Annotated in this window: 52 protein-coding genes (2 of these 52 cut by a window edge); 25 read left to right on the top strand and 27 right to left on the bottom strand. The window is 46.3% G+C overall.

Annotation, left to right across the window (positions count from 1 at the left end; translation table 11 throughout):
* From rodA to ST37_RS12700, 7 genes are all read left to right on the top strand, one after another.
* Positions 1-477, top strand: partial view of a rod shape-determining protein RodA gene (gene rodA / locus ST37_RS12730; protein WP_084886965.1) — the 3' portion only. 648 nt of this gene lie to the left of the window's left edge; only the last 477 of its 1,125 coding nucleotides appear in the window; its start codon lies beyond the left edge, outside the window; the stop codon is at positions 475-477.
* 31 nt (positions 478-508) lie between these two features.
* On the top strand, positions 509-1,288 hold the full coding sequence (locus tag ST37_RS12725) for a septal ring lytic transglycosylase RlpA family protein (protein WP_084886963.1): 780 nt from the start codon (positions 509-511) through the stop codon (positions 1,286-1,288).
* A gap of 155 nt (positions 1,289-1,443) precedes the next feature.
* On the top strand, positions 1,444-2,592 hold the full coding sequence (locus tag ST37_RS12720) for a serine hydrolase (protein ID WP_242426322.1): 1,149 nt from the start codon (positions 1,444-1,446) through the stop codon (positions 2,590-2,592).
* A gap of 114 nt (positions 2,593-2,706) precedes the next feature.
* Positions 2,707-2,976: a DUF493 family protein YbeD gene (gene ybeD, locus ST37_RS12715; protein WP_084886959.1), complete on the top strand. Its 270-nt coding sequence runs from the start codon at positions 2,707-2,709 to the stop codon at positions 2,974-2,976.
* Positions 2,977-3,010: 34 nt separating this feature from the next.
* Positions 3,011-3,667 (top strand): lipoyl(octanoyl) transferase LipB, encoded by a 657-nt coding sequence (gene lipB, locus ST37_RS12710; RefSeq protein WP_084886957.1) that lies wholly within the window; start codon positions 3,011-3,013, stop codon positions 3,665-3,667.
* Entirely contained in the window at positions 3,664-4,629 is a 966-nt protein-coding gene (gene lipA / locus ST37_RS12705) for a lipoyl synthase (RefSeq protein WP_084886955.1), read from the top strand. The genes lipB and lipA overlap by 4 nt, the downstream gene beginning before the upstream one ends.
* 139 nt (positions 4,630-4,768) lie before the next feature.
* Complete coding sequence (locus tag ST37_RS12700; RefSeq protein ID WP_084886953.1) at positions 4,769-5,095, top strand: hypothetical protein; 327 nt, start codon at positions 4,769-4,771, stop codon at positions 5,093-5,095.
* Positions 5,096-5,171: 76 nt separating this feature from the next.
* Here ST37_RS12700 and glyA read toward each other — a convergent pair whose 3' ends face one another.
* Positions 5,172-6,422, bottom strand: coding sequence for a serine hydroxymethyltransferase (glyA, locus tag ST37_RS12695; RefSeq protein WP_084886951.1), 1,251 nt, complete (start codon positions 6,420-6,422; stop codon positions 5,172-5,174).
* A gap of 358 nt (positions 6,423-6,780) precedes the next feature.
* On the opposite strand from glyA, the gene ST37_RS12690 reads away from it, so the two are divergent.
* Positions 6,781-7,380 carry a YitT family protein gene (locus ST37_RS12690; protein WP_084886949.1) on the top strand — a complete coding sequence of 200 codons (600 nt, stop codon included), beginning with the start codon at positions 6,781-6,783 and terminating at the stop codon, positions 7,378-7,380.
* A gap of 39 nt (positions 7,381-7,419) precedes the next feature.
* Here the strand turns inward: ST37_RS12690 and ST37_RS12685 are convergent, their stop codons facing one another.
* The 3 genes from ST37_RS12685 to gmhB form a co-directional block, all read right to left on the bottom strand.
* Complete coding sequence (locus tag ST37_RS12685) at positions 7,420-10,530, bottom strand: multidrug efflux RND transporter permease subunit (RefSeq protein ID WP_084886947.1); 3,111 nt, start codon at positions 10,528-10,530, stop codon at positions 7,420-7,422.
* Positions 10,530-11,492 (bottom strand): efflux RND transporter periplasmic adaptor subunit, encoded by a 963-nt coding sequence (locus ST37_RS12680; RefSeq protein ID WP_172400996.1) that lies wholly within the window; start codon positions 11,490-11,492, stop codon positions 10,530-10,532. Before ST37_RS12680 ends, ST37_RS12685 begins: the two co-directional genes overlap by 1 nt.
* 301 nt (positions 11,493-11,793) lie before the next feature.
* Positions 11,794-12,354: a D-glycero-beta-D-manno-heptose 1,7-bisphosphate 7-phosphatase gene (gene gmhB / locus ST37_RS12675; RefSeq protein WP_084886943.1), complete on the bottom strand. Its 561-nt coding sequence runs from the start codon at positions 12,352-12,354 to the stop codon at positions 11,794-11,796.
* A 197-nt stretch (positions 12,355-12,551) separates the two neighbouring features.
* Here gmhB and metN point away from each other — a divergent pair, with 197 nt between their 5' ends.
* Genes metN through ST37_RS12660 form a run of 3 tightly spaced genes read left to right on the top strand, consistent with a single transcriptional unit; the run spans position 12,552 to position 15,103 of the window.
* Positions 12,552-13,586 (top strand): methionine ABC transporter ATP-binding protein MetN, encoded by a 1,035-nt coding sequence (gene metN / locus ST37_RS12670; protein WP_084886941.1) that lies wholly within the window; start codon positions 12,552-12,554, stop codon positions 13,584-13,586.
* Positions 13,576-14,253, top strand: coding sequence for a methionine ABC transporter permease (locus ST37_RS12665; RefSeq protein ID WP_084886939.1), 678 nt, complete (start codon positions 13,576-13,578; stop codon positions 14,251-14,253). The genes metN and ST37_RS12665 overlap by 11 nt, the downstream gene beginning before the upstream one ends.
* Positions 14,254-14,293: 40 nt before the next feature.
* Entirely contained in the window at positions 14,294-15,103 is an 810-nt protein-coding gene (locus tag ST37_RS12660) for a MetQ/NlpA family lipoprotein (RefSeq protein WP_084886937.1), read from the top strand.
* A 110-nt stretch (positions 15,104-15,213) separates the two neighbouring features.
* Here ST37_RS12660 and ST37_RS12655 read toward each other — a convergent pair whose 3' ends face one another.
* Together ST37_RS12655 and ST37_RS12650 are read right to left on the bottom strand one after the other, a co-directional pair.
* On the bottom strand, positions 15,214-16,761 hold the full coding sequence (locus tag ST37_RS12655) for a sensor domain-containing diguanylate cyclase (protein ID WP_084886935.1): 1,548 nt from the start codon (positions 16,759-16,761) through the stop codon (positions 15,214-15,216).
* 145 nt (positions 16,762-16,906) lie between these two features.
* Positions 16,907-18,496, bottom strand: coding sequence for an AbgT family transporter (locus ST37_RS12650; RefSeq protein WP_084886933.1), 1,590 nt, complete (start codon positions 18,494-18,496; stop codon positions 16,907-16,909).
* Positions 18,497-18,833: 337 nt separating this feature from the next.
* On the opposite strand from ST37_RS12650, the gene tsaA reads away from it, so the two are divergent.
* The 4 genes from tsaA to ST37_RS12630 all read left to right on the top strand — a co-directional run bounded on the left by tsaA (position 18,834) and on the right by ST37_RS12630 (position 21,922).
* Entirely contained in the window at positions 18,834-19,547 is a 714-nt protein-coding gene (gene tsaA / locus ST37_RS12645) for a tRNA (N6-threonylcarbamoyladenosine(37)-N6)-methyltransferase TrmO (RefSeq protein WP_084888120.1), read from the top strand.
* 90 nt (positions 19,548-19,637) lie between these two features.
* Positions 19,638-21,353: a proline--tRNA ligase gene (locus ST37_RS12640; protein ID WP_084886931.1), complete on the top strand. Its 1,716-nt coding sequence runs from the start codon at positions 19,638-19,640 to the stop codon at positions 21,351-21,353.
* A 164-nt stretch (positions 21,354-21,517) separates the two neighbouring features.
* On the top strand, positions 21,518-21,727 hold the full coding sequence (locus ST37_RS12635; protein ID WP_084886929.1) for a YaeP family protein: 210 nt from the start codon (positions 21,518-21,520) through the stop codon (positions 21,725-21,727).
* Positions 21,728-21,730: 3 nt separating this feature from the next.
* Positions 21,731-21,922, top strand: coding sequence for a DUF4250 domain-containing protein (locus ST37_RS12630; RefSeq protein ID WP_084886925.1), 192 nt, complete (start codon positions 21,731-21,733; stop codon positions 21,920-21,922).
* A gap of 46 nt (positions 21,923-21,968) precedes the next feature.
* Here the strand turns inward: ST37_RS12630 and dinB are convergent, their stop codons facing one another.
* The 10 genes from dinB to ST37_RS12580 form a co-directional block, all read right to left on the bottom strand.
* Positions 21,969-23,027 (bottom strand): DNA polymerase IV, encoded by a 1,059-nt coding sequence (gene dinB, locus ST37_RS12625; protein ID WP_084886923.1) that lies wholly within the window; start codon positions 23,025-23,027, stop codon positions 21,969-21,971.
* A 110-nt stretch (positions 23,028-23,137) separates the two neighbouring features.
* Entirely contained in the window at positions 23,138-23,371 is a 234-nt protein-coding gene (gene nqrM / locus ST37_RS12620) for a (Na+)-NQR maturation NqrM (RefSeq protein WP_084886921.1), read from the bottom strand.
* 79 nt (positions 23,372-23,450) lie between these two features.
* The gene (locus tag ST37_RS12615) at positions 23,451-24,476 is read right to left on the bottom strand and encodes an FAD:protein FMN transferase (protein ID WP_084886919.1); all 1,026 of its coding nucleotides are present in this window, start codon (positions 24,474-24,476) and stop codon (positions 23,451-23,453) included.
* Between the two features lie 165 nt (positions 24,477-24,641).
* On the bottom strand, positions 24,642-25,865 hold the full coding sequence (gene nqrF, locus ST37_RS12610) for an NADH:ubiquinone reductase (Na(+)-transporting) subunit F (RefSeq protein WP_084886917.1): 1,224 nt from the start codon (positions 25,863-25,865) through the stop codon (positions 24,642-24,644).
* A gap of 15 nt (positions 25,866-25,880) precedes the next feature.
* Complete coding sequence (gene nqrE / locus ST37_RS12605; RefSeq protein ID WP_084886915.1) at positions 25,881-26,477, bottom strand: NADH:ubiquinone reductase (Na(+)-transporting) subunit E; 597 nt, start codon at positions 26,475-26,477, stop codon at positions 25,881-25,883.
* A gap of 3 nt (positions 26,478-26,480) precedes the next feature.
* The gene (locus ST37_RS12600; RefSeq protein WP_084886913.1) at positions 26,481-27,116 is read right to left on the bottom strand and encodes an NADH:ubiquinone reductase (Na(+)-transporting) subunit D; all 636 of its coding nucleotides are present in this window, start codon (positions 27,114-27,116) and stop codon (positions 26,481-26,483) included.
* The gene (locus ST37_RS12595; protein ID WP_084886911.1) at positions 27,116-27,883 is read right to left on the bottom strand and encodes a Na(+)-translocating NADH-quinone reductase subunit C; all 768 of its coding nucleotides are present in this window, start codon (positions 27,881-27,883) and stop codon (positions 27,116-27,118) included. The genes ST37_RS12600 and ST37_RS12595 overlap by 1 nt, the downstream gene beginning before the upstream one ends.
* Entirely contained in the window at positions 27,873-29,117 is a 1,245-nt protein-coding gene (locus tag ST37_RS12590) for an NADH:ubiquinone reductase (Na(+)-transporting) subunit B (RefSeq protein ID WP_084886909.1), read from the bottom strand. Before ST37_RS12590 ends, ST37_RS12595 begins: the two co-directional genes overlap by 11 nt.
* Before the next feature lie 3 nt (positions 29,118-29,120).
* A complete protein-coding gene (locus tag ST37_RS12585) occupies positions 29,121-30,461 on the bottom strand; it encodes a Na(+)-translocating NADH-quinone reductase subunit A (RefSeq protein WP_084886907.1) in 1,341 nt (446 codons plus the stop codon).
* A 311-nt stretch (positions 30,462-30,772) separates the two neighbouring features.
* Positions 30,773-31,090 carry a BolA/IbaG family iron-sulfur metabolism protein gene (locus ST37_RS12580; RefSeq protein WP_084886904.1) on the bottom strand — a complete coding sequence of 106 codons (318 nt, stop codon included), beginning with the start codon at positions 31,088-31,090 and terminating at the stop codon, positions 30,773-30,775.
* A 206-nt stretch (positions 31,091-31,296) separates the two neighbouring features.
* Here ST37_RS12580 and ST37_RS12575 point away from each other — a divergent pair, with 206 nt between their 5' ends.
* The 3 genes from ST37_RS12575 to ST37_RS12565 are packed head-to-tail and all read left to right on the top strand — an operon-like array spanning position 31,297 to position 33,576.
* A complete protein-coding gene (locus ST37_RS12575) occupies positions 31,297-32,433 on the top strand; it encodes a methyltransferase (RefSeq protein ID WP_084886903.1) in 1,137 nt (378 codons plus the stop codon).
* A 22-nt stretch (positions 32,434-32,455) separates the two neighbouring features.
* A complete protein-coding gene (locus tag ST37_RS12570; protein WP_084886901.1) occupies positions 32,456-33,025 on the top strand; it encodes a YajG family lipoprotein in 570 nt (189 codons plus the stop codon).
* Positions 33,025-33,576: a peptidylprolyl isomerase gene (locus tag ST37_RS12565; protein WP_084886899.1), complete on the top strand. Its 552-nt coding sequence runs from the start codon at positions 33,025-33,027 to the stop codon at positions 33,574-33,576. The genes ST37_RS12570 and ST37_RS12565 overlap by 1 nt, the downstream gene beginning before the upstream one ends.
* An 85-nt stretch (positions 33,577-33,661) precedes the next feature.
* Here the strand turns inward: ST37_RS12565 and ST37_RS12560 are convergent, their stop codons facing one another.
* Genes ST37_RS12560 through ST37_RS12545 form a run of 4 tightly spaced genes read right to left on the bottom strand, consistent with a single transcriptional unit; the run spans position 33,662 to position 36,939 of the window.
* Entirely contained in the window at positions 33,662-34,333 is a 672-nt protein-coding gene (locus tag ST37_RS12560) for a ChrR family anti-sigma-E factor (protein WP_084886898.1), read from the bottom strand.
* Positions 34,330-34,920, bottom strand: coding sequence for a sigma-70 family RNA polymerase sigma factor (locus ST37_RS12555; RefSeq protein ID WP_084886896.1), 591 nt, complete (start codon positions 34,918-34,920; stop codon positions 34,330-34,332). Before ST37_RS12555 ends, ST37_RS12560 begins: the two co-directional genes overlap by 4 nt.
* A gap of 46 nt (positions 34,921-34,966) precedes the next feature.
* Positions 34,967-36,346, bottom strand: coding sequence for a DUF4397 domain-containing protein (locus ST37_RS12550; RefSeq protein WP_084886894.1), 1,380 nt, complete (start codon positions 36,344-36,346; stop codon positions 34,967-34,969).
* 14 nt (positions 36,347-36,360) lie between these two features.
* Positions 36,361-36,939, bottom strand: a complete 579-nt coding sequence (locus tag ST37_RS12545) for an LON peptidase substrate-binding domain-containing protein (protein ID WP_084886893.1) — start codon at positions 36,937-36,939, stop codon at positions 36,361-36,363.
* 253 nt (positions 36,940-37,192) lie between these two features.
* Here ST37_RS12545 and ST37_RS12540 point away from each other — a divergent pair, with 253 nt between their 5' ends.
* The 4 genes from ST37_RS12540 to csdA all read left to right on the top strand — a co-directional run bounded on the left by ST37_RS12540 (position 37,193) and on the right by csdA (position 40,814).
* Positions 37,193-37,915, top strand: coding sequence for an outer membrane protein OmpK (locus tag ST37_RS12540; protein ID WP_084886891.1), 723 nt, complete (start codon positions 37,193-37,195; stop codon positions 37,913-37,915).
* Between the two features lie 138 nt (positions 37,916-38,053).
* On the top strand, positions 38,054-38,962 hold the full coding sequence (gene panE, locus ST37_RS12535; protein WP_084888118.1) for a 2-dehydropantoate 2-reductase: 909 nt from the start codon (positions 38,054-38,056) through the stop codon (positions 38,960-38,962).
* 39 nt (positions 38,963-39,001) lie between these two features.
* The gene (locus ST37_RS12530; RefSeq protein WP_084886889.1) at positions 39,002-39,607 is read left to right on the top strand and encodes a DJ-1 family glyoxalase III; all 606 of its coding nucleotides are present in this window, start codon (positions 39,002-39,004) and stop codon (positions 39,605-39,607) included.
* On the top strand, positions 39,600-40,814 hold the full coding sequence (gene csdA, locus ST37_RS12525) for a cysteine desulfurase CsdA (protein ID WP_084886888.1): 1,215 nt from the start codon (positions 39,600-39,602) through the stop codon (positions 40,812-40,814). Before ST37_RS12530 ends, csdA begins: the two co-directional genes overlap by 8 nt.
* Before the next feature lie 105 nt (positions 40,815-40,919).
* Here csdA and ST37_RS12520 read toward each other — a convergent pair whose 3' ends face one another.
* The 3 genes from ST37_RS12520 to mltA all read right to left on the bottom strand — a co-directional run bounded on the left by ST37_RS12520 (position 40,920) and on the right by mltA (position 43,365).
* Positions 40,920-41,369, bottom strand: coding sequence for a SufE family protein (locus tag ST37_RS12520; protein ID WP_084886886.1), 450 nt, complete (start codon positions 41,367-41,369; stop codon positions 40,920-40,922).
* A gap of 8 nt (positions 41,370-41,377) precedes the next feature.
* Entirely contained in the window at positions 41,378-42,190 is an 813-nt protein-coding gene (tcdA, locus tag ST37_RS12515; protein ID WP_084886884.1) for a tRNA cyclic N6-threonylcarbamoyladenosine(37) synthase TcdA, read from the bottom strand.
* A gap of 62 nt (positions 42,191-42,252) precedes the next feature.
* On the bottom strand, positions 42,253-43,365 hold the full coding sequence (gene mltA, locus ST37_RS12510; protein ID WP_084888116.1) for a murein transglycosylase A: 1,113 nt from the start codon (positions 43,363-43,365) through the stop codon (positions 42,253-42,255).
* A 178-nt stretch (positions 43,366-43,543) separates the two neighbouring features.
* Here mltA and argA point away from each other — a divergent pair, with 178 nt between their 5' ends.
* Positions 43,544-44,884 carry an amino-acid N-acetyltransferase gene (gene argA, locus ST37_RS12505; protein ID WP_084886883.1) on the top strand — a complete coding sequence of 447 codons (1,341 nt, stop codon included), beginning with the start codon at positions 43,544-43,546 and terminating at the stop codon, positions 44,882-44,884.
* Positions 44,885-44,940: 56 nt separating this feature from the next.
* Here the strand turns inward: argA and recD are convergent, their stop codons facing one another.
* The 3 genes from recD to recC all read right to left on the bottom strand — a co-directional run bounded on the left by recD (position 44,941) and on the right by recC (position 54,635).
* The gene (recD, locus tag ST37_RS12500) at positions 44,941-47,130 is read right to left on the bottom strand and encodes an exodeoxyribonuclease V subunit alpha (RefSeq protein ID WP_084886880.1); all 2,190 of its coding nucleotides are present in this window, start codon (positions 47,128-47,130) and stop codon (positions 44,941-44,943) included.
* Positions 47,127-50,798, bottom strand: coding sequence for an exodeoxyribonuclease V subunit beta (gene recB, locus ST37_RS12495; RefSeq protein WP_084886878.1), 3,672 nt, complete (start codon positions 50,796-50,798; stop codon positions 47,127-47,129). The genes recD and recB overlap by 4 nt, the downstream gene beginning before the upstream one ends.
* A 342-nt stretch (positions 50,799-51,140) precedes the next feature.
* Complete coding sequence (gene recC, locus ST37_RS12490; RefSeq protein ID WP_084886876.1) at positions 51,141-54,635, bottom strand: exodeoxyribonuclease V subunit gamma; 3,495 nt, start codon at positions 54,633-54,635, stop codon at positions 51,141-51,143.
* 197 nt (positions 54,636-54,832) lie between these two features.
* Between recC and ST37_RS12485 the strand changes: the two genes are divergently transcribed.
* Together ST37_RS12485 and dapD are read left to right on the top strand one after the other, a co-directional pair.
* Complete coding sequence (locus ST37_RS12485) at positions 54,833-55,126, top strand: YebG family protein (protein ID WP_084886874.1); 294 nt, start codon at positions 54,833-54,835, stop codon at positions 55,124-55,126.
* A gap of 208 nt (positions 55,127-55,334) precedes the next feature.
* Positions 55,335-56,366, top strand: coding sequence for a 2,3,4,5-tetrahydropyridine-2,6-dicarboxylate N-succinyltransferase (gene dapD, locus ST37_RS12480; RefSeq protein ID WP_084886872.1), 1,032 nt, complete (start codon positions 55,335-55,337; stop codon positions 56,364-56,366).
* Positions 56,367-56,483: 117 nt separating this feature from the next.
* On the opposite strand, the gene ST37_RS12475 is transcribed toward dapD, so the two are convergent.
* A protein-coding gene (locus ST37_RS12475) for a dicarboxylate/amino acid:cation symporter (protein WP_084886870.1) crosses the window boundary here: on the bottom strand, positions 56,484-57,671 show its 3' portion. The gene runs 117 nt beyond the window's last position; 1,188 of the gene's 1,305 nt are visible here — the last part of the coding sequence; the start codon falls outside the window, past its right edge; it ends in the stop codon at positions 56,484-56,486.

Here is a 57,671-nt window from a genome sequence, read left to right as displayed (position 1 = left end):
ACCTTATTTGACCCAGAGTCAGATCCTCTCGGCGCTGGCTACCACATTATACAAAGCAAGATCGCGATTGGGTCGGGTGGCGTATCGGGCAAAGGGTGGCTACAAGGCACTCAATCTCAACTCGAATTTTTACCTGAGCGACACACCGACTTTATTTTTGCGGTTATCGCAGAGGAATGGGGGCTTATCGGCGTGCTCATGCTATTGCTGTTGTATTTATTCATCATTGGCCGTGGCCTATTGCTGGCATCACAAGCTCAAACTGCGTTTGGTCGAATGATGGCAGGAAGTATTGTGTTAAGCTTCTTTGTCTACATATTCGTAAACATTGGTATGGTGAGTGGGATTTTACCTGTTGTTGGTGTACCCCTGCCCCTCATCAGTTATGGTGGAACCTCGATGATGACACTAATGGCTGGATTCGGCATTTTAATGTCTATTCAAACACACCGAAAAATGCTGTCCAAAACAACTTAACGTTCATTCAACCTTGCACGGAGTTAAACCATTGAAACTGTTCAGACTGCTCACCATAAGTACACTCCTAGCAGTGTTAGTCGGATGCTCAACTAGCGGCGGGCGGTACAGTTTAAAAGATGATAAAGCACCCGAGCGACCTCTGGATGTCGCACACATTGAAGACGCCACACCAAAGTACGAAAAATATAGCCTAGGTGGTAATAAGGACTACACTTTGCGTGGCCAACGTTACGCGATTATTCATAATCCAACCAATTTTACCCAACAAGGTGAAGCCTCGTGGTACGGCAGTAAGTTTCACGGCCATTTAACATCCAATGGCGAAACCTACGATATGTATTCAATGAGTGCGGCGCATAAAACGCTACCAATACCAAGTTACGTAAAAGTCACCAACTTAGACAATAACAAAACCGCTATCGTCCGTGTTAATGATCGTGGTCCCTTTCATGAAGGGCGCATTATAGATTTAAGCTACGCTGCTGCGACCAAGTTAGATGTCATCAAGACTGGAACCGCCAATGTAAAGATTGAGCACATAACTACTACGCAAGCACCCTCTCCCAAAGCGACACAACACTATGCGATACAAGTCGCTGCAAGTTCGAACCATCAACGTGCGCACGATGTATTGTCAAGATTGGTCGATCTGACCAAGCAGGCGGGATATCTAGAACGAAATGATGGTCTTACAAAAATTTTTATGGGACCTTTTAATGACTATCAGACTGTTCAATCCACACTAAAGAGCGTTAAAAGTGAAGGTTATTCTGATGCTTTCATCACAAAAAAGCGCCTCGAAAAGTGAGGATTCGTTAACATATTTACATTTCGTTGTTTCTATAAACACTTAGCGAGTCTAGCCTTAACGGTGAATTCTGCTAAGATACCGTCTGATTGTTTGAATTCACGGATACGATTGCACTCATAATGAAAATCACCTTATCTAACGTACATTTTAAAATGGCTATCGCAGGTGCGCTGGCTGTTGTGGCTTCCTGCGCGACAGCGGCTCCGATTGTGGTACCTGATGCTCCTCAAGTCTCGGCAAAAGGCTTTGTGCTAATGGATTACCATTCTGGCGCAATACTCGCTGAGAAAAATAAAGACGAGCAATTGTCGCCAGCCAGCCTAACCAAGATGATGACCAGTTACGTCATTGGTCAAGAGCTCAAGCGCGGTAACATCAGTTCTGACGATAAAGTCGTGATCAGTAAAAATGCTTGGGCAAAAAACTTTCCTGACTCTTCAAAAATGTTTATTGAAGTAGGCACTACGGTCACAGTAGACGAATTAAACCGTGGCATAGTGATCCAGTCGGGCAATGATGCGTGTGTGGCCATGGCAGAACATGTTGCTGGCTCAGAAGATGCCTTTGTTGACTTGATGAATGCATGGGCTTCTTCACTGGGCATGAGCAATACCAATTTTGCAAACGTACACGGCTTGGATGATGACCGCCTGTATTCAACACCGTACGACATGGGCCTGTTAGGACAAGCTCTAATTCGTGATGTGCCTGAAGAGTATGCGCTTTACGCAGAAAAGCAATTCACTTACAACGACATTACCCAATACAACCGTAATGGCCTGTTATGGGATAAAAGCATGAATGTGGACGGCATTAAAACCGGTCACACTAGCCAAGCCGGTTACAGCTTAGTAAGTTCCGCTACCGAAGGTAAGATGCGTCTTGTTGCAGTAGTCATGGGTACAGATAGCGCTAACGCTCGTAAAGCAGAAAGCAAAAAATTGCTTAACTACGGCTTCCGCTTCTTTGAAACTGTAGCGCCGCACAAAAAAGGCGAAACCTTCATTGATGAAAAGATTTGGATGGGTTCTCAAGAAACTGTCGCACTGGGTGTGAACGAAGATACCTATGTAACTCTTCCACGTGGCGTCGCTAAAAACCTGAAAGCTAGCTTTGTACTTGAAAAAGAGCTACAAGCCCCCATCTCTCAGGGTGACGTAGTGGGCACGCTTTATTATCAAGTGGATGGTGAAGATGTAGCGCAATACCCACTGCTTGCATTAGAAGATGTCAATGAAGGTAGCTTGTTCAGCCGCCTTATGGATTACATCATCTTGCTGTTTAAGAGTTGGTTCAAATAATCTATCCCACCAGATTAACGAAACAAAGCCGCTCTGATAGCGGCTTTGTTGTTTATTGAGTTTTATTGAGTAGCCAAGTACTATTCGCCTTGTCATTATTCGTTGGAGTTTGCCATGCAAGAGCAACCAAAATTGAAAGATCTTTTAGAGTTTCCATGTCAATTCACCTATAAGGTGATGGGCTATGCAAAGCCTGAGCTGCCTGATTTGGTCCTAGAAGTGATCCAAAAGCATGCCCCTGGCGATTACAGCCCAACAGTGAAACCTAGTGCCAAAGGAAACTACCATTCAGTGTCGATTAGCATCACCGCGACGTCCATTGAACAAGTAGAAATTCTGTATAAAGAATTGGGCGAGATCGATATCGTCCGTATGGTATTGTAGTACCCCAATTTTGACCCCTCGACCAGAGATAAACATGCCAGCCGATCCAAAAGCCCTAACTATACGTTTATTAGGACGCCAAGATTATCAGCCTGTTTGGCAAGCGATGCACGATTTTACCAATACGCGCACCGACGAAACGACCGATGAGGTATGGATTGTTGAACACAATCCTGTGTTTACTCAAGGGCAAGCAGGTAAAGCTGAGCACCTATTAGAAACAGGCGATATACCTGTTGTCCAAAGCGATCGAGGGGGGCAAGTGACCTATCATGGACCCGGTCAATTAGTGGTGTATTTTTTGCTAAATTTACGCCGCAAAAACATGGGAGTTCGTGAACTGGTTACACACATCGAAACCATCATCATCAATACCCTGAAGCAATACGCCATCAACTCTGCAGCTAAGCCAGATGCGCCAGGTGTTTACGTTGACGGTAAAAAAGTTGCTTCGTTAGGGCTGCGTATACGCAAAGGGTGCTCCTTTCATGGCCTCGCACTGAATGTAAACATGGATTTGTCACCGTTTTTGCGTATTAACCCTTGTGGTTACCAAGGGATGGAGATGGTTCAGGTGTCACAATTAGGTGGCCCACAAGACATAGATAAGGTTGCACAAGATCTACTGCAACAGTTAACATCACAGCTTGATTATCAATCCGTCGAGCACACAACAAGAGTTTTAGCATGAGCAAACCGATTCAAATGGAGAAAGGGGTTAAGTATCGCGACGCCGATAAAATGGCATTGATCCCAACTAAAACCGTCGAAACTGCGCCTAAGGAAATGCTACGCAAGCCTGAATGGATGAAAATCAAGCTACCAAGTGACAGTAAGCGCATTCAAGACATTAAATCGGCAATGCGCAAAAACAATCTTCACTCGGTGTGTGAAGAGGCCTCATGCCCCAACCTAGCTGAATGTTTTAATCACGGCACCGCAACCTTTATGATTTTGGGTGCCATCTGCACAAGGCGCTGTCCTTTCTGTGATGTTGCTCATGGCCGTCCGCTTCCTCCAGAAGCGCAAGAGCCAACTAAGCTTGCACAAACCATTAAAGACATGGCGCTGCGCTATGTGGTGATCACTTCAGTCGATCGTGATGACCTTCGTGATGGCGGTGCAAAGCACTTTGCTGATTGTAATCGCGAGATCCGCGCACTCAGCCCAAACATTCAAATCGAAACACTGGTCCCTGATTTTCGCGGCCGCATGGACAAAGCACTCGATCAGTTAAAAGAGTGTCCACCCGATGTGTTTAACCACAACCTAGAAACAGCACCTCGTCTGTACCGAAAAGTTCGCCCAGGCGCTAACTATCAATGGTCTTTAGATCTGCTGAAGAAGTTTAAGCAGCAGCACCCTGACATCCCAACGAAGTCGGGCCTAATGATGGGCTTGGGTGAGACCAAGGAAGAGATTGTAGAGGTGTTAAAGGACTTGCGAGCGCACGGCGTCACTATGCTGACATTGGGTCAATACCTCGCGCCTAGTCGACATCACCTACCGGTAGAGCGCTATGTGCCACCAGCAGAATTCGAAGAGCTTAAAGAGATCGCGTTAGAGCTTGGGTTTACTCATGCTGCATGTGGTCCATTTGTGCGCTCTTCATACCATGCCGATCTGCAAGCAAAAGGCGAAGAAGTGAAATAACCACTTCTCAATAGTGTGACAAGCACGGGGTGTTGGTAAGAAACCAATCACCCCGTTTTAATATCTGAGAACTTCATTTTCTTTTTTCATCACTATTGATTATGCTTGTTAGCAAGATGTAATTAACAAGGATGATACAATGAAGCAACTTGCCCTACTTATTCCAGTGTTATTATTTGCTGGCTGTATGAACACCCCAACGACGCAAGACAACTACCGTGAAGCTTCTTTCGAGCTGTGTAATACAGAAGTCGACGTCTATTCAGTCTCTGATGATGGACGCGTTCGTATCATCTGTTCAGACGGCTCTAAATTCGCCTTACAAAACGAAAAAACACTCGACGTGATGCGTGATATCAACCTCGATTACTGCGACGGTGAAGGTCTGGGTAAGTTTAGCGAGAGCAACCGATACTACTCGTTTAGCTGTAAATCTGGCACTTTGATCAGCATCAGCAAGAAATAGCCCGCCAAACAAAATAGCAAACATTAAAAAAGGGGTCATGGCAGTTGCCATGACCCCTTATCATTTGCTTTTTCGATTAAGCGTAAACAGGTAGACGCTTACAAATATCAAGCACTTTCGCTTTAGTCGCTTCGATCACGTCTTGGTTGTCGATGTTATCCAAAACATCAGCCATCCAATTTGCCAACTCTACTGCGTCTGCTTCGGTAAAGCCGCGACGAGTAATTGCAGGAGTACCAACACGAATACCTGAAGTGACAAAAGGACTGCGAGGATCATTAGGTACAGAGTTTTTGTTCACCGTGATGTTTGCAGCACCCAGCGCAGCATCCGCTTCTTTACCCGTGATGTCTTTGTCGATCAGATCAACAAGGAACAAGTGGTTTTCAGTGCTGTTAGACACAATCTTGTATCCACGCTCTTGGAACTGAGCCACCATCGCTTTCGCATTTTTCACAACGCGTGCTTGATAGGCTTTAAATTCTGGCTCCATCGCCTCTTTAAACGCCACTGCTTTCGCAGCGATAACGTGCATCAAAGGACCGCCTTGACCACCAGGGAAAACAGCAGAATTCAGTTTCTTGTACATGTCTTCGCCAGCATCAGACAAAATAAGACCGCCGCGAGGGCCTGCCAATGTTTTGTGTGTTGTGGTCGTGACAACGTGTGCGTGTTTTACAGGACTTGGGTATTCACCCGCTGCAATCAATCCGGCAACGTGTGCCATATCGACGAATAGGTACGCATCCACTTTATCGGCGATTTCACGCATGCGCGCCCAATCAACAACTTGCGAATACGCTGAGAAACCACCAATGATCATTTTTGGTTTGTGCTCTAGAGCTAGCGCTTCCATCTCGTCGTAGTTAATTTGGCCTGCTTCGTCGATACCGTAAGGAATAACGTTGTAGTGCTTACCAGAGAAGTTAACTGGAGAGCCGTGCGTTAAGTGGCCACCATGCGCCAAGCTCATACCTAGCACAGTATCACCTGGGTTAAGCAGTGCCATGTAAACCGCACTGTTGGCTTGAGAGCCTGAGTGTGGCTGTACGTTAGCGTATTCAGCACCAAACAGCTCACAAGCGCGATCGATAGCAAGAGCTTCGGCTTTATCTACATACTCACAACCGCCGTAGTAACGCTTGCCTGGGTAACCTTCAGCATACTTGTTCGTAAGCTGAGAGCCTTGAGCTTCCATCACTCGTGGGCTGGTGTAGTTTTCGGAAGCGATTAGCTCGATGTGCTCTTCTTGACGTTGAGTCTCTTCCTGAATAGCCGCGAACAATTCTGCATCGTAATCTGCAATGTTCATATCACGCTTTAACATCTCTCTCTCCTGAATCAGAGTAAACGACTTTAGAACCGAAAAACCGATTATTAGCACTTTTCTCAGTGACGCAAACGTTTTCGGTTCAATAATAGTTGAGTGGATTCTACCGAATTTGGTTAGATGCAGAAACCCCTATATTCAACATAATTGCATGAAGTTTATTCATGATGCAATCAAAGGAAATTGATGCTTAGCATTTCACATCAGACACTTACCGAAAAAACAGTGGCTTGTACACACAATGTGTAAATCTGAGTAAACACCTAAACAGAATTTTAAAAGTTCAAAAAACTTCTAACTCACCGCAAGTTTCACTAGAATCTCGCGCTAAATCGCATCAACTTGTAAAAACAAAATGGAAAAACACACTTTTATGGAAGATTGTGCCGCAATGTTGACCGGCACCCTGCTTGTCGCGCAAGGCATCTTTTTTCTTAAGACCTCTTCAATGGTTGTTGGTGGAACGGCGGGTCTTGCCCTACTGTTTAATCAGTTTGCACCGCTAAGTTTTGGTACCACCTATTTTTTGATTAACGTACCGTTTTACTTTTTGGCTTGGTCGCGTCTTGGCCCTCGCTTCACTGTAAACAGCTTAATCGCAGTCACCCTAGTCTCTATTTTTACCGATAATCTGCATCATTTTGTCCAGTTTGATAATCTCCATATTGCCTACAGTGCCATCATTGGCGGACTGTTGATTGGCCTAGGACTACTGATCTTATTTCGACACCGTGCCAGCCTTGGTGGATCTAATGTGTTGTGTTTAGTGATTCAAGACAAGACGGGAATCTCGGTAGGTAAGACGCAGCTGGTTATTGATGCTTCCATTCTGGTAGCGTCACTATACTTTATTTCACCGGTACAAATCGCCTGGTCTATTGGGGCGGCTATCGCCATCAATATCATTTTGTGGATGAACCACAAACCGACTCGGTATGCCGTCAACTACAAATAAAATTAATAGGCAGCATCCATTACGATGCTGCCTATTCAATTAGTGTGTTGTGCGACTCACGACTTCACTAGCGAGTTGCTCTTTAAGTTGTTTCTCAACGTGACCTGGCGAACGTGTCGAACGAGCCATCAATGCATACATGGCGGGAATAACACTTAGCGTGATGACGGTTGCGATAGCCATTCCAAAAAAGATCACCGTACCAACAGAGACTCGACTTTCATAACCCGCGCCGGTGGATAGAATCAATGGGATTGCCCCCGCCAATGTCGTGAAGGCCGTCATCATGATAGGACGTAATCGACGAGCAGCGGCTTCTACGATTGCGTTATCAAAGCTCAACCCTTGGTCGCGCAATTGGTTGGCAAACTCTACAATCAGTATGCCATTTTTGGTGACCATACCGATAAGCATGATCATTCCGATCTGGCTGTATAAGTTCAGCCCTTGCCCCATGACAACCAGCCCTATCAGTCCACCAACAATGCCTAACGGCACAGTAAACATGACGATTAGAGGGTTGATAAAGCTCTCAAATTGGGCAGCCAATACCAGGTAAGCAACCAACAACGCTAACGCAAACACGACAGCGATACTGGATTGGTTCTCCTTAAAGTCTTTAGACTCCCCTGAATAACTGATCGCAATATCTCTAGGTAAATGATCCAAGGCTTGCTGATCAAGAAAATCCAACGCCTCACCTAATGTCGCACCATCGGTAAGGTTGGCGCTTAAGGTAATAGACTTCATTTTATTGTAGTGCGCCAAACGAATAGATGACGCCACTTCATCCACCTGAGTGATGGTGTCCAGTGTCACCAAATCGCCCGAGGAGGTGCGCATGTAAATCTGACTAAGATCCGTTGCGCTATTAAAGTTGGCCTCATCACCTCGTAGATAAATATCATACTCTTCGCCGCGTTCAACGTAGGTGGTTTCGGTTTTTCCCCCAAGCATCACTTCTAGCGTGGTTGAAATTTCACGCACTGAAATACCCAGCTCAGCAGCTCGCTGCCTGTCGACACTCACCACTAACTCTGGGGTTTTTTCAGAGTAATTGATTTCTGCGCCATACATAAACTCAGAGTCTTCAGCGATTAACTTTAGTTTTTCAGCATGCTGTTGCAACTCGTCGTAATCAGCTCCTCCTAACACAAACTGTACTGGCTCGCTCGATCCGCCTCGAAAGCCTGGTGTGAAAGGAAACACTCGAACATCCGTTATATCTGCGAGTGCTTTGCGCACCTCCACCAGAGCCTGTTGAGCACTAATTTCACGGTCGTTCCAATCCTCGAGGATCATCACTACAAACCCCGTTTGGTCTCCTGCTGAACCACCAAACGCCGGGCTTTCTACACTGAAAGATTTTAAAAAGCCCTGTCCCAATAGAGGCATCAAACGATTTTCGACAATGTCCATGTTGGTCGACATTCGGTCGTAACTGGTGGCATCTGCGCCTCGAACAAAGGCAAAGATCACGCCCCTATCTTCCGATGGGGCCAATTGGCTCGGCACTTGGCCAAACAATGCATACGCGCCGCCACCACTGAGTAATATTATCAGTGGCGCTAACCATTTAAGAGGAATGATTTTTCTCAACAACGCTTTGTATCCGTTTTCGATGATAGAAAACAGATGATTAACCGCTTGGGTAAAACGATTGGGAGCCGATTTTGCTTTCAGCAGCTTACTGCCTAACACTGGGGTCAGAGTCAAAGCAATCAATGAAGAAAAAATCACTGCCATAGACAACAACACCGAAAACTCGGTAAACAGCAATCCAACCATGCCATCCATGAAAGAAATCGGTAAGAACACCATCACCAGCACCAGCGTGGTCGCTATAACCGCAAACCCTACTTCACGTGTCCCTTTAAAGGCTGCGACCAAAGGCGTTTCGCCTTTTTCTAGGTGAGAGAAAATATTCTCAACCACCACAATGGCATCATCCACCACCAGTCCAATGGCGAGTATAAGCGCCATTAATGTGATCAAGTTGATACTAAAGCCAAAATAGTAAGCCGCAATAAACGATGATATTAATGACACTGGTACCGTTATCGCTGGAATCAAGGTAGCGCGAGCCTGCCCAATAAATATATACAGCACCAAAATCACTAACCCGCCAGTGATAAACAGTGTGCTATACACTTCTTCAATGGAGCGCTCTATGAATATGGTGGAATCGTAATCAATATGAAAACGCGTTCCTTCTGGTAAAAACTGTTGAATATCATCAACTTCTTTATGCACCAGTTTAGCGACTTCCACCGGGTTAGCGTCAGATTGTGGCACTATCCCTAAACCAACATTCACGACACCATCGCTGCGAAACATGGAGTTTTCGTTCTTAGACCCAACATGCACATCCGCCACGTCTTTAAGGTATAACGGTGAGCCATCGGATGCGGTTTTTACAACCAAATATTGGAAGTCTTCAGCGGTTTGATAGGTACGCGCGGTTCGAACAGACATGGTGGTCAAATCGTTGCGCACCACGCCTCCTGGTGCTTCCACATTTTCGCGTCGCAAAGCGTCACTAATATCGGACACGGTCACCCCAAGACCAGCCATTAATACTGGCTTAAGGCGCACGTACATCACTTGGTATAACGCCCCAGACACATTTACCGAGCTTACACCGGAGATCAAGCTCAACCTGTCTAATAAGACTCGGTCAGCATAGTCGGTAAGTTGCTGCCTATCGAGAACCGTTGAGCTTAAGTTTACGTACCAAGACGCCTGCCCTGACCCGTTGTTTTTATACACAATAGGGTCATCTGCCGCATCAGGTAACATCCGCATCGCACGTGCAACGGCATCTCGCACATCGCTGATGCCCGTATTAAGATCGTAGGAAAGCTCAAAAGTGATGGTAATTTGCGAGAACCCATTTCGAGTCGTCGAACTGATTTCGTCAATACCACTGATGCCCGACAATTGTTCTTCAAGTACAGTCGTAATTTGGCTTTCAATAATGGTTGCCGACGCACCATCGTATCGCGTGTTTATCGAGACGACTGGGCTATCGATGTTAGGCATTTCCCGAACCGACAACTTATTGAATGACACAAGGCCAAACACACACAGCAGCAGTGAAAGCACGACTGCGGCAACTGGACGCTTAATTGAGATATCCGATAACAACACTAGGGAGACTCCGCTGCGACTTCTTTAATGGCAACGCCATCTCGCATGTTAACCAACCCTTCTACAACAATGACTTCGCCGATTTCAATGCCGCTCTCAATGACCACGCGGTTGTCTACTCGAGCACCGACTTTGACTTCTGTTCGCTGGGCTTTACCGTCGACCACCCGATACACATAACGCTTGGTGCCAGAATACTCCAGTGATTGTACTGAGATGATGGCGACAGGTTCGGGAGCAAACGTTAATGTGGCAGCGCTTAACATGCCTGGTTTCAGTTTACTGTCTGGATTAGAAATTTTAACCCGCGCTTTTATGTTTAGTGTTTCTGGATTCACTCGTGTATCGATGGCATCCACGGTACCAACAAATCTTTGGTTTCCCCAAGCCTGAACTTGAACATCTACGACCATACCAATCACTAGTTGTGAAAGGTAGCGTTCTGGGATCAACAGATCCAACTCCATTTCGCTCATGTCATCGAGCGTCAAAAGTGGTTGTCCTACACTAATAAACTCCCCTGGGTTTAAATCGACCAAGCCAATATGACCAGAGAAAGGGGCGTTTAGCTGATGGTCGCTTAAATTAGCCTTTGCCGCCGACTGACGCGCAATCGCAATATCGACGTTGGCTTTTTGGGCTTCGATTTCCGTTTGGGTTATCGCACCACGGCTGAACAAACGTTCGTACTCGGAAAGTTTCCGCTTTTCATTCAATAAATAGGCGGTCGATTCTTGCAAAGACGCCGTGGCTTTATCATCGGAAAGCACAATCAAAGGCTGCCCTGCGACAACATATTGGTTGGCACTGACCGAGATATTTTTTACTTTTGCGGTGACTTCTGAGGTGATATCTACAGAGCGGCTTGCAGCGAGTTTACCAACAAGATTGAGCGATTGAGTGACATCGTACTGCTCTACAGGGGAAACTGTTGCAGCAACATTGTTTGCCTGTGCAGTCATACTAAAAACGCTAAAAAGCAGCGCAAACACTTGCAAGCTACGATGCAGGTCACGCGGTTTGAATAAAGAGGTAGAAATCATCAAGTGGCATTTTTATCGAACGAGGGAACGTGCCATCAATATAGAGACTTCCATCTAAAAAGCGAGAGGTAGCCCCCCTCGCTAATAGAATTTTACACTTTCGTACTGTCTCTTAGTACTTTTTTAGTATTTGAATCGCCGCATTTGACTCACCAGTCGTTTCGATTAAAAAAACCGGACACTCATGTACGGCAGTCAAAAATTAATGCCACTACATTAATTAGCTCAAGTAATCAGCCACATTGCCGATGCTATCCAACACGACATCCGCAAGAGCTTCAGCTTCCTCAGTGACCGCTTTCCCAGTTCGAACCAAAATTTTGGTACCAATTCCCGCAGCCTGTGCGGCGCGCATATCGTCAGCCTTGTCACCCACCATCACTGAGTTTTCTAAATCAATATTCAAAAATTGCTGCGCTGAGTAAAACATTCCAGGCTTGGGTTTGCGACAATCGCAGTCTACCTTATAGTCACCCACTCCTTTTTCAGCATGATGTGGACAGTAGTAAATCCCGTCCAGTTCGACACCATTGTCTTCAAAGTTCCAATCCATCCACTGAGTGAGCGATAAAAATCGATCTTCGGTGAAGTACCCTCTGGCAATGCCAGATTGATTAGTGACGACCACAATTAGGTAACCACGTTCTTTTAACGCTTTGGCCGACTCAAACACACCATCGATAAACTCGAAGTCGTGCTCATCGTGCACATAGCCAGTATCGACATTGATGACACCATCGCGATCTAAAAACACAGCAGGTTGTAGCCTAGACTTACTCATGGGATTGACATTGCTCTTGGAAACTATTTGATTGGAAAATTATCGCATGCTTTATGGTGGGAAACCAATGGCAAATGACTTCCTGAACGTTTAGACGTCTAGACGTAAAAATATCTATTGACTTAGATCACATTACACCCTAGCATCCACTACATATTGAGAGATTGCTCAACATTTTCTACTGGTTAGGCAGTGCGATGATCGAATTAAACAACGTAAATAAAACCTTTTACCAAGGTCAAACTCCGATACACGCCCTAAAAGAGATAGATCTGCACATTCCTGCAGGGCAAATCTTTGGTGTTATTGGCGCATCGGGAGCAGGCAAGAGCACGCTCATTCGCTGCGTTAACCTTTTGGAAGCTCCCACACAAGGCTCTGTTATTGTTGATGGCGTAGACTTGACGGCATTGAGCAAATCGCAACTAAGCCAAGCACGTCAAAACATCGGCATGATTTTCCAGCACTTCAATTTGCTGTCGTCTCGGACTGTGTTTGAAAACATCGCCTTGCCGCTCGAACTGGCTGGAGTCGCAAATGAGCGTATCTCAGAGAAGGTCCAGCAGCTACTTAAACTCGTTGGGTTGGAAGATAAACACAATGTGTACCCATCAAACCTTAGTGGTGGGCAAAAACAACGTGTAGCCATTGCACGTGCTCTGTCATCGGATCCGAAAGTATTATTGTGCGACGAAGCCACCAGCGCACTGGATCCGGCAACCACGCAATCAATATTGGCACTACTTAAAGAGATCAATCGCAAGCTCAACATCACCATTTTGCTGATCACCCACGAAATGGATGTCGTAAAAAACATTTGCCACCAAGTGGCCATCATTGGAGATGGCGAATTGGTTGAAAAAGGCAGTGTCGGCGAAATTTTCGCTCACCCCAAAACAGACTTAGCACATCAATTTATCCGCTCCACATTGGATCTCTCAATTCCTGAGGATTACCAAGCAAAACTGCAACAGCAACGCGCAGTCGGGAGCCACCCTTTGGTCCGCTTAGAGTTTACTGGCGATACTGTGGATGCACCACTCATCAGCCAGATAGCACGCCAGTTTAATATTGATATTTCCATTCTAAGTTCGGATCTTGACTACGCCGGTGGCGTTAAGTTCGGCATGATGGTCGCTGAACTATTTGGCTCTGAATCAGACGATCAAGCTGCTATCGCGTTTCTAGAACAACACAAAGTAAAAGTAGAGGTACTTGGCTATGTCCTTTGAAATTCTAAGTGAATGGTTAAGCCAAAATGGCAATTTATTGCTTAAAGCCACATGGGAAACCTTGTACATGGTGGGTGTATCGGGTCTCGTTGGCTTTGCCGTAGGCATTCCACTTGGGGTGATTTTACACACCACAAAACAAGGTGGATTGCTTGAAAATCCTCGTCTAAATAAAGTACTTGGCGCCATCGTAAATATTGGGCGATCTGTGCCGTTTTTGGTATTGATGGTTGCAATCATTCCTTTTACCAAACTTTTGATTGGCACCTTTATCGGCACGACAGCAGCCATTGTTCCATTAACCATTGGTGCTATTCCTTTTGTCGCTCGCTTGATTGAAGGGGCATTATTGGAAGTCCCAAGCGGGCTTGTTGAAGCCGCACAATCTATGGGTGCGACACCTTATCAAATCATTCGCAAGGTTCTATTGCCTGAAGCACTGCCAACCATCCTAAACTCTGTCACCATTACGCTAGTGACCCTAGTGAGTTATTCGGCAATGGCGGGGACGGTTGGTGGTGGCGGTCTTGGTGATGTCGCAATACGTTACGGATTTCACCGTTACGATGTAGTGATCATGGCGGTGACAGTCGTTATGCTGATTGTTTTAGTTCAAGTGATCCAGTCGATTGGTGACGCGTTAGTTCGCCGCGTGGATCATCGTTAAAAATTGATAAGTTAATAATTAAAATTATACGGAGATAGTTATGAAATTTAGTCCAAAAACCATTTTGGCTGCCTTTGCAGCAACCTCAGCTCTGCTGCTTTCAGGTTGTAGTGATCAGGCTGAAGACATGTCAAAAATCAAAGTCGGTGTGATGGCAGGTGCTGAAGCACAAGTAGCTGAAGTTGCAGCCAAAATTGCAAAAGAGCGATACGATCTTGACGTAGAATTGGTTACATTCACCGATTACGTAACGCCAAATGCAGCTCTGGATGATGGTTCTGTTGATATTAATGCCTTTCAACATAAGCCTTATTTAGATCAGCAAGTTGCGGATCGTGGATACAAACTCGCTATTGCTGGTAACAGTTTTGTTTACCCAATCGCGGGTTACTCAAAAGAAGTCACCAGTGTAGACGACATTGATGAAGGCGATCGCATTGCGGTTCCAAATGATCCAACGAATCTTGGTCGTTCATTACTTCTTCTTGAGCAGCAAGGCCTTATCACCCTTAAACAAGGTGCCGGTCTGCTTGCTACAGTGCGCGATATTGAAGAGAACCCTAAAAACATCGAAATTGTAGAGCTTGATGCGGCTCAATTGCCTCGTTCGCTAGACGATGTTGCCCTGTCGATCATTAACACGACATACGCCAGTTCAATCAACCTAACGCCACAAAAAGACGGTATTTTTGTTGAAGACAAAGATTCACCTTATGTAAACCTTATTGTGTCACGAGAAGAAAATTTGAATGCAGAAAATGTACAAAACTTTGTCAAGGCTTACCAGTCTGATGAAGTGTACAACGCAGCGTCAGAAATCTTCCAAGGCGGCGTAGTAAAAGGTTGGTAACAGCCATAATAACCCATAACAATTTGTAGTAAAAAAGGCTGACATTGTCAGCCTTTTTTCCGTTAAACCGAAGCAACCCTCACCATTATGACTGCGATATTGCCTGGCAATTAAACCACAACAACTTGGTCACGCCCTTGCTGCTTTGCCTTATATAGCGCAGTATCGGCTCGCTTGATGCATTGTTCGAGGTCATTGGCTTGCACTCCGATACTCCCCCCGACACTTACCGAGACGATGTCCGAAATATGACTACTTTGATGAGTAGATACTGCTCGCCTGAGTCTTTGGCCAATTTTCTCTATTAGCGGGCCATCGCCTTGAGGGACGAACACGATAAACTCCTCACCGCCCCAGCGTGCAAGCTCACAATCACCACGTAAACTGTTTTGCAATTGCAGTGCTACCAACTTTAAGATTTCATCGCCAACATCGTGCCCATACTCATCATTGATTCTCTTAAAGTGGTCAATGTCCACCAACAAGATCGCGTAATTATCACCGCCATTTTGTATTTTATCTAACGATGGACGTATTTGGTTTTCAAAGCCACGTCTATTGAGCACTCCCGTCAGTGGGTCGATCATCATTAGGCGCTGACTTGCTTGGGCTGTGGCGTGCTTTCGCAGAGCTGTTACCGTTAGAACATACAGTCCAAGTAGCACTAGCCAAAATTTGACTGAGCTCTCCATGGCTAAAAGATTAAGTTGCCGGTGTGAAATTTTGTGTACAAAAACCAATTGCTGGTGTTTGCTGTCTTCAATCAATGGCGCCCCGTAAAAATACCCGCTCGAATTTACTTCAAACGCCTTATGAGTATTGCTAATAGCGGATTGTGAAATTTCAGTGAATGGCTGCATAGCATCATTAACGTCAACGACTTGGCCCGTCGCATCCAAAAGATAACTTTGACCCACGTTTAAGGGCTCGGCAATCAGCGATAGTAAGTTTTGCGTGTTAATGTCATACGCGATCACGCCTACAAAATCCTCTATGTCATCAAGTGGATTGACATACGTCACCATGGTGCTCCCAGACACCTCGTCTCTATAAACCGGTGATACAAAGGTGTCTCTTTTAGGGTTGTTTTCTGGTAGCGCTTGGGTCCAAAAGTGGCTTTCATACATTTGTGGTTTAATTCTATACGACTCAAATGGAAGCTCTGGTAACACATATAAAAAACGCTTCGCCGACAAGTAGTACACGTGATTGACCAAAGGATCGCTAATGATGGTCTCTAGTTGTGGATTAAGGCTTAGTATGACTTTTAGTTCACTCAGAGTGTCGGGGTGATCTAACTCTACATCGGTAAGTGCACTGAACGATCCTTGAATTTCAACATCCACACCTTTCGTTAGCTCAGAAAAAGCGACTCCTTTTATCCCTAACGATGGATAAGGCTTAAGTAGTGATTCGAACTCTGTCAAACGGCTTACCCAGTAGCGACGTGCAAACGCATATTCGGCCGTACTACGGATGCTCTCTTCGCTCACACTCAGTAAGTTTAAATAGCGGTTCACAATGTCCGTACGACTGTTTAGAGAAATAAGGGCTGATTGAGTCACTAATTTATGTTCCACTTGATAATAGAGTGTACCAAGCACAAACGTAATCAGCAGCAACAAAAAGTGAACGCGTTTTCGGACGTTATTATTCATTTTTTCAAATAGATATTGTATTTAGTCGATTTAATGAGCACACCTTTCGCCAGAGTACCACATCAACCGCTTGACGCCCCCCAATATAAACGAAAAAAACGCGGCTAAGCCGCGTTTAATTTCGAATTAATTCATCAATTTAGGGTTATGGCGTGTAGAACGTCGCTGAACCTGGACCGACAGGTAGGCCAAACACAAATACCCAAAGGTAGAAGAGAACACTCCAACCAACTAGGAAACAGACTGAGTAAGGCAACATAGTTGCAATCAATGTACCTATACCTAGATTTTTCATATAACGCGTTGCGACCGCAAGGATCAGTCCGAAGTAACTCATCATTGGCGTGATAATGTTTGTGGTTGAGTCACCAATACGATATGCCGCTTGGATCGTTTCAGGTGCGTAACCCACCAACATTAACATTGGGACAAAGATAGGAGCAGTAACAGCCCATTGTGCGGATGCCGACCCAATCATAAGGTTGATAAAACCACACATTAAGATGAACGCGAAAAACAGTGCCGGGCCGGTAAGACCGATAGACTGAATGAAGTCTGCACCGGCTACCGCAAATACTTGTCCAAAGTTACTCCAGCTAAAGAAGGCAACAAATTGAGCCGCGAAGAACACCAGTACAATGTACAGCCCCATCGAAGACATAGATTTTGCCATCGCATCAATCACATCACGGTCTGTTTTCATTGAGCCCGTTACCTTGCCGTAGACAAAGCCAGGGATTGCAAAGAACACAAAAATGAACGCAACAATACTTCTTAGGAAGGGAGAGCCAGCAACCAGTCCGGTTTCTGGGTGACGTAGTACGCCATTTTCAGGAACGATAGTAAGAGCGAGTAATACACTCACTGCTAGTACCGCAATACCGGCCATTTTTAGACCTTTCTTCTCGATCGCGGTGAGTGAACCCATCGTATCTTGAGACAAATCTTCGGAAGCTTCTTCATCATTATATTTGCCCAGTTTAGGCTCAACGATTTTCTCGGTTACGAATGCGCCCATAAACGAGATAAAGAATGTAGAGATGAACATGAAGTACCAGTTCGCCTCTGGGCCAACGGTATAGGTAGGGTCAATCATCTGCGCTGCGGTTTCTGTAATGCCAGATAGCAGTGGATCAACAGTACCAATCAGAAGGTTTGCCGAGTATCCACCCGATACACCAGCAAACGCAGCCGCTAAACCCGCTAGAGGGTGACGGCCCAAAGAATGGAAGAGCATCGCTGCCAGAGGAATTAATACCACGTAGCCAAGCTCGGAAGCCGTATTAGAGATAATACCGGCAAACACCACCACAACAGTAACCATGCGTTGTGACGCGCCCATAACCATGCCACGCATTGCAGCAGATAACATACCTGAGTGCTCTGCAATCGCCACACCTAGCATAGCAACGAGCACTGTACCCAAAGGAGCAAAGCCGGTGAAGTTAGTGACGAGGTTGGTTACGATGAGTCTAAGGCCATCTGCGTTAAGTAAGCTAACGACTTCGATCATGCCATCAGCTGAACGACCTGGTGCACCCACTGGGCGCGGGTCCATTACCGCAACGTCAAAATATCCAGCGATTCCGGATAAGACGAGTATAGCCACACAGAAGATTGCAAAAAGTGTGATTGGGTGTGGCAGTAAATTACCTAAGTATTCCACGCCATCGAGAAAGCGTGTAAATAGAGGCTTTTTTGGTGCTTGTTGTGTTTGCGAAGATGATGAGTTCATCACTTCCTCCTATTTATAATTATCCATTCTGTCTTAGTGCAGAAGGCTGCAAAGAATAGCGCCCACCCCCATAAAGAAAAGGTATAAAAATAAATTCTTATCAACACCGCTGTACAAACTCCAACCAGCCCCCACTCTCAAATGACACACCACCTAACTCAACCCTATGATTGATAGCGATTTTTATGGTTTTTTATCTATTTTACAAAACAAACAAACTTCCAAGTAAAGCGTGATCTAGATCATTATTTTGAATTTGAATTTGACGTTAAGAATGGCTTTTCTTTGGTCGAAAATTGGCGATAATGTCACTATCCAACGCAAAAATAGGCGCAACATGAGCCAATTTACCGTCGAGCCAATTGGCATTATCGACTCTCCTTACCAAGAAAAATTTGCTGTACCTAGGCAACCGTCCTTGGTGCCAAGTGCCAAAGCAAAACTTCATTTACTTGGCGAAGCTAATACCCTATTCGCTGTCGAAGGTCTCAGTCAATTCAGTCATATTTGGCTGCTATTTATGTTTGATCAAAATATCGACAAAGGGTGGAAGCCTAGAGTAAGACCTCCTCGGTTAGGAGGTAATCAGAAAGTCGGAGTGTTCGCGTCTCGTGCCACGTTTCGTCCAAACCATATAGGTATGTCGTTGGTCGAACTCACTGGGGTATCAGAATCCAATGGACAAGTGAGTCTCGAATTATCTGGCGTTGATTTGGTGAATGGCACGCCTGTTATCGATATCAAACCCTATTTGCCTTATGCAGACAGCGTAGCTAATGCTAAAGGTGGCTATGCAGAGTCTGAGCCCGACATATTGGAGGTCGCGTTTAGCCCTGCAGCAAGCAAAACCCTAAATCAGCAACCTGATGGCCAGCACCAGAGACAAGTGATTCGCGAAGTGCTCGCTCAAGATCCAAGACCCGCCTATAAAAAAAATGCCGACGACAACAATGACTACGGTGTGCATTTGTTTCATCTAAACGTTCAATTTAAAGTGCATGAGCAGCAGATCATTGTCACCTCAATTACCCCTTTAGCCAGCAAGGATTGACTGCTATTATAGGCGGCTAACTTTGTGGCCCGATGCATTGGTATTTGGACTGCAAACTATTAACGTATAATTAACTGACGGATGAGATAAATGCGCACCAGTAACTATCTTCTTTCTACCCTAAAGGAGACGCCTAATGACGCGGAAGTAATAAGCCACCAGCTTATGCTACGCGCAGGCATGATTCGTAAACTGGCTTCGGGACTGTACACATGGCTTCCCACCGGTTTACGTGTTCTACGTAAAGTAGAAAACATTGTTCGCGAAGAAATTAACAATGCAGGTGCTGTTGAGATCCTTATGCCGGTAGTTCAACCTTTTGAACTATGGGAAGAAACGGGTCGCAGCGAAAAAATGGGCGCCGAACTACTTCGCCTATCTGACCGTCATCAGCGTCCATTTGTACTAAGTCCAACAGCGGAAGAAGTCGTCACTAGCCTTGTTCGCAACGAAGTGAACTCATACAAACAGTTGCCACTTAATCTGTACCAAATTCAAACTAAGTTCCGTGACGAGCGTCGCCCGCGTTTTGGCGTAATGCGTGCTCGCGAATTTAGCATGATGGACGCATACAGCTTTGACATCGACAAAAACGGCCTGCAAAAGTCTTACGATGCGATGCACGCAGCTTACTGCAAAGCCTTTGACCGTATGGGCCTAGATTACCGCCCAGTGCTTGCTGATACCGGCGCAATCGGTGGCAGTGGCTCACATGAGTTCCATGTACTAGCAGAAAGCGGTGAAGACCTCATCGCCTTCTCTACCGAGTCGGACTATGCCGCTAACATCGAAAAAGCAGAAGCTCTAGCCCCTATTGGAGAGCTGGCCGCGCCGACTGTTGAGATGACTTTGGTGGATACACCTAATGCCAAAACCATCGCTGAGTTGGTAGAACAGTTTGATCTGCCTGTCGAGAAAACCGTTAAAACGTTGTTTGTGAAAGCCTCAGACGAGGTTGATGCAGATCTCATCGCATTGATCATTCGTGGCGATCACGAACTGAACGAAGTAAAAGCAGAAAACCTAAAACAAGTTGCTTCTCCACTAGAGATGGCGACAGAAGAAGAGATCCGCGCGCTGATCGGTGCAGGTCCAGGCTCACTGGGTCCTGTTGGCCTTAAACTTCCATTCATCGTTGATCGCACTGTCGCTAAAATGAGTGACTTTGGTGCTGGCGCTAACGTGGATGACAAGCACTACTTCGGCATTAACTGGGGTCGCGACGTTGAACTCGGTCAGGTAGAAGATCTACGTAACGTTGTTGAAGGCGAGCCAAGCCCTTGTGGTCAAGGTACTATCGCGCTTAAACGCGGTATCGAAGTGGGTCATATTTTCCAGCTTGGTAAAAACTATTCTGAAAAAATGAACTGTGGCGTACTCGGTCCAGACGGTAAAAACACCATCTTAGAGATGGGTTGTTACGGCATCGGTGTATCACGCGTAGTAGCTTCTGCCATCGAGCAAAACCACGACAAATACGGCGTGATTTGGCCAGAAGCGATTGCACCATTTCAGGTGGCCATTGTCCCTATGAACATGCACAAGTCTGAAGAAGTTAAAGCGGCGGCCGAAAAGCTATACGCCGACTTAACAGCAGCGGGTATTGAAGTGCTGTTTGACGATCGCAAAGAGCGTCCTGGAGTGATGTTCTCCGATATCGAGCTTGTGGGTATTCCACATACTGTCGTCATTGGTGATCGCTCGATGAAAGAAGGTAACTTCGAATACAAAAACCGTCGTACTGGTGACAAAACACCTATCGCGATGGAACAAATTGTTGAGCATCTGCAAGCGCAATTCGCGTAACGCAGAATGATTGACCAAAAAGGTCAGCTTCGAGCGCTCGAAACTGGCCTTTTTTAATGGCTCAACTTTTTACGCTTAATCTGATACCAACCAAAGCAATGACCTCACCCGTTAATGACTTCGATTGGTATAAATATTTTTAGACAAAGACTAAGGAACTCTTTATGAGAATTTACGACTGTTGCGATCTCGTCCGCGAACTCTACGCTCAAATCGGCAGTGGTGACCAAGCCTATATTCCACAAGCCATTACCTGCGCACTAAAATCACTTAATGATATTGCCAGCGACGACAGCTTACCACTTACCGTTCGCGAGAAAGCCGCATTCGCAGCCGCTAACCTGTTTATTTCTGACTTTGAAGATAAGGTCTAAGTGATGGATTTGGCTAAATTTGAAAGCATGGATGTTGTGATGTTGATGAGCATAATCAACATGAAGTTACGCGATGATTTTGGCGGTCAACTTGATCAGTTAGTCGCGTATTACGATATTAGTCGCGATGAACTTGAAAAGAAGTTAGCTAAAGGCGGTTTTGAATATCTACCTGATGTTGGACAGTTTAGGTAAAGGTGCATTCCTAAAACGCTACTCGTTTAAGAAACCGAACAACCCACTACAAAAGCGATAATTGCTGAGCTTGTGCCAACGGCTTCAAGGTGACGTGCAATCCAATTAAACGGATTTCTCGCCCCTTTTGACGTTCCAACACTTGTCTTAGTAAGCTTTTGTAGTCGCTCAGTTCTAAAGTTTGATGCCCATGTTCAATGGTGGTCAATTGAAAATCGTCAAACTTTAGCTTGATCCCCTGCTTAATGATCTCTCGCTCTGTTTTCTCAAGCCGACCTTTTAGCTCTGGGAACAGCTTATGCTTAATCAGTGCCCAACACTCGTCATAGCTAGAAATATTCTGACTCAACGTACGCTCAACACCGACTGATTTTCGTTCACGCTCAGTCACTACACCTCGATTATCAATGCCGTGGCTCTTTCGCCATAGCGAGGCCCCTAAACGACCAAATCGCGTCAGCAGCTGTCTAAAATCACTTTGTCGAACGTCTAAACAGGTGTACAGACCGGCCGCATTCAGTTTAGTGATCCCGACTTTCCCAACTCCAGGTATTTTCTTGAGATCGAGTTGATCAATAAATTCTTGAGCATCGGCGGGTGCAATAACGCATTGACCGTTGGGTTTGTTTTCATCTGAGGCTATTTTGGCAAGAAACTTTAATGGTGCAATCCCTGCGGAGGCAGTCAGTCCTGTTGTATCATAAATTTTTTGACGGATCTCGGCAGCCATTAGGGTAGCGGAGCCACGACAATGTGGTGAGTCGGTCACATCGAGAAACGCTTCATCTAACGATAGCGGTTCGATAAGTAACGTGTACTGTTCAAAAATTTTGCGGATCTGTTTAGAGACGGATTTATACACATCCATTCGGCCGGGCACCACAACCAGTTGAGGGCACAGTTTTACCGCCTGCGCAGTCGCCATCGCAGAACGTACCCCAAACGCGCGAGCCTCATAGTTACAGGTCGCAATGACCCCACGTTGGCGTTCACGACCGCCCACAGCAATGGGCTTACCATGCAACTTAGGGTTATCACGCATCTCAACGGCCGCGTAAAAGCAATCCATATCAATATGAATGATTTTTCTAAGGGCTTCACTCATAGTCAAAGGTCGACTAACTGGTTATTAATACAGTATTATGACCTAAAAAAACAAACGGATCATCTTTTTTGGATGATCCGTTGTGTCATGGATAGCTTGTTTGTGGTGGTTTAAAGAATTTTCTCTTTTTCCCACTGCGCCAGTTTTGCGGCTCTCACGGCTTCTCGCGCCTCTCGCTTTTTACGAGCATCACACGGCTCTGGGCAATTACAGACTTTGTCTATGCCCACAGCGCCTAACCCGCCACAGCTGCCTTTTACAACTTTCTTCTGGAAAATGTACCCGACAGACATCAGTAGTATCACTAACATAAATGCGCCAAAGGCTAATAGAAATGTGGTCATAGTTTCTCTCTTAATTCTGGCTTCCACACCGAGCGTGGTTAATCACTGGCGGGTAAGGTTTGTTAGCTTATTACAGTCGTTAGCTCTTTGGCAAGTAAGGAGCAAATGCGTCGGTATGAACCTGCTTATACCCGTCTTGCGTCTTAACCACCATTAATACGGCGATGCCTTGCTGATTAGCCATATTAATCCCATCCACATCGCCCATCACCATCAAGCCTGTCGCGAGGCCATCGGCGGTCATTGCAGAAGAGTGAAGAACCGTAACGGACACAACCTTATTGTTGATTGGCTTGCCTGTGGTTGGGTCGATGATGTGTGAATAGCGAACCCCGTCTTCTTCAAAATAGTTACGATAATCACCCGACGTGGCCATAGCCGTGTCACCAGGTTGGACAATAAGTTGCACTTGGCGCTCGCCATTGGCCGTTGGCTTCTCTATCGCAATTCGCCAAGGATTTAACTCTGCATTCACCCCTTTTAAGCGAAGCTCACCACCAATCTCAACCATGTAATTGTGGATGCCTTCCGACTCTAAGAAGTTGGCGACGACATCAACCCCCCACCCCTTAGCTATCGTCGATAGGTCGACATAAAGCTCTGGAATTTTCTTTACTAAATAGCTGCTTTGCACGTCCAGAAAGTCAATACCAACAATCTCGCGGCGCTCTGCAAGCTCAGCCTCGGTTGGACGCTTATCTGGGCGCGCTTCAGGGCCAAAGCCCCACAAATTAACAAGTGGGCCTACAGTGACATCAAGAGCGCCATCGGTAAGCTGACTTAAACGAATCGCTTCGTTAACCACAAGTGCGGTTTCCGCAGAAACGGCAAAAGGTTTTAAACTTCGAGAGCGGTTAAACAGGCTCAGCTCTGAGTCTTTTTTATAAGTCGACATCTGTGCATTCAGCTGTTCCAGTAAGTCATCAATCTGCTGCTGAAGCTCACTCGGGGATGCAAGGTCACCCTCAACCAAATATTTAATGTTGTAACTGGTGCCCATGGTTGCACCCGACAGCACTTCTTGTTTAGGACCATTATCACAACCCGCCAAAAGCAGTAGCGTCGCCACTCCCAAAACCAGTTTTTGTAATAAACCTCGACCCATTACGTCTCTCCTTATAAAAAAGACCTCGTGATTGCGGACATTCTTTCACAGCAAATAGCGGTTTAGGAAATATCGGGCAATGACGAATAAGAAAAATCAGTGTTTGTAAAATTAAAATGGCTGACTCATCAGAGCCAGCCATTTTGCAGTGAAGCTTAGGTGGGATTAACCGCCAAAGTCATCAAGTAGAATGTTTTCGTCCTCAACACCGAGGTCTTTAAGCATTCCAATCACCGCAGAGTTCATCATTGGTGGACCACACATGTAGTACTCACAATCCTCTGGTGCTTCATGATCTTTCAAGTAGTTTTCATAAAGAACGTTGTGGATGAAGCCTGTGTAACCATCCCAATTATCTTCTGGCATCGGATCTGAAAGCGCACAGTGCCATACGAAGTTCTCGTTTTCTGCTTGAAGACCATCAAAGTCCTCTACATAGAACATTTCGCGACGAGAACGTGCACCGTACCAGAACGACATCTTGCGTGAAGAATTTAGTCGCTTAAGCTGATCAAAGATGTGTGAACGCATTGGAGCCATACCAGCACCACCACCTACAAACACCATTTCTGCGTCAGTTTCTTTGGCAAAGAACTCACCAAACGGACCTGAAATCGTACACTTATCACCTTCTTTCAGTGACCAGATAAACGAAGACATGATACCCGGTGGCACGTCAGGATTATTAGGCGGCGGCGTAGCGATACGCACGTTAAGCATAATAATACCTTCTTCCTCAGGGTAGTTTGCCATTGAATAAGCACGAATGGTTTCTTCGTCAACTTTAGACTCGTAGCGGAACAGATTAAAGCGGTCCCAATCTTCACGATACTCATCCGGAACGTCAAATTCCGAATATTTCACGTGGTGAGCTGGGGCTTCGATCTGGATGTAACCACCCGCACGAAACGGCACCGATTCGCCATCTGGAATACGCAGCTTAAGCTCTTTGATGAAGGTCGCTTTGTTATCGTTAGAGATAACTTCACATTCCCACTTCTTAACGCCGAAAATCTCTTCTGGAAGCTCGATTTCCATGTCAGTTTTCATTGCTACCTGACAGGCTAGACGTTCGCCTTCGCGAGCTTCACCTTTTGTGATGTGATCAAGTTCGGTAGGGAGAATATCACCACCGCCTGACTTCACTTTCACTTTACACTGGCCACAAGAACCACCGCCACCACAAGCAGACGATACAAATACGCCCGCACCGGCTAGCGCAGTCAATAACTTGCCACCCGGTTGTGTGGTGATCGCAAGTTCTGGATCGCCATTAACTGCAATACTGATGTCACCTGTTGGCACTAGCTTCGATTTGGCGAACAAAATCACCAAAACCAACGCTAGAACAATCAGTGTAAACATCACTACACCTAGAATAATGTCCATTGATTCTTCCTTACCTTACAGTTGAACACCAGAGAATGACATGAAGCCAAGAGCCATCAAGCCAACAGTGATAAAGGTAATACCTAAACCACGAAGTCCTGGAGGCACGTCAGAGTACTTCATTTTCTCACGTAGACCGGCCAATGCCACAATAGCAAGCAACCAACCTACACCAGAACCAAAGCCGTATACGACAGACTCGGCAAAGTTGTAATCACGCTGAACCATGAACGATACACCACCAAAGATTGCACAGTTAACTGTGATCAACGGTAAGAATATGCCCAGTGCGTTGTACAACGGTGGGAAAAAGCGGTCTAACACCATTTCCAAAATCTGTACTAACGCTGCGATTACACCGATAAAGGTGATGAAGTTAAGGAAGCTTAGATCAACACCTGAGACCAGAGCATTCTCTTTCAAGATTAGGTTATAAAGCAGGTTGTTTACCGGTACTGCAACAGTCAGTACCACAACAACCGCAACGCCCAAACCAAACGACGTTTTCACTTTCTTGGAAACAGCCAAGAAAGTACACATTCCCAAGAAGAATGATAATGCTAAGTTCTCAATGAAGATCGACTTAACAAGTAGGCTTAAATAATGTTCCATCGATTACTCCTTCGCTTCGATCTGTTCTGGACGCAGAATACGGATCACCCAAATCATGAAGCCGATTAGGAAGAACGCAGAAGGTGCTAGTAGGAACAAACCGTTTGGCTGATACCAACCGCCATTGCTCACTAGAGGTAGCACTTCTAAGCCAAATAGCTTGCCTGATCCGATAAGCTCACGGAAGAATGCGACAGTTAATAGAACGAAACCGTAACCCAAACCGTTGCCAATACCATCGATAAAAGAAGGCAGTGGCTTAGACTTCATCGCGAAGGCTTCTGCACGGCCCATTACGATACAGTTGGTAATGATAAGGCCAACGAATACCGACAACTGCTTAGAGATGTCGTACAAGTAAGCTTTAAGCACTTGGTCAACCACGATGACTAACGATGCAATAATTGCCATTTGGACAATGATACGCACACTGTTAGGGATGTGATTACGGATCAGAGAAACGAATAAGTTAGACAATGCTGTTACAAAGACAACAGCTAGAGTCATAACAAACGCAGTTTCAAGCTTGGTCGTAACGGCCAGTGCTGAACACACACCCAATACCTGCAAGGCAATTGGGTTATTGTCCAAGATTGGCGCCATTACGCTCTTTTTGAGTTCTTTTGCACCTGCTGACATTAGTTCAGACCTCCATCACGAACTTTGGCTAGGAAAGGACCAAAGCCCATGTCGCCCATCCAAAAGTCAAATGTGCCTTGAACACCGTTTGCCGTTAGGGTTGCACCTGACAGACCATCCACACCGTGAATGTCGCCTTGCTGTGCGCCACCTTTTACGACTTTAAGTGCAGGCTCAAAGTTGTCATCAAACAATTGCTTGCCTTCAAATTGTGCACGCCAAGTTGGGTTTTCAACTTCACCACCCAATCCTGGAGTTTCACCTTGTTCGTAGTAGGTAATGCCCGCGATGGTGTTGCCGTCGGTTTCGACCGCAACAAACGCGTACATCATTGACCAAAGGCCGTTACCATGAACAGGAAGGATCACTTTAGAGACTTGATCGTTCTCTTTCACCAGATACACAACACCCGTATTAGCGCGGCGTAGGATCTTAGCGTTGTCTTGATCACCCTCCAGCTTAGTGCTTTGAGACGCATCTTTTGCAGCAGCGCGTTGGTCGTAGCTTTCGGCATCTTCATCAACAAACTCACCGGTGTCGAAATCAACCAAGCGAGGTTCAATGTATTGCGCATAAAGCTCAGCGACAGTGCCTTCGGCTTCTACGCCAGAAACGTCAATGATTTTAGACTGCTTATCCAACAATGCGTTGGCTTTTTGCTTATCACGCAAGCTCACAGCTGCCACCGATACGATGATCGAACAGACTAGGCTAAGGGCGATAACAACAAAAAGGGTCTTTTTGATGCTGTCGTTATTACTTGCCATAACGTGACAACCTCCGTTTGATGTTCTTTTCGATAACAACATGGTCAAAGATTGGGGCAAATAGGTTCGCGAATAGAATCGCTAGCATCATACCCTCTGGGTACGCAGGGTTTGCCACACGGATCATCACACACATTGCACCAATCAATGCGCCGTACCACCATTTACCTTTATTAGTAAACGAAGCCGAAACAGGGTCGGTTGCCATAAAGAACATACCGAATGCAAATCCACCTAGGACTAAGTGCCAATGCCAAGGCATTGCAAATAGGGCGTTAGTGTCTGAACCAATTATGTTGAACAAGAACGAGGTCACCACCATGCCAATCATTACACCAGCAATAATGCGCCAAGACGCAATGCCCATGTAGACGATCAGCGCAGCACCAAGAATGAGCGCTAGCGTCGATACTTCACCAATAGAACCTGGGATGTTACCGATAAACGCGTCCATCCAAGTGATGGTTTCGCCAGTTACGTTATGAACGAGAGCACCTGCGCCACCTTGAGCCCACTGACTCAACGCAGTAGCACCAGAGAATCCGTCTGCCGCAACCCATACTACATCACCTGAAATTTGCGCTGGATACGCAAAGAACAAGAACGCACGGCCTGCAAGAGCCGGGTTTAGGAAGTTACGCCCTGTACCACCAAAGATTTCTTTGGCGACAACAACACCGAAGGTGATACCTAAAGCGGCTTGCCACAAAGGAAGCGTTGGCGGAACAATCAATGCAAACAGAATAGAAGTAACAAAGAAACCTTCGTTCACTTCGTGCTTACGTACCATACAGAAAAGCACTTCCCAAAATCCGCCCACTGCAAACACAGTGATATAGATAGGAAGGAAGTAGGTTGCCCCGAGTATGAGTGCGGTGCCCCACCCGGCTTCTGCGCCGACGGTGCCACCTAAGAGCTCGGTTAACCAGTAGTGCCAGTTTCCATCCACGATAGCGGTCAATTCAGCCGCTGAATGCAGATGGTTTAACGCGATAAGCGCTTGGTTACCGGCGTTGTACATGCCCCAGAACATCGCTGGAAATACAGCAAACCACACCATGATCATGATGCGTTTTAAATCGACACTATCACGTACGTGTGAACCACGTTTGGTCACAAGACCTGGGGTGTAGAATAACGTTGCAGCGGCTTCGTAGAGCGCAAACCACTTCTCGTGTTTCCCACCAGGCTCAAAATGATGCTCGATATCTTCAATAAACTTTTTAAGGCCCATGAATTACCCTTCCTTAACAATAGTGTCTAGGCATTCACGAAGAAGCGGTCCGTACTCGTATTTGCCGGGGCAAACAAAAGTACACAGTGCCAAATCTTCTTCATCTAGCTCAAGTGCGCCAAGACGCTCCGCGCTGTCGTTGTCGCCAGCACATAGATCCCTAAGCAGTAGGGTTGGCTCAATGTCCAAAGGCATCACTTTTTCGTAGTTACCAATGGGCACCATCGCTCGGTCACTGCCGTTGGTGGATGTTGTCATGTTAAACAGTTGATTCGAAAAAAGATGACCTAAGAAAGAACGTGTTACTGAGAAGCGATTCTTACCAGGCATTGCCCAGCCAAACAGCTCTTTGTCACGACCTTCACGTAGGGCAGATACTTGAACATGATATCGGCCAAGGTAGCCATGAGGACCCGAAGCTTGTGTACCAGACAGTACTGACCCAGACAACAATCGTACTTCACCAGGCATCATTTCGTTGTTCGCCAGTTCACTCAAACAAGCGCCCATACGAGTACGCACTAGACGTGGCTTGTTGACCACAGGACCAGCAAGTGAAACCACTCGATCGGTAAATAGCTCACCTGTTGTGAACAATTTACCCACTGCGATAACATCTTGGTAATTGATGCTCCATGCCACATTTTCTTTGTTCACTGGGAACAAATGGTGCATGTGAGTGCCAACAAGGCCGGCTGGATGCGGGCCATCAAAGACGTGCTCTTCGACATTACCTTGACTAGAACGAGGTAAGCTAGTGCCTGTTTTACAAACAAACACTTTACCGTCGGTCACGCCAGACAACAGATCCAAACCCGCAACAAACGCATCGGCTTGTTCACTGATCACCACTTCTGGATTGGCAGCTAATGGGTTGGTATCAATCGCAGTAACGAAAATCGCATTGGTAGAGGAGTCAATTGCTGGAACGCGGCTAAATGGGCGCGTTTTAAACGCAGTCCACATACCCGACTCAACCAGCTGATTCACGACTTGCTCACGAGGTAGAGATGCCAGTTTGCTTGCGTCAAACTTCTCAAAAGTCACCTGGTCGTCACCTGCTACTTCAATCACAACAGATTGAAGAACACGCTTTTCACCACGGTTTACTTCGATAACTTTACCGCTAGCTGGAGCCGTAAACTTAACGCCAGAATTCTTTTTGTCTTCAAACAGAATCTGACCTTTTTTCACGTCATCACCTACGCGAACATGCATGGTTGGTCGCATGCCCACGTATTCTTCGCCAAGCAAGGCGACTTTAGTAACGGTATTACCGTCATCAATCACCTGAGTTGGAACACCTGAAATAGGAAGGTCCAGACCCTTTTTTATTGTAATCATACGCACTTGCACTATTTATTGGATTAAAAAATCGTCTAACTGCAGGAAGCAGCAACGAGTTTCGATAGAGGCAAAGTCTTGGGCCACTTTCGCAACATCCTGGTTGCTGTCTCGCAATCTAAAGGGAGTTTTCTCCGGGCACGTAGTCTAGCATCAAATCGCACTTCAATACCATGATCGCCCTGGGCTAACCCCCCAATATATTGACCACTAAGTGACCAGCTCATTACAAAATGCCCATTTTCTTGATGTAACGCACAAAAAAAGAAGCATAATAGCCACCTAGTATTGTTTCATATCAACAAAAAACATTACGTTTTTTGCTTGTTGCTCCCAGCGCATTTTGGACTGGCAGGCACATCACCACGCACAGTTTCCCACTCTTGTGGAGAATAAGTGTGCATAGATAACGCGTGAATAAAGTCGGATAGTTCATCGGATAGAAGCTGATTGATTATACGATGGCGCGCAATGAGGCGCTTTCCTTCAAACTGTTCGCTCACTACCACCAATTTAAAATGGCTTTCTGAGCCTGGTGGCACATGATGCATGTGGCTTTCGTTAATGACTTCCAGATGAATAGGGTTGAGCTCTTGATGCAGCTTTTTCTCGATTTGGGGTTGTTTCATCCATACTCCTTTACGACCTATTAACAATCTACGTCAAATTGAATGCCACAAGTATAACTGACTGACCACAAAATGTGAGTGTAAAAACCCGAAACTCAGCACTAGCACTCAAGTTTTAATTCTGCCCTTAATATTGATGCTGGCTGATATTGACTTCATCCCGTAAACTAGTTTGCTTTCAGCAACATCAATAGACAAAAGCCTATATGAAAACCCAATTACAGTTGCCTGACCAAACTCTTCAATTACAACGTTACCCCTATATAGAGGGGAGTGATTTGCAGGCGTGGAGCGCAGGCGATGAGTATTTATATCGTTACTTGCAAGAGCAACAATTGGATAAGCATCAACGCATATTGATTCTAAACGATCATTTTGGCGCTTTGAGTTGTCTTTTGGCGTCCAACAATCAAGTCACTTTCATGAGTGACTCAAAGGTTGCACATCTCGCCTTGCGTCATAATCTGTTACTTAATCAGTTACCAGAAGTAAACTGCTTAACCAGCATTGATTCTATCAACAACAAGTATGACGTGGTCGTAATGTGCTTACCTAAAATCAATCGAATGTTGTGCTGGCAGCTCACTCAATTACGAGCCGTTTTACCTTCAGACATACCGGTTATAGCGGTCGATAAAGCTAAACAGATTCATAGCTCTACATTGAAGCTATTTGAGCAACACCTTGGTACAACGACCACCTCTCTTGCCTATAAAAAGCATCGTTTGATCTTTAGCTTTGCCGACAATGTGTCCCCTAAGCAAGCGGAAGAAGCTGTATCGTGGAGCGCAATGCCCACTCCGGTCGAACTGTCTAATCTTGCCAATGTGTATAGCGGAGAAAAACTGGATCAAGGTGCTCGCCTATTGCTAGAACACCTACCCACACCGTCTTGCGAGGCATGTGACGTGATTGACCTTGGGTGTGGCAATGGCATTATTGGGATCCGGTATAAACAGCTCAATCCTACATCATCCGTCACCTTTGTTGATGAAAGCTTTATGGCGGTTGAATCTGCTAAAAGGAACGCTGTTAGTAATATCGGCACTTTAGATGGTTGTAGCTTTAGGGTTGACAACTGCTTGGAGTCCGCGCCTAACAAAAGTGCTGACATCATCCTTTGTAACCCCCCTTTCCACCAGCAAAACGCCATCACGGATCATATTGCTCAACAAATGTTTGGGGATGCGAAGAGCACACTGCGCTCTAAAGGCACTTTACGTGTCATTGGTAATCGCCATTTGGGGTATTTTGCAGCCCTGGTCAAACTGTTTGGACGTGAGCAGGTGAGTTTGGTGACTCAAAACCGTAAATTTGTCATTATTGACGCGATCAAGCGTTAGAACAAAAAAAGGAATAAAAACAATGAAAAAGCTGTTTACGATATTCACTATCGCATTACTGGCAGGATGCAGCTCAACCCAACCTCAGCAAGTTAGCTACCAACCTAAAGCACCTGAAGTCGAGTCTGTGGCAGGTGCAGAATCCGTTGCCTTTACCTTAACCAGTAAAGATCTGCGAACCGCTCAATATGTGGGGCTATACAGAGTGAACGATGATCGTTCTATGCCAATCCATCCCCGTCAAAACGTACGAATTGCATTAGATTCTGAACTCAGCCGTCTATTTAGCGATCTCGGTTACACCTTAACACCTAATGGTGAGAACAGTGTAAAGATCGAGATATTAGAATTATTAGCCAATGTCACACCAGGATCGTTTACGGCCACCACCAGTGCCAAAATGGCGGTTCAATTGACGGCAGAGTCACCGCAGGGTAAGTTTGTCAAAACCTATCGTGGCGAAGCTAATCTTGAAAGCAGCGGTGTTGATGAAGACAAAGTTGCTTCTGTACTCAACCGAGTATCAAACGTTGTACTAGAGACCATCGCCAATGATGTTGAATTACAAACTTACTTAGAGAAACAATTCTAATGAAACCAATACTACCGCTCATCACGTTACTCTGTGCGTCTGCATGGGTAAATGCGGCCCCTTTAGTTGAAGTTGAAACCACGTTGGGCAACTTTGTTATCGATTTAGACAGTGAACTTGCGCCGATCTCAAGTGAAAATTTTTTAAGCTATGTGGAAGATGGTAGTTACGAAGGCACCATCTTCCATCGGGTAATAAAGGACTTTATGGCGCAAGGAGGAGGATTTGACGGGTCAATGAATCAATTGCCAACGCAAGCACCAATAAAGAACGAAGCGAGCAACGGTCTGAAAAACCTCACTGCGACGGTAGCGATGGCGAGAACCAATAATCCAGACTCTGCGACACGTCAGTTTTTTATTAACTATAAAGACAACTATTTCTTAGACCATACGTTTACCAACCCTGGCTATGCCGTGTTTGGTAAAGTCATTGATGGATTTGACGTGGTGCAAAAAATGTCAACCGTTCCAACCGGAAGCTATGGTCCATTTTCTGATGTGCCAACCGAGCAAATCGTGATCAAAAAAATGACGATATTGACAGAGTAACATCGTCATTACCGAATTTGATCAGCACACATAAAAAAGCAGCGAACACAATCGCTGCTTTTTTCGTTCTGGAGGCAAGGCTCTACTATGGGTACATGCCGCGACCAAACATATTGAAGATACGTGCCACGCCTTGAGTAAACACCATAGGCTCGGTCAATACTGTTAAGCATAAGCAGTCTTGACCTTTCATCGTACGTGGGGCGTGTTTGGTTTCGCCGTCTTCGATCATGAAATCGCCTTTTGCGTAGTGGCCGTTCTCGTCTTCAAACTCACCGTGCAACACTAATGTAGCTTCAATACCCTTGTGAGTGTGTTGAGGTACCTGTACGTCTTCCGAAATGTACAGAAGACTGACTCGCTCTTCCTCGCCAATATCGAACGATGCAGAGAACACTTTGCCGCCATAGCTTTTCCAGTCCTGCAGTTGCCCAGCGATGCCTTTCAACGCCGCAGGTAACTTGAAGGTCTTGCCATTCACCTCAACAGTTGCCAATGTTGACGGCTTACCTTCAACTGGCTGGGACTGAGTCATATCGGTGATCTGGCTAAGCAAAGCAGCCATATCTACTTCGATCGCGTTGTTGGCTGGTGCGACATCTATTTCGTCACTGGCAAACTTAGCTTCTAATTCGCTGGTTAGATCGCTGCAATGCGGACAACGTTCTAGGTGCGCCGCTACAATCAAACCGTTACAAGCGTCAATGGTGCCGCCCGCATACTGCATGAGCGTGTCGTTACTAGGATGATGTTTCATAATTGCTCCGAATTGATCGTATCTTTTAGTTTTTCTACAGCCAGTCTCAAGCGAGATTTCACTGTCCCTAAAGGTATATCAAATTTATCCGCCACGTCCTGGTGTGGCATTTCGTCAAGGTAGATGGCTTTCACCACCTGCTTTTGTTTCAGTGGTAGCAGATCGAGATATCGAACGATTTGCTCTTTGAGCATGCTTTGTTCAGGTGAATAATGGTCGACCAAATCTGGCGGACAATAGTCATCCGGCCAAATGTCTTCGGAATGAAGGTGCAGTTCTCTGCCCTTCTGTTTACGCAAAAGATCAAAACACAAGTTTCTAGCAATTGTGTAAATCCATGTAGATAGAGCGCTTTTAGTGCCGTCAAACAAATGTGCTTTTTGCCATACTGCCGCAAGTGTGTCTTGCACCAGCTCCATCGCAACATGCTCACTGCCAACGTGTTTCATCGCAAACTGCTTTAGCCTCGGCGTAAAGTGGGTAAAGATCACAGCAAACGCTGCACTGTCTCCCGCTTGTACCTTAGTCATGCAGTCGTTCCACTCTTGCCGTGACATTTTGGTGGTATCTGCCAATTGGTTGTCCATAATTCATCCTTCCACTGTGGGAGCACAATGCTCCCACACCATCCTGCTATTCGGTAATCTCATCGAGAAGGAGGTCAAAGCCCGCGCCTTCTGCTAATTCGATCGCAATTGCCTGGTAGACCTTACCATTTTCTACGCTAACCTGCACAGGTCCTATCGCAGCGGTCTTGGTTCCGGGCAGTGCAACAGTTACCCAATAACTGCCTGCAGGGAGGTAAACTTGTTGTACACTTTGTTTATACGCAAAGCCGGGTATAGATGGATCACTTTGAGTAATATCATTTGTTGCAGTGACGTACACATCCACCGTAGCGGCTGCCGCATTAGGTACGGCATGTAGCACATTAAGTACCGCGCTAGTGGCAACGGAGCGTCGCTCATCGACTATAACAAGAGGGGCAATCGTGTCTAACGTACCTACTGCATACACCGTGTAGTCTTGGGCGGCGTTAAAGGGTACATCCATTTCGTCAATAACCAGTGTCCCTGGTGTATTATCTGGATACACACCTATATCGTATTCACCCACAGCGACGTCCACATATCCTCTAACTTCGGCAAACACGAGGTCTGAAATCGCTTCGCTACCATTTAGAGCAACATCTACCGTTGGCGCGTTGTTCACCAAATGGCCGACCTGAATTTGCGCTTGCTCTGCGGTATTGTAAACAAACTGCCCATTAGTTCCGTCCATCACCAGCAATTTGACCAAAGCTGAATTGGCAGCATTATTCACGTTTGGTATTGCCGCAATAGTAAGATCAGCGCCAGCGGGGAGATCAACAGCTCCTGAATCAAAGGCTACCGTTTTGGTTCCCGCCAAGGTCAGTCTAACTTGATAACTGCCCCCAGCAATGGTGATCACGCCAGTGTCGTCTTCGTACGCGAGAGTATCTAGCGGTTGCGCTGTATTAATATCTGCGCCTGGCGCAGTCACGTATACATCCACCGCAGGCACACCCGCTGCCGCATGGACAACTTGCACATCTAAGTTATCAGCATCTGCATAACTGCTTACAGGACGGGAAATAATGGTCGGCTTAACTGGAAACCCGACACTGCTGTCAGCATACCCAGTAACCAATACTGTGTAGCGAGTGCCTTCCATTAAGCTTAAATCAGACTCTGGAATCACCGTTGCGGTATTGCCTAACCCAACCTGAATATCGACCTGTACACTGTTGGTGCCAGAGCTTAAAGTCAGATAGCCGGACGCCACTCCATAGTCCACGCCCTCCAGTTGTGGCGAACCGTTGACCCAAACATTGGCTAGTGGTGCATCCGGTGAGGCATGTACGGCTTGAAGATAGGTGAGTGAGTTACTTGCTGTATCCGCAGCGATACCATCGTCGTCGCTGTCACTGCCGCAGCCAGTCAAAAACAGCGCTGACGCGGTGAGCGTAGCGGCTAATATGCGGGTATTCATGAGAAAATCTCCGTTTAATCTTTTGAAGGGTCGATAGCTTGGCTAAGAAAATGCAATGCTTCAGTACAGTCAGGATGCAACACTAATTGATCAAAAACGGTCGACCGTAATGGCAGTAGTTCTAACCAACGTTGTGCAATCCAACTTGCATCATCAAATTTTGGGCTTGGGTACAGCTGCTGAATTTGAGGGAAGTCACGATAGACACGTTGCAATTGTTCGCTCAAGAACAAGTTACGCGAATCAACAGGTGACGCTTGCCACTCATCCAGTATCTCAACTTGAGCACAACGCAGACCGTCAGGTTCGCTCCACACATTTTCGATGGTGAACCTGTTAGAGCCTTCAATTGTGACACCAAGCAAACCATCTGAAAGAAGTTCGAAATCAATAATGTTTGCTAACGTGCCGGCAGTAGAAATGTTAGAAGGAGCCGTTTGACTATCTTCATTGACCAAGCAGACACCAAAACCTTCTCCTCGTTGACAACATTCGCTGATCAGGCGCTTATATCGAGGTTCGAAGATTCTTAAGTTCATTTTTCCTTTAGGTAAAACAACAGAACTTAACGGGAACAGCTTAATCTCGGTCATGGACTCTTTCCTTGTTTACATTTCCTTCTTTTGTACGCGTCTATTTCATGATGGATCACTCCCCACCCATATTGACGTTTTTTAGGTGCAGAATGACATGCGGCCACTTATGTGATCCAGATCACTAAATCATAATGAACTTTTCATCGTTACAGGTGGAAGTTGCGAAATAGATCGCTAAAATAGCGCGCAATGGATTGCGTTAGCACGGAAAGGCTACTTTTTATCCAATTTATTTATAAGAGAATGCACAATGCGTAAAACTTTAGCAGCAGTGGGTGTACTAGCAGCGACCCTTTCACTTCCTTCACACGCAGAATACCTATACGGTTGGGGTGATGTTTCACTTAACTACCTAGACTGGTCAAATGGCACTGAAAGTCGTTCTGGTAAGCAAGACTTCGGTTTCCTAGAACTTGAAGGTGGCGCTGGTTTTACTTGGGGTGAACTATACGGCTTTGCTGACTTCGAAAATCAAGATGGCGACATGGCAATGTCGACCAAAGGTTCAATCGCAGTAAAAACTGGTCTCGAAGAGCTACGTCTTTACGCTCAAACATACTCTACTGAAAACCAAGGTTTCCATACTCGTAGCACGATCGCAGGTCTGTCTTATAACTTAAGTGGTGATGCTTGGTTCTTCAACCCGTTTGTTGGTGCTCATTACACCAACACCGTTGATTTTGCTGACTTTAACGGCGGTATGGTTGGCTGGGTAGTTGGCTACAACTTTAACCTTGGTTCACAAGCGTTCTCAATCTCAAACTGGCACGAAACTGAATTTGCTCGTAGCAGTGACTACATTGGTGATGGTGAATACGAAACTGACGATCTGTCAGCAAACGGTGCAATCGCAGCATGGTGGCACGCGACTCCTCAAGTTGCTGCTGGTATCCAGTACCGCTACGCGCACAACAAACTTGGTCAGCCAAACACTGACAACGCAATCATCTACACTGTGAAGTACAACTTCTAATTGATGTGTTGATTGGTATAAAAAAGGCGCCTTGAGCGCCTTTTTTAATGCCTAACTTTCACAACCTAGACTTTTCTCTTTCAGAATCGGCGCTCATTGATTAACATTCAACAGGTTATCAATGACGAATTTCAAATTATGAATATATCTATCGTGGGAGCCGGCGCCATTGGCAGCCTTTGGGCCTACAACCTAGCACATGCAGGCCACAACGTTTCTTTATTTACCCGCGACGATCAACCGCTCTGCAGCATTCAACTCGATCAGCAGCCTTCACTGTCCTTTTCTTGCAATCAATGGGAAGCACTCGAACAGTGCGATTTACTGCTAGTAACCGTAAAGGCGTGGCAGGTTAATGCTGCTATCACGCCATTTCTTTCTCGTCTCGATACAAACACCATAATCATGTTCATGCACAACGGTATGGGAGCGCTCGACACACTTAACAAGCAGCTGGACGGCTATCCTGTTGTGCAGGCTACTACCACCCATGGTGCTCTGCTGCTAAGTAAGTCAGTGAATGATATACATGTAAGCCACACTGGGGTCGGTGAGACACAAATGGGGGGATTTAATCGTTTAGGTCATCGCTGCGATTTTTTGGTTGAGGTTTTTAATCATGCGCTACCCAAAGCCTTTTGGCACGCTAACATTAGCCCTCTGTTATGGAACAAGCTCGCCATTAACTGTGCGATTAATCCTTTAACCGCCATTCATAACTGCACTAATGGTGAGCTTGCTAAACCTGAGTTCGATAAGATACTTCATCCACTTTGCGACGAGCTCTCTGCGGTCATGAAGACACAATCGGTTGAGGTGTCTGCGCAGCAGTTATTGCTTATTGTTCAACGGGTCATCAAGGCTACTGCCAACAATTTTTCATCAATGCATCAAGATATTCAGCATAGCCGTGCAACTGAAATTGACTATATTGCGGGGCATATTCTTGACGTTGCCCAGCGCGAAGGTATAGATGTACCTGTTCATCAAAGTCTCTATACTCAAGTAAAAGAACTTGAGTCCAGTTTCAGCAACATAAACTCGTGACTCACTGTCACCATAGTTACACACATATTGGAGACATGTATGTCTAAGTCGATATTAATTCCCATCGCCGCTGGCAGTGAAGAGATTGAAGCTATCACTCTCATCGATACCTTAATCCGCGCACAGTACAAGGTCACCGTTGCCAGTGTCGATCCTGAAGGTGAGCTACAGGTGATTGGGTCTAGAGGCATTCCTTTGACCGCACAATGCCGATTGGTTGATGTTGCCGACGATCAGTTCGATGTTATTGCCCTTCCAGGTGGTGTTGGAGGCGCAGAGACTTTTCGTGACAGCACACTATTATTGGAAATGGTGAAGCAGCACCATTATGATGGCAAATTACTTGCGGCTATTTGCGCATCGCCTGCTTTAGTCTTTCAGCACCATCAGCTGTTTCCCAATGCGATCATGACCTGCCATCCCGCTTTTCGCGATGCCATTAGTCCATCTATGTGGCGAGACAAGCGCGTAACCCTAGACGTTAACCACAAACTTCTCACCAGTCAGGGGCCGGGGTCAGCACTTGAATTTGCAATCGAGATCATTATTTATTTATCGGGTAAGCCGTTTGCCTGGAGTGTCGCTGAGCCCATGGTGACTTTACCAAACTTAAACTACCAGGACTTGGGGAAAAGCCGTGTTTGATCAACTCGCCATACGAGCTCAATTTCCCGCAGTCCAAAACGGATCGCATGATGATGAATGCACTGTCTATTTAGATAGCGCTGCGACAACGCACAAACCGCAAGTGGTGATCGATGCCATCACCCATTATTACAGCCAACAAAATGCGAACGTACATCGCGGCAGTCATCGGCTCACAGCAAAAGCGACCGAGCAATTTGAACAAGCCCGAGATACTGTCGCAACGTTTATCGGTGCCAGCTCTAGCAAAGAAATTGTTTGGACACGTGGTGCAACCGAAGCCATTAACCTAGTGGCTCAAAGCTATGCTCGATCGATACTTACCGAAGGCGATGAAATCGTCATCGGTGAAATGGAGCATCACGCCAATATCGTCCCTTGGCAAATTGTTGCAGAGCAAACAGGCGCTTCTATTGTTAAAGTGCCTATGCAGCCAGACTGCACCATGAAGGTTGAGGACTATCAGAGCGCGTTCAGCGCCAACACTAAGATTGTTGCGATTGGGCATGTATCCAATGTCACAGGGACCCATCAACCGATTGAACAAGTCATTGCCCTTGCCCATGACATTGGTGCCGTTGTACTTGTCGATGGTGCCCAAGCCGTTGCCCATGAAAACGTCGACGTATCAGCCCTTGATGCCGATTTTTATGTCTTTTCTGGACATAAGATGTTTGCCCCGACCGGTATCGGCGTATTGTATGGAAAGCAGTCTCTACTCGACAGTATGCCTGTGTGGCATGGTGGTGGCAAAATGGTCACCAAAGTCTCTTTTGACAAAACCACCTTTAACGATTTACCGGGAAAATTTGAAGCAGGAACGCCAAATACCGCTGGGGCAATTGCGTTAGCAACGGCCATTGAATGGCTCAACAATCTAGATAGAGCAGCCTGTGAAGCTCACATTAAGACGTTGCAAAATCGAGCTTATGCCAAGCTCTCACTTGTCGAAGATATAAACATTATTGGTTATCAAGCCGATGCCTCAGTATTAACCTTTGTTGTTGATGGTGTTCACCATCAAGATATCGCGACGCTGCTCGATCAACAAGGCATTGCAGTTAGGGCTGGACACCACTGTGCTCATCCAATGATGGATGCTCTTGGCGTAAAAGGAACCGTGAGGGCGTCGTTTGCGATTTACAATACAGTGGAAGAGGTCGATGCGTTTGTGAGCGCCGTGATTAAGGCGCTCGATATCCTGTAGCATCTCGATGTATTGCAGCTTTTAATCAGTGAATTCGTAGGCTATAGACAGGAAAAAGCAGAGCTTAAAGAGTAAGCTCTGCTGAACCATTTTCGGCACTTTTTATTAGTTTTGGTGCTGCTCGACCTGCTCAATGATCTGGTCAACAATGGCACGTAAACCGTTGCCTCGAGAAGGGCTCAAATGCTCAATCAAACCGAGCTTTTCAAAATATTCCGCGACATCAAAACCCAGTATCGTCTCACTCGTTTGACCATTAAACGCCGCTTGTACGATAGCGATAAGCCCTCGAACAATACGTGCATCGGAATCTGCATGGACTTGCCAAAATGAAAGTTTACCCACTTTAACCGGCTCACAATAGAGCCACACTTGGCTTTCACATCCAGCGACTTCAACCAATTGCTCTTTATTAGTGTCACTCATAACGGGCAGTAGCTTGCCCCATTTGATGACCTGACGATATTTGTTTTCCCACCCTTTAAGATGAGACAACTCTTCAACAATTTGCTGATGATTGATTTGCGGACCAAAAGCGCTGGCGTCAAAACTCATGGGAAACCTTACTTAATAATATGTTTAGCGACTAACTTATCCAAAATTCTCGACACCGCAACAAAACCAAACGTAGCGGTTACCATGGTTGCGGCTCCAAAGCCACTGGCACAATCCATGCGTTTTGGCCCTTCTGCCGTGCTCTTTACACCACATACGCTGCCGTCCGGTTGCGGGTATTTAAGTTGCTCCGTGGAATAAACACATTCGATGCCAAATTTTCGTTGTGGGTTTTTACTGAAGTTATGAAAGCGGCGTAGATGATCTTTAAGCTTCTTCGCGAGAGGATCCTGAATGGTCCGAGTTAAATCAGCAACTTGAATTTGAGTTGGGTCAATCTGGCCACCAGCACCACCGGTTGTGATCACCTTGATCTTGTTGCGCTTACAATAAGCCAGCAAGCTCGCTTTGGCTTTTACACTGTCGATAGCATCCAGCACATAATCATAGTCCTGACTCAAATAGTCGGCTTGATTCTCTGGGCCAATAAAATCATCGATCAAGTTGACCTTACACTCTGGATTGATCAGCTTTATTCGAGCTTCCATGACCTCAATTTTGCTTTGACCTACTGTGCCTTGCATCGCGTGAATTTGACGATTGATGTTGGTGACACAGACATCATCCATATCAATAAGCGTAATTTCACCAATACCTGAACGAACAAGTGCCTCTGCTGCCCAAGAACCCACTCCACCAATACCGATTACACATACATGTGCGGCTCTAAACAGCTCTAACTGCTGAGCTCCATACAGTCGTGCTGTTCCACCAAATCTTTGCTGGTAGCCATCGCTTGCTGGTGAAGATAATTCGCGCATATTCAAACCTGGATTGTAAATCAAAAAAGAGTGCGTTTTATACGCACTCTTTGGCAAAAAGTCTAGTCAGTTAACTGCCAAGGCTGCGCGGTTTCTGTGCCGCTGAGTCCCAGCTTCCACACTCGTCCAAAATGTTTATAGTAACCAGACTGTTTTCCTAAGTGTGCCCCCATCCCATGATACAGATCCAGGTGACTGCCTTTTACCGCACCACCGGTGTCCAACACAATCAGCAACCGAAGTTGATGTACACCCGACCAACTGCCATCGGCATTCAGCAAGGGAACTTCAGCTAGTATTGGGGTTCCCATAGGAAATAACGAGCGATCGCCAGCGACACTGGCCAAAGGCAACAGTGGAATGCCTGCGCTGCCTTTCACATCTAAATTATCGTTGGGTTGAAAAAACACATAAGAAGGATTTTGTTCCAGTAGCTGTGTGACTTTTTCTTCTGGCTGACTGGCCACCCACTCTTTGATTGCCGTCACCGACATCTGCTCTCTTGGAACCTCGCCGCTTTCAATCAATACTCGACCAATGCTCACGTAAGGTTTGTTGTTTTTTCCTGAGTAAGCGAAGTATTGCATGCTATTGTCATCACCAAAGTGCACAAACCCGCTGCCTTGAACTTCCATCAGAAAAGGGGCTATTTGAGAGGCTGCGTAACCAATTTCAAGCCCTTGGCCTTCTAATGCGCCGTCGTTAATTTGCGCGCGTGTTGGACACTGCTCGCCACACCCAGGATTTGAGTACACTGGGAAGCGATAGGTTTCATCCGGCTGATGACGCATTTCGATGACGGGTGAAAAATACCCAGTAAATAACACATTGCCTTTACGATCGCCGCCGGAAAGCTGAGCAACTTCAATATCATACTGTGCTAGGTTCTCGGGATCGCCATCCGCAATCGCCCAGTCACTTAGCGCGTTATACAACTCTCGATAGCGCTGATTAAGAGATGGAGAATTAATCAGAACAAGATCCGCTTGATCGCCAAAGCGCGTGTAATCTCGCGTCACCGTCGACTGTATTACGTCGGTTTCAGTTAACGGTGCCGTAAATTCCTGCTCATAGTGTTGTTTCCCAAGCTCATTGGAAGGGGCACATCCAAAGAGAAATAACGAGGCAATGAGTCCCACGCTACCCCATTGGCCTGTTCCCTTGACGGTGTTAATCAAGTCGCTGTCCTTTTAACGAATATTTTGCGCCATGATCGCAAATTCATCGCAAAGGCACAATCGAAAGCAATCATTTGTTTCAACTCCATAATGTGGAATATTTATTGATTATTATTGCATTTTTAGTCACAATATCGACGATTTTGCAATAACATCAATGTGTAAGGACGCAGCAATGCAACGAAGTACCGCTCTGGTTAAAGGGTTTAGGCAGTCCACGCCCTATGTAAACTTGCACCGTGGAACAACCATGGTGATCATGTTACCCGGTGAAGCCATCAGCCATAGCAATTTTTCTAATATAATCAGTGATATTGCACTTCTACACAGTTTAGGGGTTAAGTTAGTGCTGGTGCACGGTGCCCGACCTCAAATTAACCAACAGTTAGCCAATACCAATTGTTCATCGCGTTATCATAAACAGCGACGCATTACCGATCATGCTGCACTGACGACTATTATGCGCATTGCCGGACAACTGCAACTTGCCATTACTGCCAACTTATCCATGAGCCTGAACAATACCCCAATGGCGGGGACCGAGCTCAATGTCATCAGCGGCAACTTTGTCATTGCACAGCCTTTAGGTATCGATGATGGGGTCGACTATCAACATAGTGGTAAAATTCGACGTATCGATGTGGCGGGCATCAATAGACAGCTCGATCAAGGCACGATTGTGTTGCTTGGTCCTGTGGCGGGCTCCGTCACTGGAGAGTGTTTTAATATTCCCGCTGAAGAAATTGCCACAGCAGTGGCGATACAGCTAAATGCTGCAAAACTCATCGGATTCAGTTCGCAGCAAGGGTACTTGGATACCAATGGTGACGTCATAGCCGAGCTCTTCCCAAGTCAAATTGACGACCTATTGCACCAAGCAGAAATGAACAGTGACGGATCCTCAGCCGATAACACTGAAGGAACATTGCGCTTTTTACACGGCGCGGTTAAAGCCTGTCTCAACGGAGTATATCGATCGCACTTGGTGAGCTATCAAGATGATGGGGCGTTGATCCAAGAGCTTTTCTCACGAGATGGTATTGGTACTCAAATCGTAACCCACAGCGCGGAGCAAGTACGTATTGCCGGTATTTCCGACATTGGCGGGATATTGGATCTAATTCAACCTCTGGAGCAACAAGGTGTATTGGTTCGTCGTTCTCGCGAGCAATTGGAGCAAGAAATCGAGCGCTTCACCCTCATCGAAAAAGATCAGGTGGTCATTGGTTGCGCCGCTCTTTACCCGTACCCGAATGAAAAGATGGCCGAAATGGCCTGCGTTGCTATCCACCCAGACTACCGTGATGGCAACAGAGGGTTAAAACTGATAGAGCATATGAAGCAGCAATGTCTTGCTCAAGGCATTGATCAAATGTTTGTGCTAACCACGCACAGTTTGCATTGGTTTAGAGAGCAAGGTTTTTACGAGTCACAGTTAGAGTCTCTACCTGTGCAAAAACAGCAGCTATACAACTACCATCGTAACTCTAAGATCCTCGTTTTAGACATCATCTAGACGCTGTCATGGCCCAAATGGTAAAACCCTTTGGGCCATGGAGCGATTTATCAAAGCTAAACCTTCGTTTTCTCAAGCGCACGAGCCAGTCCACTCGCCCGTTGTGTTGGTGAGTTAATCGCCCGTTCTATGACATCAGTATTCGCGTACAAGTGTAGTGACTTTTTGGCTCTTGTGATCCCGGTGTACACCAGCTCTCGGCTTAGCAGCGGCGTATAGTTTTGCGGAAGCAGCATATAGGTGGCGTCAAACTCGCTGCCTTGTGATTTATGTATGGTCATCGCAAAGCCCGTTTCATGAGCTGGTACTCGACTTGGAAGTACCGCTTTAATATTGCCATCGGGCAGCTCAAAATAGACTTTCAATCGCCCCTCAGGGTTGGACTGGTCAATCAGACAAATGCCAATATCACCGTTAAACAGTCCCAAGCTATGGTCATTTTGCGTCACCATTATAGGCCGCCCAACGTACCACAACTCGCTAGGTTGGATAAGCCTTTGCGCGGCCAACTCTCGTTCTATGCGCCTGTTACACTGAACAACACCAAACTCACCTTCTCTCACCGCGCACAACAGCCGGGTCGTTTGAAACAGTTTGAGCTTAGCTTTGGCAATCTCAAACATCTGGCTTTCAGGCACATCGCTTTCCATATCCTGCGAACTTTGGTGATCCAAATAAGCTCGATATCGCTTGCCTAGCTGTTTAAAAAGCTGGCTATAGTGTTCACTGTCCAACGAGTATCGTTCAATGTCACTAAAGTTGTCGTCTTTGATCTTATGATACTGCGCGGTACTGCCGATATTAACGGCACGTGCAAGTTGGCCAATGCCAGATTGCGCGTCAAAGCGATAGCTCTTTTGTAATAGGCAGAGGTTGTCGGTCAACACACCTACCGATGATTGAGCTTGCACATGTTGATAGCCCGTTAGCTGAGTCAGCAGCAGCTGAGTTGCTTCGCTGTATCCTGGTCGATGAAAGCTAAACAAATCACCTAATACAGCACCCGCTTCCACTGAGGACAATTGATCTTTGTCTCCCAGCAGCACTAAACGAGCATGCTTGGGTAACGCATCCACCAATTTCACCATCATGGATAAGTCGACCATCGATGCCTCATCAACGATCAACATATCAAGATGCAAAGGGTTACGACTATGATGTTTAAATTCGGGATTATTTGGGATAGCGCCTAGCAGTCGATGAATCGTACTTGCTTTGGTTGGAATGAGCGCTTTAATCTCGGGATCGATGGGCAGCTTTTGCAATGCGCCACCAATGGATTCGGTCAGTCGAGCCGCAGCTTTGCCTGTTGGTGCCACCAACTGAATGACCATACTCTTGGCTTGTTCGTCTTTTTGCAGATTGCGAGTAAGCTTTGATTGCTCTATTGCTGCCGCAAGCAATTTCACGACGGTGGTGGTTTTACCTGTTCCTGGCCCACCAGAAATAATTGCGAACTGCTTAGACAGCGCCACGGCTGCTGCGACTTTTTGCCAATTCAAACACACCGAGTTGGGCACCAGTGTATCTAGACTCTCAAGCTCTGAGGATAACTTTGCATTGTCAAACAGCCTGAAAATTGCGCCCCAATCAACAGACTGCGGCTCGGCAATATCGAGCGCGGAGACCAACCAATTTTTAGCGTCTGCCTCGCCCAATGTCTGTTGCTGCCAAAGCTGAAAAAGTAGACGGTAATCTCGCTTAAAAAGTTGCTCTAGGGTTGCCGCCAACTGCGCTTGATGCTCGCGCGAAATTGCCGAGTTATGCGCCATTTCAACAAGTGCCGATGCAAGCGACTGCTCATAATACCAATACCGCTGAATATACAAACTCTCGCCATCAAGAATCATCGGGGTTGCACTACGCCTAGTCGCCTCGCCAACCACAGCGAACGCTTTTAAGTCTGATTGCCACTGCTCTCGGACGATCCATTGGGACGACAGTCGATGACGCTGCTCGGTGGATAGTCCTAAACGCTGACACAACCAACTCTGCAAGTCGCCGTGTGGTGGCAACACTAAACAGATATTGCCTTGGCCTAGTTCATAACTGACTAATGCAGCCATTAGCCCAATCAGCCATTGCGAACAAGGCTCGGCGGGGCGAGAAAGCTGCAACATCAATTTGCCAAACTGCATATCAATGGCTCGCAACTTACCTTCGCTTACCAATGTACTGAGCTCATGTACGACCGATTGTGATAACACGTTGGGACTGCTCTGGTTCACTTTGAGCTGCTCAGTCATAGCGCCTCCTCATTGTCTGCAATGTGCGCATCCAACTCATCGAGCAGTGTTTCACTAGGCTTGGTATAAAAAATCCCATTGTTGGACTGTCCATCGATTCCACGTAAAAAGAGGTAATACACACCACCAAAATGTTGTTCATAGGAGTAGTTTGCAATGCGCTGCCGAAGAAAACGATGCAGTGCCAGGGAGTAGATCTGATATTGCATATCATAGCGATGATCAAGCATTGCTTGCTGTAAGGCCTGTTGGTGGTAATCGCTGTTGTCATTACCTAGATGATTCGACTTCCAATCGAGCACATAATATTTGCCTTGATGCTCGAAAATCAAATCGATGAAGCCTTTAAGCATCCCTTGAGCCGGTCGAAATTCTAGGTTGTCTGCCTGCTTAGACAGCGCATCATGACGCCGAACAATTTGATTAAATTGAGTGGCTGACAACAACTCTAACGGTAAGACAAACTCCATTTCCACCAAAGTATGTTGTGCATTTTTATCGCAAAGCTTAAGGCAATCTAAGTGGTCTTGTGACGGTTGAGCAAGACTCAAATCTGCGCTAAGCACTTTGCTCACCATGTCCATCACTACGGGTAGCCAGTCGCCAGTGATACCCTCTCTTTCCAGCAGCTGCGCTACGATGATTTGATTGTCGTCACTATTTGGCTCAGTAAAATCAATCTCTTCAAAAATGGTATGCAGTAACGTACCTGGCCTTGCACCCCGTGGGAAACTGAACATTGATTGCTCTATAAGCTCGTCTTGCTCAATCTGCTCTTCGCGAGCCGAATCTAGATCAAACGCCGGTATAGTCAACTCTAAGTCGGAGATCGTTGCATGCCCATGCTGACTTTGTTTCACCAACCCAGAGTAGCTGGTCATTCTCCATTGATTATTTATTGTATGAGAAAGCGTGGCTGGCTTAGCTGTGAATTCTTCTGTTTCGCTTAACACAAACGGGGTCGGCGACAACTCCAGTATGGATGCCTGTCGAGTTGTTTGAGGTAACAAGCTCTGGAAAAACTGCGCCATAGATTGATAAAAACCGGTGCAGTCCATTGGATTGCGCTGTTGCAGTAAGTACCCCATGGCACTTAAATGCACGCCCGTATTGCCTTTGGTTTGGTTGCCTTTTTTCACCGGTGCGACACCAACAAAGCAGCCATAAACCGACCGCGTCATCGCTACATACAAAAGACGTAAATCTTCGGCTAAACGCTCAGTGTCTGCACGCTCAAGACTCTGCTCACCTTTAGCAAGATCGAGCACCGACTTTGCGTGCTCGGGGTCATAGTATTTCGCGTCGCTGGCCTGACGAAAGCCCATAATAAAGGGTAAGAACACCAGATCGTATTCGAGCCCTTTCGATTTATGGATTGTCACAATCTGCACCAGATCTTTTTCTGATTCTAGACGCAAAATTTGATCGTCCGCTGCGGCCTCTCCGCTATGAGCGTTATCGATCGCTTCACCAAACCAACGAAGCAGAGCATGATCACTTTCCAGCATTTGACTGTGCTGTTGTAGCAGCTCGCTTAAGTGCATAAAGTCTGTCAGCTTTCGTTCACCATCTTGCGACACTTCACTCACCCATCGCTGTGCAATCTCGCGCCGATTCATCAGCGAGCGAAACATCGGTAATATACCCTGTTTTTGCCACTGCTCTCGGTAGAGCGCAAACTCACTGACAGTACGCTCCCACAACACTTCATCTTGCCCTAGTTGATGAAGCTGTTCTACCGATACATCGAGCAGCCCCGTCGCCAGTGCGGCCCGCAGTTTTCGCTCATTGTCTACACCCAACAGTGAGTCCATAACGCGGTACATATCCTGAGCGACAGCGCTTTTAAATACGCTGTCACGGTTGGACATATACACACTTGCGATGCCCTGCTGCGCCAGTGCGTGTTTAATCAATCTTCCTTCAGCACCTGTACGAACCAATATCGCAATGTCACTGGCTTCAATAGGGCGAGTATGCTTTTCGCTGTGCAGATTGGCACGCCCACACTGAGCTTGCTCAAGTATAAGCTGAATCTGCGCGGCGGTTGCCTGGGCCATTTGAGTTTTGTAGTCCGCGTTTGAGATAGGCTGCTCTCTATCAGGCGCGACCCATACATTGAGAGCGGGTTGCGCTTGGTCGTTTAACGTCCATCCGCGTTGATCTGCATTTGGGCTTGCAGCTACTGGAATAAAAGGAATGTCTTGGTCGTAGATAAACGGATTGATGCCAAACTCAAACAATCCATTTGCCGCTGCAATCATGTCGTGGCTCGAGCGCCAGTTTGTATCTAGAGTAAAGTGAGACGTAACCTGCTTGCGAGCTTCAATATAAGTGAAAATATCAGCTCCTCTAAACCCGTATATCGCTTGTTTTGGATCGCCAATCATAAACCATCCACAGTGCGGTTGGTCCAGATAAACCCGTTTAAAAATATCGTATTGCTGGGCATCGGTGTCTTGGAACTCATCGATCATAGCAACCGGATATAGGGTCCGAATTCTTGCCGCAAGCGTATCGCCACTGTCTGTATGCAGCGCATGGTTTAACTGACTTAAGAGATCGTCAAAAGATAGCAGTTGTTGCCTTTGTTTTTCGCTCTTAAGGGCTTCACGACAGTGGTTGATGGCGCATGACATCAATGGAATTTTCAAATCCAAATCTTGCTCTAAGAACGCTTCGATATGACTAAACAGCGGATGATCGGGGGCTTGGCCTTTTTTAGTTTTCTCACTAAGAGTCGATTGCGTAAATTTTTCGAGCTTATCGAAAACCGTGTAATCCTCAGTAGGACTTTGCGCCCACTGCGTTGCCGCCTCGATCCAGACGGGCAAATGCCTTGATGAATAACTTTGCTTGCTGACACCAGATTCTCGCAAGTTCGCCATTGCGTCTTGATAATCACTGAGCCACTGAGCTTTCATTGTCTCAATATGGTGAATAATAGCAGCATGCAACTGAGCAATATCAACGGTATCAATAGCAGGAGCGATGCTTAGCGTGTCATTGGTAATGTAGCGATGTATTTCGTTGTAAAGGCCCTGCGGCGAGGACCAAATTTGCCTAATGATACTGGCAATGCGGCGATCCAAAGAATAAAAAGAGTGGCGCCAAAAATCAGCGACCACTTGCTGTTTTAGCTTACTCTCATCGGTCAAAAACTCGTTATTAAAGCGACTCCCCGACTCAAAAGCGTTTTGCACCAGCATGCGCTGACAAAAGCCGTGAATGGTATAGATCGCGGCTTCGTCCATTTGGCGCTCTGCGGCCAACAATGTCTGTGCAGCCTGATGATGATCTTGAGTGGCTTCCAGCAATGCGCTGATCACAGGATCGTCGCTGTTACCGTTCATAAACGCTAACTTAGCATCACGAATTTTATTTCTTATTCTTCCCCTAAGTTCTGCTGTGGCCGCTTCTGTAAACGTCACCACCAAAATCTCGTCAACCGTCAATGGTCGTTGATGGGCGGTATGCCTTGATTCTTCGAGGCCTAGGGTTGGATTGGGTTGACTACCGTGCCCTAGCAATAAGCGCAAATACAGCCCCGTAATGGTGAAGGTTTTTCCGGTCCCTGCGGAGGCTTCAATCAACCGTGCGCCATGCAGTGGAAAGCGTATTGTGTCCAATTTGGTCGCAAGGGTGTCACCGTTGTTTAACACTGGCATTAACTCAATCCATATTTGTTCAAACGTAATTAAAAATCATCTTACTTTGGAATATTAGCAAAGGGTCATATTTGTGAGGTCTGACCCAAATACTTGAATTAGCACGAGTTGAAATAGGCTGTTGGGTACGAGACGAGATCTTACTCACAACGCCTTACTCTTTTTATGGCTACTATCCGCGGCAGTTAAAAAGTTTCGCAATATTGCTGCTTATGTCGATGCCTTTAGGCAAACCACGCTCAGCAAGTTTGCATACAGAATAAAAATAGGTCTCTCTGACCTGTGGCCGCACAGAATTTACCCTACACACTATAAAAAAGCTGGCGGCCACCCCCTTTCTTGCTACTTCTCTCTCTCGCAATGACTCAGTAGCGGTAGCATTACCGCCAGCATGAGTTGATAACACTTTTCAGCAACCTGATCGTTCCATTGAGGCCAAACCCTTTGAATGTAAGGATTGTCAGATTCACCAGGACGGAAACTGTTGCCCTCGAACGTCTGCTGCATTTTGGCCATCGCCTTTAATCCATCGTCGCTGTCTGCTGGAGGGTTGTCTAGCACTAATCCGGCTTTCTCAATCACTAACGCGCCCTCCCATGCCGTGTCGACAAAAAATGGCAACGGTAAGTCTAATCCTTCAACATAGAGTTGAATCAAGGTTTCCAAGTGATGCTTTGCATTCTCACTCGTCAGCGGCAGTAGCGTCCATTCAACAACGTTCTGCTTAGCAAGTCCAAACAGTTGAGTACTGCGTTGTTCACCTGTTGCCATAGCCGCGAGATGGTCGATCCAAAAACCTAACACATACTTTGCACTCAACTGTCCGCATCGATAACGCACCATGCCTTGCTCATACTGATTGTCTAACCAACCTTGGAGAAACACGCTGCGGGTATCGCTTAACGGAGAGAGGTGAAGATCTATGCTCCTAGCGGGCTGCGGACGACTGCAATACGGCAATATACGCTCTAACAACATAGCGATTTGTTGCTCACTGCTGACAATATCAAGCTCACCAAACGCACCCACGGGTAACACCCCCTCAGCGCGCTTATGCTTGAGATAACTCTGCGGATCGGTGACAACTTCGCCAGCCTGTATGCTCTGTTCTAACGAATGCTCTAACAACTGTTGCCGCAACAAATAGCTCCCTAATCCCCCCATAGCAAAGGGTTCATCGTCTTCGATTTTGATATCAAACGGATCGAAATACACCCCAAGCCGCTGATTCATGTAACGCTTAACGGGGAGTGTCCAAAAACGAGAAAGCACGTCTAGCTCTACAATCAATTCGCCATCAATTTCATCGGTGAAACTCGGTAATTGCCATTGGTCTTCAGCCAGTGGTTTTACTTCAGTGTGCGAGGCATCGTTACCACTGTTGGCCTGAGCAACAGGCAACCACTCCCTCGCGTAACTCGGCGTGTCACTATCAAAAGCATGACGACTGTAAGGCGTCATACTGTGAGAGTAGGTGATGAAATCGGTCAACTCGTTATCGGCACCCATATTCGTATTGTCGTCTGCTTGAATGTCTAGCTGCACCGAATAATTCTGCTCACAGTATTCCAAAAGCTCAGAAACTAATATCGATGGCTCAGACACACTATTATCTCGGATCGAGCGAGCCACATAACTAATGTATAAAGTGTGTTGCGCAGAGAGCAGCGCTTCCAAAAACATATAGCGGCCGTCTATGCGTCGTGAACGATCACCAGGGCGACTCTTGTTTTGCATCAAGTCAAACCCTTCCACCATTTCTGCTGGTGGGTAGGCCCCATCATTCATACCCAATAAACAGACAACCTTAAAAGGTATTGAGCGCATTGGCATTAGCGTACAAAAGTTTACTTGCCCCGCGAGAAAACGCTGACTAACGCGACTTTGATCTAACTTCTGTTTGAGGCAGTATCGAATCAAATCAATGTCTAATTGCGGTGCGTCGTCCAACTCAGAAAGTGGCTGCTTTAGCGACACCAGTGCGTCACGGATCGCACTCACCATCAGCTCTTCATCTAACTCTGGGGTAAAGAACTGGCTGAGTAGCTGATTGATGATATCCATCCACGCTTCAATGCTATGTGACTGGGCAAACCGCTGTTGAAACTCGATTAAGTTGTCGATGTATTGCGCTAGTCGACCTGCAACGTCTGCGTCCATCCCTTGAATGTGATTAAAGGGAGAGATGACTCTATCATCTTGCTCGTACAAGCCAACATCTGGGTGCAGAGAATAGCCCATGAGCATCCTCTGTAGGCCAAATTGCCATGTGTTGAGTGGGGCTTCAAACCCTAACTCTGCGGCCGTTTTCTCGGTCAATCCCCATCGAATACCTACCTCTTCCACCCACAGTTTAATTCGCTCAAACTCTTGAACCGACAACTCAAAGCGGCGCAAAACAGCAGGGGTCTCTAACAGTTCAAGCATCAACGAGGATTGAGCTCGTGAGTTAGGCAAATCGAGCAAACTGAAAAAGGCATTTAATAATGGGTTGGCTTCTGTTGTTGTGCGATCCGATATGGAATAAGGGATCCTACGCTCATCATTCGCTTGTCCAAAAATAGCCTCAATAGCGGGTGTGTAACGGTTAATATCTGGCACCATCACTATCACATCCCTTGGGGTCAGCGATGGATCGCTATCGAAAAGATGCAATAGCTGATCGTGCAATACCTCAACTTCCCGAGTTGGGCTATGGCATTGATGAAGCGTCAGAGAGCGGTCTGAGTCTGCAACGATGTGTTTTGGTCGAATGCTATCATCGTCGCTGATGTCGCGCTGATCCAACTCCAAAATATCGGACTGAATTCTTTGTAACAACGTTGCTGCGTTAAGGTCATGATCAACAAACGCTTCAATCTCTTGGCATTCCAACTGGGAGAGTAGCAGCAGGTTATCACATCCCAGTTTTCCCATACTGGCAAGCAAAGCATTACCAACTTGAGCCTGCTGAGTGGGGTCTTCAATATTTTGCGCTTCGCTGCCTTTGAGCACGTGAGCTTCGTTACCCACGACAGAGTGATCGCCCTGCCATTGGATATGCTTACGAGTTTGTGCGGCCATTTTAGCTATGGTTTTTTGATCACGTACATCGCCCCAGTAGTAGCGACATGGGTTAGCAAACATGAAGTGGACGTCGATGTGCTGCCCTATCGCGTGCAGCGCTTCCAAGTAGCGTGGTGGCAGCGACGAAATACCAAAGACAAACAAACGACTAGGAAGGCCTTCAATCCGCCCCTGATAATGAGCAAGAGTATCAATAAAGTCATCGTAGAGGTTTGCACGGTGATAAGGAGACGCTCCGCTCGCAACAGTATGATCAAACAGGGCACGCCATAAAATGGGCTGCCAACTTTGCTCAGCTGGAACCTCTTCAACCTCTTGATGCCCTTCCCACGCTGCTATCCAATCGGGCCGATACACCAAATACCCGTCGAACGTATCGGCAATTTTTTCAGCCAATTGCAGCTGTTTTAGTGGATCAGCATCGTTTAAATAGCGCGACAGCGGCGCAAACTCTTCGGTGTCTAAATAGTTCGGTAAAATCGCGTTTAACCGCCAAGTCATCGACTCTTTGTTAAAGGCACTTTTCGACGGCACATCTGGAAGCACTTTTTCAAACAACTGCCAAATAAAAGTGGCTGGAAGCGGAAACTCGATATTACCCGCCACCCCTTGTTGCTGGGCAATCGACAGTTTTAACCATTGCGACATACCTGGACTCTGCACCAAAATGACTTCCGCTTGCAGTGGGTTGGGCAATGGATCGTTGCGTATCAACTCAATCATAAGAGAGTTAAGCAAGTCGATTTGATTGGAGTGATATACCGTAAACACGAAGTAGCCTGTTAGTTGAATGTGCTGTCTGTTTACTCACTGTAGCATAAGGCGAAATTGCTCGGTTAGCCTCAACGTTGCAATCGAATAATTGTTGCGCGTTAGGTCAGAGTTTGAGGAAATGTCACTGGACGAAAAGCCCTAAAAACTGTATAAAAAGCCAGTATAGTTAACCATGAAATTATAGAGGAACCACCATGGCTGTGATCGTGAAGTACGTGGTAGAGCGCAACGGAGAAGAAAAGATGACTTTTACCTCAAAAGCCGAAGCGGATGCCTATGACAAAATGTTGGATATGGCCGATGAGCTATTTGAGCTTCTTGGCACTAGTGAGCTCATTGACGACGAGTCAAAACAAGAAGAGATCGCTATGTATCTTGCCAAGCATAAAGAAGATGTGTTGATTGCATTAGGGGCTAAGCGCAAACCTGCGCCTAAAAAGCCTAAAGTAGAAGCGGTGAAAACGGACGTAGCAGACGACGCTGCGTAATCCAACCCTAACCCCAGTTTAAAGAGGTCGCTTAGGCGGCCTCTTTTGTTTTTTATGGAATAAAAAGTCAGGCAAAGTAAAAATCCCTGCATAATTTCGCATCGAGCTCTTTTCAGTTGTGATTAGTCTGACTATGATGGTGTCACAATCCTGCCAAGACATACGTATCGAGGCAGAGAACACACTATCGATGGAGACGACACACAACATGGCACATTTTGCTTTAGCCCTTGGCGCTGCAACCAAAAACCGCGACGGAAAAATCTTCGAAGCATTCTTCCCAAATCCTCTTCTTAATCCTGCGTCCGCACTGGTCGATGCCATTGCTGCTTTAGTGGGTTATCAAGGTGGAAATTCTGATATCGAAGTGAACCAAGTTCAAGCCGCTGAACTGGCGACCGCATTTGCAGCGCATGGTGATGTAGCCAACGCAAGTTTTGCAGAAAAAGCCGCTCAGTCTGAGCAAGCGTTAGTTTTGGTAATTCTAGAGTCTGACGACAAACCACAAACGGTTGCAGAGGGCTTTCTTAAGCTGCAACTTATTTCACATCGTTTAGTTCAGCCTCACGGTACTGTGTTAGATGGTATTTTTGGTTTACTCCACAACGTAGCTTGGACCAACGAAGGTCCTATCGACTTGCCAGAATTGGCTGATCGCCAAATTGAAGCCCGCCTAGCGGGTCGTGCGCTCACTGTCGATTGCGTTGATAAGTTTCCTAAGATGGTAGACTACGTTGTCCCAACGGGTATCCGTGTGGCCGACACCTCACGCGTTCGTTTGGGTGCGCATGTGGGCGAAGGCACCACTGTTATGCACGAAGGTTTCATTAACTTTAACGCGGGAACCACAGGCGTTAGCATGGTTGAAGGCCGTATCTCTGCGGGTGTATTAGTGGGCAATGGCTCTGACATCGGTGGTGGTGCATCCATCATGGGTACACTCTCTGGCGGTGGTAAAATGGTTATCGCCATCGGTGAAAACAGCTTGCTAGGTGCAAATGCTGGACTTGGTTTCCCACTGGGTGATCGTTGCACCATTGAATCTGGTCTGTATGTCACTGCAGGTACTAAAGTGCGCATGCTAGATAACAGCGGCCAAGAAGTTGAAATCGTTAAAGCGCGCGATCTTGCAGGTAAATCCGATCTACTGTTCCGTCGTAACTCTCAGACTGGCTGTGTCGAGTGCTTGACCAACAAGAGCGCTGTAGAGCTTAACAGCGAGCTTCATAGCAACAACTAATCCGTTGCCATATTGGGTCCTTAATGTGTTAACACACAGCAGGACGAGATACTCAAACTAAAAAAGCCTGACACATAAGTGTCAGGCTTTTTAATAGGGATAACAGTGAACGAATTGCTACGGTTTAATGTGGTGAATGTCCAACTCTTCTTGTTTTTCACCTGCTTTTGGATCATTAAACATCGCTTCATCTAAATCGCCTTCAGATTTAGCTACGATAACACTCACCGCAGTATCACCGGTGATATTCACCGCAGTACGGATCATATCAAGCAATCGGTCGACACCCATAATCAAAGCGATGCCTTCTACAGGTAAGCCTACTTGGTTAAGAACCATTGCCAACATAATCAAACCTACACCAGGAACACCTGCCGTACCAATAGAGGCCAATGTAGCGGTCAAGATCACCATCAAGTAATCCCCTATAGTTAGGTCAATACCATAAGCTTGCGCAATGAAAGCTGTCGCTACACCTTGCATGATGGCGGTGCCATCCATGTTAATCGTTGCCCCAAGCGGTACGGTGAACGACGCCACGCGGTTTTTTACACCCATGCGCTGAGTTGCGGTTTCCATCGTCACAGGAATAGTTGCATTTGATGACGCTGTAGAAAAAGCGAACATCACTGCATCTTCCATTTTTTTCAGGAATTTAAGCGGGCTTAGACCGGTAAACACTTTCAAAAACAGGCTGTAAACAACCAATCCGTGGATAAGCAATGTTCCGCTTAACACTAAGAAGTAACCCGCAAGATTCCAAATCGCGTCGACACCTAACCCTACAAACAGCTTGGACATCAAGAAAAACACACCATAAGGCGCGACATTCATCAAAATGGTCACCAGCTTCATGATCACTTCATTGAGATCTTGGAATACGGCTGCAATACGTTCGCCCGGTTCACCTGCTGCGCTGATCGCGACACCAAATAGGATGGCGAACACAATGATCTGTAGAGTATTTCCCTCAGCCATAGATTGAATTGGGTTGGTTGGGAACATATCAATGATCACCGTCCCTAATGCAGGAGCATCAGCGGAGGCGAACGTTGCCGCGGCGGTTAAATCCGCACCAGCACCTGGTTGGAACAGGTTACCCATGAAAATGGCCAATGTGATCGCAATACAGGTTGTGACCAAGTAAAAGAGAACGGTTTTCCCGCCCAAGCGTCCCAGAGTGGATATATCTTTAAGTGAACTGGTTCCGCAAACTAATGAAACGAAGACTAAAGGCACTACCAGCATCTTAAGGCTGGCGATGAAGATTGCTCCACCAACATTGAACAAACCGTCCACCAAATA

This window comes from Vibrio sp. qd031 (assembly GCF_002100145.1).
Lineage (GTDB): Bacteria > Pseudomonadota > Gammaproteobacteria > Enterobacterales > Vibrionaceae > Vibrio.
Note: the sequence above shows the minus strand (reverse complement) of the source record. Positions and strands in the feature narration are given on the sequence as shown.

Coding starts and splice junctions, on each gene's coding strand:
- ST37_RS12720 (WP_242426322.1), top strand. CDS start 1,444: ATGGCTATCGCAGGTGCGCTGGCTGTTGTGGCTTCCTGCGCGACAGCG.
- ybeD (WP_084886959.1), top strand. CDS start 2,707: ATGCAAGAGCAACCAAAATTGAAAGATCTTTTAGAGTTTCCATGTCAA.
- lipB (WP_084886957.1), top strand. CDS start 3,011: ATGCCAGCCGATCCAAAAGCCCTAACTATACGTTTATTAGGACGCCAA.
- lipA (WP_084886955.1), top strand. CDS start 3,664: ATGAGCAAACCGATTCAAATGGAGAAAGGGGTTAAGTATCGCGACGCC.
- ST37_RS12700 (WP_084886953.1), top strand. CDS start 4,769: ATGAAGCAACTTGCCCTACTTATTCCAGTGTTATTATTTGCTGGCTGT.
- glyA (WP_084886951.1), bottom strand. CDS start 6,422: ATGTTAAAGCGTGATATGAACATTGCAGATTACGATGCAGAATTGTTC.
- ST37_RS12690 (WP_084886949.1), top strand. CDS start 6,781: ATGGAAAAACACACTTTTATGGAAGATTGTGCCGCAATGTTGACCGGC.
- ST37_RS12680 (WP_172400996.1), bottom strand. CDS start 11,492: ATGACTGCACAGGCAAACAATGTTGCTGCAACAGTTTCCCCTGTAGAG.
- gmhB (WP_084886943.1), bottom strand. CDS start 12,354: ATGAGTAAGTCTAGGCTACAACCTGCTGTGTTTTTAGATCGCGATGGT.
- metN (WP_084886941.1), top strand. CDS start 12,552: ATGATCGAATTAAACAACGTAAATAAAACCTTTTACCAAGGTCAAACT.
- ST37_RS12665 (WP_084886939.1), top strand. CDS start 13,576: ATGTCCTTTGAAATTCTAAGTGAATGGTTAAGCCAAAATGGCAATTTA.
- ST37_RS12660 (WP_084886937.1), top strand. CDS start 14,294: ATGAAATTTAGTCCAAAAACCATTTTGGCTGCCTTTGCAGCAACCTCA.
- ST37_RS12655 (WP_084886935.1), bottom strand. CDS start 16,761: ATGAATAATAACGTCCGAAAACGCGTTCACTTTTTGTTGCTGCTGATT.
- ST37_RS12650 (WP_084886933.1), bottom strand. CDS start 18,496: ATGAACTCATCATCTTCGCAAACACAACAAGCACCAAAAAAGCCTCTA.
- tsaA (WP_084888120.1), top strand. CDS start 18,834: ATGAGCCAATTTACCGTCGAGCCAATTGGCATTATCGACTCTCCTTAC.
- ST37_RS12640 (WP_084886931.1), top strand. CDS start 19,638: ATGCGCACCAGTAACTATCTTCTTTCTACCCTAAAGGAGACGCCTAAT.
- ST37_RS12635 (WP_084886929.1), top strand. CDS start 21,518: ATGAGAATTTACGACTGTTGCGATCTCGTCCGCGAACTCTACGCTCAA.
- ST37_RS12630 (WP_084886925.1), top strand. CDS start 21,731: ATGGATTTGGCTAAATTTGAAAGCATGGATGTTGTGATGTTGATGAGC.
- dinB (WP_084886923.1), bottom strand. CDS start 23,027: ATGAGTGAAGCCCTTAGAAAAATCATTCATATTGATATGGATTGCTTT.
- nqrM (WP_084886921.1), bottom strand. CDS start 23,371: ATGACCACATTTCTATTAGCCTTTGGCGCATTTATGTTAGTGATACTA.
- ST37_RS12615 (WP_084886919.1), bottom strand. CDS start 24,476: ATGGGTCGAGGTTTATTACAAAAACTGGTTTTGGGAGTGGCGACGCTA.
- nqrF (WP_084886917.1), bottom strand. CDS start 25,865: ATGGACATTATTCTAGGTGTAGTGATGTTTACACTGATTGTTCTAGCG.
- nqrE (WP_084886915.1), bottom strand. CDS start 26,477: ATGGAACATTATTTAAGCCTACTTGTTAAGTCGATCTTCATTGAGAAC.
- ST37_RS12600 (WP_084886913.1), bottom strand. CDS start 27,116: ATGTCAGCAGGTGCAAAAGAACTCAAAAAGAGCGTAATGGCGCCAATC.
- ST37_RS12595 (WP_084886911.1), bottom strand. CDS start 27,883: ATGGCAAGTAATAACGACAGCATCAAAAAGACCCTTTTTGTTGTTATC.
- ST37_RS12590 (WP_084886909.1), bottom strand. CDS start 29,117: ATGGGCCTTAAAAAGTTTATTGAAGATATCGAGCATCATTTTGAGCCT.
- ST37_RS12585 (WP_084886907.1), bottom strand. CDS start 30,461: ATGATTACAATAAAAAAGGGTCTGGACCTTCCTATTTCAGGTGTTCCA.
- ST37_RS12580 (WP_084886904.1), bottom strand. CDS start 31,090: ATGAAACAACCCCAAATCGAGAAAAAGCTGCATCAAGAGCTCAACCCT.
- ST37_RS12575 (WP_084886903.1), top strand. CDS start 31,297: ATGAAAACCCAATTACAGTTGCCTGACCAAACTCTTCAATTACAACGT.
- ST37_RS12570 (WP_084886901.1), top strand. CDS start 32,456: ATGAAAAAGCTGTTTACGATATTCACTATCGCATTACTGGCAGGATGC.
- ST37_RS12565 (WP_084886899.1), top strand. CDS start 33,025: ATGAAACCAATACTACCGCTCATCACGTTACTCTGTGCGTCTGCATGG.
- ST37_RS12560 (WP_084886898.1), bottom strand. CDS start 34,333: ATGAAACATCATCCTAGTAACGACACGCTCATGCAGTATGCGGGCGGC.
- ST37_RS12555 (WP_084886896.1), bottom strand. CDS start 34,920: ATGGACAACCAATTGGCAGATACCACCAAAATGTCACGGCAAGAGTGG.
- ST37_RS12550 (WP_084886894.1), bottom strand. CDS start 36,346: ATGAATACCCGCATATTAGCCGCTACGCTCACCGCGTCAGCGCTGTTT.
- ST37_RS12545 (WP_084886893.1), bottom strand. CDS start 36,939: ATGACCGAGATTAAGCTGTTCCCGTTAAGTTCTGTTGTTTTACCTAAA.
- ST37_RS12540 (WP_084886891.1), top strand. CDS start 37,193: ATGCGTAAAACTTTAGCAGCAGTGGGTGTACTAGCAGCGACCCTTTCA.
- panE (WP_084888118.1), top strand. CDS start 38,054: ATGAATATATCTATCGTGGGAGCCGGCGCCATTGGCAGCCTTTGGGCC.
- ST37_RS12530 (WP_084886889.1), top strand. CDS start 39,002: ATGTCTAAGTCGATATTAATTCCCATCGCCGCTGGCAGTGAAGAGATT.
- ST37_RS12520 (WP_084886886.1), bottom strand. CDS start 41,369: ATGAGTTTTGACGCCAGCGCTTTTGGTCCGCAAATCAATCATCAGCAA.
- tcdA (WP_084886884.1), bottom strand. CDS start 42,190: ATGCGCGAATTATCTTCACCAGCAAGCGATGGCTACCAGCAAAGATTT.
- argA (WP_084886883.1), top strand. CDS start 43,544: ATGCAACGAAGTACCGCTCTGGTTAAAGGGTTTAGGCAGTCCACGCCC.
- recD (WP_084886880.1), bottom strand. CDS start 47,130: ATGACTGAGCAGCTCAAAGTGAACCAGAGCAGTCCCAACGTGTTATCA.
- recB (WP_084886878.1), bottom strand. CDS start 50,798: ATGCCAGTGTTAAACAACGGTGACACCCTTGCGACCAAATTGGACACA.
- ST37_RS12485 (WP_084886874.1), top strand. CDS start 54,833: ATGGCTGTGATCGTGAAGTACGTGGTAGAGCGCAACGGAGAAGAAAAG.
- dapD (WP_084886872.1), top strand. CDS start 55,335: ATGGCACATTTTGCTTTAGCCCTTGGCGCTGCAACCAAAAACCGCGAC.